The following is a 47589-nucleotide window of genomic DNA, read 5'->3' on the forward strand; positions in this document are numbered from 1 at the left end:
AGAGGGATCACGCGTCCATCAGCGGGGACATTCCATGTCCGCCTGCGGGGAGCCGATCAGACCGCCTGCGGGGAGCTTTGCACTTCCGCCGTCAGGTGAGGGTGGGTGAGATTGCGGGCGGTGACGGTACGGTGGGGGTGGGAGGTGTAGGCAAGAACTCAGGAGCCACGTCGCCGAGCTTGCGAGGCTTGGAAGCCCTGACTCTTCCTTCTTGCATGCCGCAGGTTGGCTGCCTGTTCAAGGAGTCGTCGCCGCGTCCACTGTCGGTGCCGGCCCTTCTCTGTGACCGCATCGGGGGTCTTGAGCACAGGGAGATTGCCCTGGGAGAGGCTGCTGGAGAAGGAGTTGGGGCTCTTGTAACCCAAGAGGGCAGCGGCCTGGGTCGCGCCCCGGAGCTCATCGGCGTCACCGTCGGCAGGAACCGACGGGAGGGGGGAGGCCACACGGGTGGCATCAGAGCGTCGGCCACGTCCTGGGCGGGTCTCCCTCCAGTCCAGAAGGGTCTGCACCCGCCATCGTTGCTGCTGGTAGGGGTGTTCCGCAGTTCCCTTCTCGGTGATCTCGTCAGCTGGCGGGAAGTAACCGGGGCGCCCGCGCACGAAGGTGTTGACCTGTTGCGGATTCTTGTATCAGAGGAAGCGCGATGCGTCCGCGGCGTTGAGCAGGTCGTCAGGGTCGAGCGGGGGCGGTGAGTGATTCCGGAGCCTGGCCCTGGGCCGGTTGGCGAACCACTCGCTGACCTCGGCGTGGTCCCAGAGACGCGCTCGTCCTCGGCCGAGCGTGGCGACGGCCCCGGGAAAGCCGTTCTCGGCGCGCTGGCCGTAGAGCCCGCTGATGCGGGCCGGCGACAAGCCCTGCTCGGCCGCGATCTCCGCGGAGCCGGCCAGGCGAGGCTCGTGGTGCGAGGTCACTGCTGAACCACCCGTTCTGTCAAGGATGGCAGAGGTTTCCCGGGCCGCCACGGCGAGGTCAAGGAGGCGCTGGGTGGTTGTCATCATCACAAGCAGTGCTCCCCATCAAGGGAGACTCGGGAACGGAGCGGCGCCGATGTCCCGGTCCTTGTGCCGGCTGCCCGCGTCAGTCCGTACGGCGTGCAACAGCCCCGGCAGATCAGGGTCCACAGGCTCCAGACCCGCTCAGGCAGGGGTCCGCCTACGGCTGGCGGTCCCGCCGTGCTTCTGCGGATCGATTGCGCGCAGCCGCCTCGAAGACCGAACCGCACCATGTCGTGACCGACGACGAAGTGATGGTGTCCGCCTCGTTGCGGCGATACCGGCAGCAGGCCAGCGAAGGCCCAAGGCCGGTCGGGCCCACCCGACTGCCCCGCAGACCTGTTCCAGGACATCGTCCAGGCGGCTCCTGTATAGGGCCGGGCTGGAGCGGCAGCGGGCTCGTCTTCACCACGCCGACTGGCCGGTCTCGCGGCCCGGCCAGCCTCACCCGACGCTTCCGCAGCTTCCTCGACCGGACCGGGCTCCGGCGCATCCGCTTCCACGACCTCCCGCCACTCGACCGCCGCACGGCTCCAGAACCAGGGCATCGACCTCGCCGTGATCAAGAAGCTCCTCCGACACTCCCACATCGGGGTCATCGCCGGCGTGCCCACGTGCGCCTCCGCTTCCAGCTCCAGGCCATCAGTACCCTCGGAGACGCCCTCCGATCGACCGACGCCCCTGACGACCCACCCACCGCACCCGTCGTCCGCCAACGTTGCCGTCAATCGACCATGGGTGGGTCCCCCGGCCTCCGAGCCGGGGGACACACCCATTCCTCCACCAAAGCGACTTGTTCGAATCTGGTTACTGCAGGAGGACACGCATTCGCCGTGCGATATCGGCCGCCTTCAGCCGAACCTGGTCATCGTTCAGAAGGTCAGGCATACCGATGCCAGCTGAGTCGTAGTCGTGCGCGACATAGAAGAGATCTGTGGCAGCCTCATACTGCTCCGCCGCTGGATACGGGCCACCGTACCCCTTGTACAGAGGAAGGCAGACAACCGAGAACTCCGATGGAGAGATTCGCCCTTCGGATACGGCTTCCGCAAGTACCAAGAAGGGTTCCAACGTCGCCATTTACAGCTTCCCTTGCATAGTCAGGTACCAGAACTGGTCTGAAGTCACATCCGACTTCCAAGCTCCTAGCATCTCACCCGACTCGATGTCCACCGAGACGTGACGCCCGGTATTGAGATCCACGTAGTGCCGGGCAGGTGTCCCGCGAAATGTTCCCGCAATCTTGATGTTTCCTGGATCCTTGACGAAGTCTTCCAAGGCGTTCACAAATGCCTGCTTGCTCGCCTTGCTCTCCTTCGCAGTGACCCCGAAGTCGGCAGCATGCTGGAAATGATGAGGCACTCTGTTCGAATCGACCCATACGGATCCGCACCCCGGACCTGAATTATGCACGAGGACGGGTGTCTCTCCGGCGAGCACATAGTACGTGTGCAGGTCGTCGACGGTCAGATTGTAGGTGGTGGCGCGTTTGGTGTAGCCCCTGTTGCCGGTGACGATGACGGTGGTGCCGTCGTCGGTGCGCAGGGTCATTCCCGCGGTGAGGTCGGCGGCTTCGATCCAGTCGTCTTCGGAGGGGGACCAGAAGGGGTGTTCGTGGGTGGCGGTGAGTTTTTCGATGCCGTCGTCGGTGGCGATGGAGAGTTCGTTGAAGTGCCTGTCACGGTCGGTGACGATCAGGTGGGTGACGGTGCGGGGTCCAGTTTCGCCGGTTTCCGGGTCCGTGGCCTCGACCTGGTCGCCGACCTTGATGTCTTCGATGTTCTTGGTGGTGCCGTCGGCCATGAGTACGCCGGTTCCGGCCAGGAAACATCTGGTGCAGCTGGTGGGGGCGTCGACGTCGTTCTTCTTCGCGGCGTCGCCGGCGTCGTCGACGAGTTCGTCGGTCTTCCTGAGTTCGCCGAGTTTGAGGAGCTTGAGGAATTTGAGGAAGGGGATGTCTCCGGCTGTTGATGCGCATTCCATGGAGAAGCCGGGATCCGCACCGCATTCCTTCCATTCCTGCGGGTCCGGGAGGAAGATCTTGAAGACCTTGACCACGAAGCTGTTGCTGGTGTCGGCGGGAGCGTTCTGGGCGGCGATGCAGGCGTCCTTGACGTGGTAGCCGTACTGCTGGCAGCCGCCTGTGGCGGGTGTGCCGCTGTTTCCGCCGACGACGGAGGAGTCGCCGGAGGTGTTTTCGTAGCCCGGGATGTCGTTGATGCTGTTGATGCCGCAGTTGTCGTCACCGCAGGGCATGCCTTCCGGCTCCCGGACCAGCCCGGTGGGGTCGGAGTAGTTGACGGGGTCGTTGTGGCTGTAGCTGTAGGCGGAGAGGTTCTGGGGGGCGTAGGGGAGGCTGAGCGGGTCGGGGCTGAGGAAGCGGCCGAGGAGGGGGTCGTAGGCGCGGGCGCCGAGGAGGGAGAGGCCGCTGGTGGTGTCTTCGGGTTTGCCGAGGAAGCCCTTGGTGGAGCCGGTGGGGCGGATTCCGCTGCGTTCGTCGCCGAAGGGGGTGTAGCGGCGGCGGACGGTGGTTCCGTTGGCGACGTCGACGGCGAGCTGGGTCGATGCCTGGCGGTCGGCCATGAGGTAGCTGAGTTTGCCGCCGGTGGTGGTGTTGCCGGTGGTGGTGCGCATGGCGACGGTGGCGCTGCCGCAGGTGTAGTAGCGGGTGGCGGTGACGGTGCCACCGCTGGAGCGCAGTTCCATGCCGGCCAGGTAGGCGAAGGTTCCCTCGGGTGCGAGGCGCAGCAGGAGGTTGCCGTCGGCGTCGTAGACGAAGCGGGTCTGCTGGGTGAGGGTGGGCTTGGCGACCGTGGCGGAGGCGAGCTGGCCCTGTTTGGTCCAGGTGTAGTCGGTGGTGGTGTCCGCGGTGACGCGTTTGAGCATCTGGCCGGCGTCGTCGTAGGTGAGGGTTTCGGTGCCGGTGGTGGTGCCCGAGGTGATCTGGTTGATCTTGCGTACGCCGTGCGGCCGGTCGGTGTTGGGTGTGGTCCAGGCGCCGGTGTCGTCGTAGCCGGGGTAGAGGTAGTCGCGGGTGGTGGTGGTGCCGCCAGGGTCGGTGTCGGCGGCCGACTGGAGGTTGCCGAGGCGGTCGTAGCTGTAGGCGGTCTGGTAGGGGGCAGGGCCGGTGAAGTCGGAGGCGGTCGCGCCGGTGCAGGTGTCGGCGCGGGTGAGGGCTCTGGTCAGGCGGTTCTGGTCGTCGTAGGTGAAGCACTGCAGTTGCTGGGGCTGACCGCTCGCGGCCTCCTTCACCGAGGTGATCTTGCCGGCGGCGTCGTAGCCGTAGGTGTCGTTCTGGGTGTTGGTGATGAGGTAGCCGCCGGGCCCGGCTTTGGTGGTGGTGGCGATGGACTTGAGCCAGCGGGTGCCGTCGGTGTCGTTGTAGGTGTAGGTGCGCTGGGCGGTGGCGGGGGCTTGCAGGCCGGTGGTGGTCTGGCCGTAGAGGCGGTCGGTGACCCGCCCGTAGGCGTCGTAGACCGTGCCCTTGACGTAGGTGTCCTGTGCCGAGGTCAGGCTCTTGGGCAGGCCCTCGTTGTTGTAGGCGGTGGTGACGGTCTCGGCGGGCAGGCCGCCGGCGGCGGGGTGGGTGACGGAGGTGATGTGGTCGGCGGCGTCGTAGGCGAGGGTCGTCGTGTAGTCCCCGTTCAGCGGTGCGACGGCGGCGGGGAGGCTGACGGTGGTGCTGAGAGGTCTGCCGCGGCCGTCGAACTCGTTGACGCGGGTGATGTAGGAGTTGCCGGCGGCGGAGCGGCTGAGGTTCTGGGTGATCCGGCCCTTGCCGTTCGGTACGGCACCGTCCCACTGCCAGGAGGACAGGACCGTGCCGCCGCTGGTGACGGAGGTCTTGCGGCCCAGCGCGTCGTAGGTGTAGTCGAGGACGGTCTGGCCGTTGTTGCCGGTGACTTGGGTGATGCGGCCGTTGCCGTCGTAGACGGTGCTGGACTGGCCGGCGTCGGGATCGTCGGTGGTCAGCCGCTGGCCGGCCCAGTCGTAGGTGTACTTCGTCTCATTGCCGCGCGGGTCGGTGATCTTCTTCAGGGCGCCGGTCGCGGTGTAGGCGTACTGGGTGGTGAAGACCGAACTGCCGTTGTGTTCCACGACCTTGGCCGTGCGGCCGAACATGTCCGTGTGGGTGTCGGTGCTGCCGCCCGCGGCCGGGGTCACCCTGGTGTGGTCGCCGTGGTAGGCGGTCTGGGTCCAGCCGCTGGGCGAGGCGACGCTGGTCTGGCCGTCGCCGACGCGGATCGTGGAGCGGGTGGTGCGTCCGGCCCAGTCCAGGGTCAGTTCCGTGTAGGAGGGCAGGTCCACGACGCGGGGGGAGACGGGTGCGGAGGATCCGGCGGTGCCCTGGTTGCGGAACGGGGCCGACACACCGGTGATGTTGCCGGCGTTGTCGTAGCGGGTCGCGGTGACCTGCCGGTTGGGGACCTCCTGCCCGTTCTGCGGGTCGACGCCGTGGGGTATGGGCAGCTGGGTCTCCCGGGCGCGTCCGAGCCCGTCGAGGTAGCTGTACGAGGACAGATAGGTGTCCCCGGACTGCAGGGTGTGGCTGGCGACCCGGGGGAAGCCGCTCACGGAGTCGGGTACGGACCCGCCGGTGGTCGGGATCGTGTAGCTGAACTTCATGGACGGGGAGGTGCCGGTCTCCGTGGGCCGCCACACCTCGGTGGGCCGCCCTGCGGCGTCCAGGGTGATCTTCGTGATCTTCCCGTTGGCGTCCCGGGTCTGATAAGGCACTCCCCACAGCCGCGACATCCACACGGTCGTCGCGAGGGGGCCCCTGGCGGAGAGGGAGCCGTCGGGATCGGGAGTCGTGGTGGTGATGCCGTCCACCGGCCAGGTGTGCTCGGGGCTGTAGGCGGTGGTCGTACGCTGCGCATCGGCGTCGTCCGCCCAGCGGACGCGGCCCGCGCCGTCGTACCCGTACTTCACCGTCTGGTGCTCGCCGGCGGAGGTGTGGGTGCGGGCCTCCGTGGCGTTCCCGTCGCCCGGCTTGTTGGCGGCGACGCTGGTGGCACCGTCGTAGAAGGTCTCGGCGAAGCCGTCGAGGTTGGCCGTGCCGCGGTCGTCGCAGCCGGCCGCGTAGTGGCGGGTCTCGTCGATGAGGACCATCCATCGCTGGATGTCACTGCCGTCGAAGTAGTCGGTGTTGTAGGCACGGCCGTACGTGGTGCAGGCGTTGTCGGAGACGCCGGTCTGGCCCCAGTCGTCCGTGCGGACCGGCAGACCGTACGTGGTGGAGGTGGAGGACGCCGGGTCGTACTCGTTCTGGATGACGCGGGTGCGCCAGCCGGCCGATGTCTTCTCCTCCGTGGTGGTCTGCTCCTCACGGACGAAGCGGGCGTCCGGCAGTCCCTCGTACTGCGCGGTGTTGTGCGTCCAGTACTGGCGGACGACCTGCTGCTGGGAGCTGCCGGTGTGGTCACGGCTGTCGGTCTCGATCACCCGGCCCGCCAGCCACGCCGAGTCCGCGACCATGGCGTCCTGCCCGTCACCGACCATCGCGACGCGGGTCGGGGAGGAGCTGGTCTTGCTCGTGCGGTCGCCGTGCAGACCCCGGTAGAACGAATGCAGGGTCGATCGTTTGACCGCCCCGGTGCCGGTCGTCACCGCCACCTTCTGGTAGCCGCGCCAGTCGGTCCACGACTCGTCCTCGTCCGGAACCAGGGGGTCGGCGCTGAACCGCCAGCCGGCCCCGCCCTGGTAGTCGTACGTGGTCGTCATCTCCGGCGCGCCGTCCTGGCTGCTGGTGACGGTCGGGTCGACGGTCACCTCCATGACCAGGAACTTCTTGAACCACCCGCTGCGCGCCTCGGTCTCGCCCTCGGGTGTCCACTTCGCCCAGAAGCAGTCCTTGCCGTTCGTGGCCTGCGGGGGCAGAGCGTCCGCGCTGCACGCGTTCTGCGCGCCGTAGGTGACCTTCGTGGTGCCGCCGAGGTCGCCATGGATCTCGCTGACCCGGCGGAAGTTCAGCTCGGTCGAACCCACCTTGTTGTCCAGGTCCACGCCGTTGAAGTTGACCACCGGCAGGACGATGTCCGTTCCCGTCCCGTAGGTCTTGCGCTGGATGTAGTCCAGCCACAGCGTCTTGCCCACCGACCCCGCAGGATTGGGCAGACCGTGCTTGGTCTGGTACTGCTGAACCGGGTCCCACCCGTCCATCGCGGTGTTCAGCACGTACGTCTTGATGTCCCACAGCATGTCCTTGCTGAAGAACGTGGGGTAGTACGTCTTCCCCGCACAGTGGTAGTCCCCCGCGGTGCCGTCACACATCAGGTCCACCGGCACGTCCGGGTACGACGACGGGTTCGCCGCGATCGACGGGCACGCCCCCGGCTCGCTGCGCAGCGGGTCCGCGTCCGCCATCCGCTCCACGCACCGGCCCACATGACTCAGCTCGACCTTGCCGGTGGGCTTGGAGTTCGCGATCTGCCGCGGCCAGCCGTACTCGATCCGGCTCAGATAGCCGCCCGCGGTGTAGGAGCGCGCCTTGTCGGTGTTGGCGACGGAGCGGTAGTGGTTGGTCTCCTTGTCGTAGAAGTAGGTCGACTCGATCTCATTGGCGTCGACCGTGCGGTCCAGGTTCCACCGGTACGCCTGCGTGCACGGTTCGGGGAACTGGCCGTGGCACGGCTCACCGGGGTTGTTGCCGACCACCGGAACCGTGTAGACCGACCCGGTCGCCGACCCCGAGCGCTCCGCGCGGCCCCAGCCGAAGTAGTGGCTCTGCCCGTCCTGCGTGGAGACGACCCAGTACTCGTCGTCCGCGCCGTGGCCGCCGGAAAGGTGCTGCACCCGCCAGCCCGGATCGTCCTGGAGGTGATAGGAACCGGTCCCGTTGTCGTCCTGCACCAGCGTCGAGGTCACACCGTTGAGGTTGATGACATACACCGCACCGCTCGGCTCCATCGCGGTGTTCGGAGAGTCCCAGCACAGGTCCCCGATCGTCGCCAGCCCGTCCTGCGTGCAGTTGCGGTAACGGCGCTCGATATAGCCGATGTTCAGCTCCCAGCCCATCCCCACCCACGACGCCTGGTTGTTCGTCGCCGAGGTACGGCCGTCCACCGACTGCGAGTTGTACGACAGCCCCAGCGCCGGCGCCTCGCCCATCGCCGGAGCGGGCAGGCTCACCGGGAAGTTGTAGGTGAACGCCCCGGACCCCGTCGCCACGTCCCACGACCCGGTCGTGGTCAGGGTGGAGGCACGGTAGTCACCACTGTCCGAGGACGACCCCGTCGTCAGCGCGTAGACGGACGCACCGCCCGACACCGACTGCGCCGCCAGACCCGTCGAACCGGGCTCGGCCGTCACCGTCGCCGTGAGCGTCCCCCGCACGGTGTCGTTCTCGACGGGCACCGGCTCCACCGCGGAGCACTCCTGAGCGGCAGGCGTGTTCAACGCGCACGCGGGAAGGCGGACGAGCTGGAGCCGGGAAGCGAAGTCACCGCCGTAGGCGTACCGGAAACCGGAGTAGTCGATCGAGACATCCACCTGGCCGGCCGTCGCCACACCATCGGTCCGCGTGACCTGAAGCCCCAGCCCGACACCCCCCACCGGTGCGATCTCCTGACGGTCCAGGACCCGCACGTCCACCTGCTCCGGCGAGACCGTGTCCGGGGACGGCGACGCACCGGGCGACGGCGCCTCACCGGGTACGGAGGACGGCTGCGGAGCGGAGGAGTTCCCGGGGTCGGGGACAGAGGTGTCCCCGCTTTGAGGAATCGTTTCTTCGCCGGTGTCGGGCAGGGGTCCCGTGGACAGCCCGCCCTCCTCCGGGGAAGTCACCGCCGGGCTCGGCCCGGCCGTCGCGGACCGCACGCGCCGCAACTGCGCCGCCTCGCCGGCGGCCTCACCACTCGGAAGCACCTCGACGACACCGGCGACCTGCTGGACCTCACCACCGGGGGCGGACGGGCTCTCCGACGTCACCGTTCCCGGCTCCCCGGGCAACGCCCGCGCCAGATCAACCGTCGCCTCGGCGGCCACCGGCCAATCAGGCGCCGGGAGAGGCTTCCCCGGGGCCTCCTCCTGCTGCCCCGGAACAGAACCCACCCCCTGGCCCGGCACCAGCGGCGTCGCGTCCGTGGACTCGGCCCTCGCCTCCGGCGGTGCCACGACGGCGACGGCGGACAGCAGACCCGCGAGCAGAGCCCCCGCCAACGTCACGGACACCGAACGACCATGCCGACGAGCCATCCGAACCCCCCACAGCCATGGACTACGGCCCGAAACGGAACGACGGGACAGCAGTCACGGCCGACCTGCGGCAATGCATCCCAGGATGACGCCACGCACGGCCTGTTGACACGAACACGATCAATGAAGCGGAACGGTAATTCATGTGAAGATCACGTGAATAGATCGTGGAGGTGATCACTTACCTCGGGTGCGTGTGACGCCGGTCACGCGAGAGGGATGAAGGGGAGCTCGTGCGGCCCTACGGAGCCCTCGATGAACTGCCGGTCCGAGAGACGCACGGTGAAACTGCGATGCAGCCGGGGACGTTCGCCGTGCTCCACCGGTCACCGGGCTACTCGCCTATGCCCGCTGTGCCGATCGCAGCCACCGGGCTCACTCCAGGCGAAGAAGAGGGCAAGAGAGGATGTCCGCCCCGGGGCGGCTACCAGGAGCCGACGGCACCGGTGAGGGCCTGTTCGACGTCGGGCAGCCGGTCGGCGAGCCGGGTGGCCGCTTGGTGCCGCAGCAGCCAGAACCGGTCGAGATCGTCCTGGAGCAGGCCGGGCTTGAGGCAGGGCTGTTCGGTGCCGCCGCAGGCGGATGGCGCGTACTCCAAGATCTGCTCTTGTAAATCGGCGATATCGACAGCCAGACGCTTGGCTGGGTCGGGAAGCCGGACTCCGGGGACCGCGGCCGCGAGTCGGAGTGCGTCCTCGTGAAGTGCGCACTCCAGCCCAGTTGCGTGGGGTGCGACAGTCTGACGGCATGGGCACCGCTCCGTCCTATGGATCAGACATCCGCTGACTGCCCCAGCAACCTACGCACCTTCTCGGCACCAATGTCCAGCAAGAGCGTAGGCAGATGGGGCCCAGTGTTCCGCCCGACCAGCAGCTGATACAGCAACTCGACGTAGGCACGCTGGAAGGTCCGCATCTCCGGCGGCAACTCCGCGGGCGTGACATCGGCCTCGAACCCGGCCTGAATTATCGGCACAGAGCTCACCAGATGCGTCAACCCATCCAGTGACCAATGCGATTGGAGATTGTCGAGCAGTAGTCGGAGCGACTCCCGCTCGATCCCATTGAGCAGAGCGAGCCGCTCGGCGTCCGGCTCCTCCCGCACGATGCTCTCTTGACCGGCCGGGTGCTCAGGGACCTGCCCGATACGCACGGACTGTTGATGCACGGCCTCACGGGGTGTGGAAATGTCGCCGTAGACGTCCAACTGATCGGCGACCGCGCGCAACAACCCGGCGATCTTCTTCCCCGACGCCCGCTCGAGGTACCTGCCCCTTTCGAGCATCGGGGTGACGCTCTCAAGGAGAGTCGTCAGGTCCTGCACGATCGAGGCCAGTTCGTCGGGCTTCTTGCGCTGCGTCAGGGCGGCGGGGATTTCTGGGGCAGGACGATCGGGCAGGTGGAACCAGGCCGTGATCTCGCCCTCTTTGAGCTTCAGCCGGGCCGAGGAATAGCGCTCGGGTTCGATGAAGCTGCCACCATGCCTAATCGCATCCTCGAACAGGGACTGAGAGGTCACGAGCACGAGGTCGGCGCCCTCGGCGTCGAGCAGGTGTCGGCTGACGGAGGAATCGGCCAGTCGGCAGGCGAGGTCGACGGCGCGTCCGCTCATGCCTCGGTCGTCGTGCCGGACCGGGCCGACGTGCATGCCGATCCGCAGCCCCAGCGGCACGCGCAGGCCACGGTTCTCGTCCCGCAGTTTCTGGTGCACCTCAACCAGCCAGAGGCCGAGCAGCTGAGTCACCGGGATTTGGTCCTCAACCGACATCAGGACGCCGTCGCCGCGGTCTTCCATATACACGACGCTGCGCACCATGTTGGCGCGGGTGAACGCCGCCTCCAACACCCGATACAACTGGGCGCGCATGCGAGGCTTGTCGACATCGTCGTACGGGCCGAAGCGACTGGCGTCGACGCTGATCACCAACTCGTTGCGCATGTAGCGCGTTTCGGCTAGTTCCAGAGCCTCGCCGTTCCCCCGTACCCACTGCTTGCTCTGTCGGCTTCCACTTGCCGTCCCCATGAGCGCCTCGTGCTGCCTCGGCTCACTTGGGCGGACTGCCCGGCTATCCGAGGCCCTGGCAAGAAGCGAGCGGAAAAGCCGCGCCAGAGTGAGGTAGAGCTCTGCGGCCTGGGGACTGTCCTCCAGCATCTCGGGGCTGGTGGGAACAGTGCCGCGTTGTGGCTTGCTCGACGCTTCTGCTGTTAGGTCGGCCGCGGGGCGGCGTCTGGGCTCGGGCATAGAGTCCGCTGCCTCGACTCCCAGCAGCCGCGCCGTAGTAGCCGCCGCGTAGGCGAAAGGGCGGATGCCGGTCGCCAGGGTTTCATCCGCGTGGGGAGAGTGGAGGACAACCGGGATTCCGTGAGGGGCTTGAAGGTTGGCAGCGAGGTGGTCGCTCAGGGCGAAGTGGGTGTCCCAGAGCTGGTCTCGGGTGAGCAGGCTGGTCAGGTGAGCGGCTGCCGCGGGGTGGAAGTGGTACAGCGTATCGGCCGACTCGTAACGGGTAACCTTGAGGAGGCCGGCCGTGAGGAACTCGGCGGTGTCGGCCAGGGTAGCTTCTGGGACAAGGCGTTCGCGGAGCACGTCGAGGACGGGCAGCGTGAACGAACCGAGCGGGGAGGCCGCGATGGCGAGGCGGACGGCCTTGGACTGACGCTCGTCAGTGAACGCCTCGACGTGGACGCGTACCTGGTCGTTCGCCGGTGTTGTGTCGGCCTGGTTGGGCGGGCCTTGGTAGTGACGGCGCAGGGGTGGTCGGCCGGTGGCGGGGACGAGGATGGCTTCGCAGCCGTTCGGATCTGTGCGCATCAGGGTGCGGGCCCAGGCGAGGACCTGGTCGGGGGCCAATTGCAGGACGGGCAGAGCTTGCCAGGGTTTCGTCTTCTCGGTTTCACGGAGAAGACGTGGGCGGCGATAGGACAGGAGACGGCCAGGTGATGCGGGCACGGTCGCAGTCGCGGTGGTGCGGGGAAGGTCGAGGCCAGAGCGCTGCCAGAGCCGCTTGGGTAGCGGGTTGATGAGGGCGACCGGGGCGGTGCGACCCCAAGTGTGAAGGGTTCGCCACAGGGCGTCCTGCCGCCAGGCCGGTGCAGCGCAGTCAGAGACGACGAGGAGCAGACGGCGCGCCGGCTGGGTGTGGTGGGCCGCATCAGGGCGCATGGAGAGTGTACGGCCGTGGTGGTCGTGCAGGACAGGGGTGTCGCCGGGCGGGTGCTCGAGATGCCAGACGCGGACGTCACGGAAGGCGGCCAGGGCGCGCAGCATCTTGGTGAGGGCGCGGACTGTCTCATCCCACACTGCCATGGCGGTGCCGCGGTCCAGGACAACGATCACTTCCAGCCACGATTCCGGCGCAGGGGTAAGCCGGGGTACGAGCATCCCGGTACGGGTGTAGTGATCGACGGTGGCGTCGACGTCGAGGCGACGATGGACGCCGGAGAGCCAAGGACGGCGCAGCGGGCGCAGCGCACGGCCGATGTCGAGGGCGTCGGGCAGGGCGGCGGCACGACCGATGCTCACCCGCTTGCCAGGAATCGTGTGAGTGCCGACCTGGTCCTTGAACCACACGGAGGCGACAGGCTCATGGGCGGTGTCCGTCGCGTCCTCACTTCCAGGTGCCTGGGTGCCTTCTGCGGAAGCGGTGGTGCCAGCCCGTTCCTGCCTCCGGCGCTGCGCCGTGTCGCCGCCCGCGGCGTCGGAGGACGGGCTGTCAGGGTTCCGTTCGGCGTGCGCCCAGGCGGAGGCGAGGAGCAGTGCGTCAAGTAGTTCCTTAACGTCGATGTCGCTGCCGCCCGCCAGAGCGAGCTTTACCAGACGGGCGGCGGCGTCCTCAGCCACGCCCCAGCCCCTGCAGCAGCATGTTCTCCAGGCTCTGCCGCTGGGCGAGGTCCGGGACACGGTCGCCGCGCAGAAGGTAGACGGCGTTCAGCAGCTGGTCGATCGCGACGTACTCGTCATCGTTCAGCTTCTTGAGGAAGGTCTGCACAAGGGTTGCGGTGGCGCTGTCCTCGATGTCGCCAAGATGGGCGGCGACGATATCGGTGAGCGTTTCTTGGGAGAGGGGTGGCATCTCGAAGCGGACGCAGCGGCGAAGGAAGGGTGCGGGGAAGTCGCGTTCGCCGTTGCTTGTCAGCACGATGACCGGGAATTCGGTGCACTGGACCCAGCCGTGCCCGATGGTGCGCTTGCCGTTCTTGTCGGCGGTGCGGGCCTGGATATCGGGCTTGGGATGTCTTGCCAGTTCGGGGATCTCGAAGCCGCCGCGCTCCAGGATGTCGAGGAGATCGCTTGGCAGGTCGAGGTCGCTCTTGTCGATCTCGTCGATCAATAGGGCGCGGGGGCGGTCGCCCGCGAGGCCCGGGAGAAGTGCGGTACCCAGAGGACCAAGCTGGACGAAATCCCCGATGTCATCCTCATGCTCGTCGCCCTCTGACCCGGCCTTGCCATCGAGGGTGCGCAGGTTGTGAGCGTGAATGCGGCCGAGAGCGTCGTAACGATAGAGCGCATCAGCCAGGGTGCTGCGGGAGGTGATGTGCCAGTGGAGTACCTCGCCCAGGTCGAGCTCGGCAGCAATCTGGCGGATGACGGTGGACTTCCCGGAGCCCGCGCGGCCGGTCAGCAGCAGGGGACGGCGGAGGTGCAGGGCGGCGTTCACTGCGTCGATGAGGCCGGGGACCGGGCGGTAAGTTGTGGCGGGGTCCTTGCCCGAATCAGTCTCTTGCTGTCGCGCGGGCGTGCGCCAGGGCGGCAGGGACGGCAGCTTCGGCAGCTCGGCACGATTCTCCGGGGGGACTCCCGTGCCCCGGTAGTACGGGGTCCAGCTCATGCTCGCTCCTTGTACGTCATCTCGTCTGGTGCTCTCAGGACCGTGCTCGCCCGTCTCCGGCAGAACGCCTGCCAGTCCTTGTCGTGCCAGGCGACTCTCACGGTCGCTAGTGGCCCGAGATCATCATCGTGACTCAGGCCGACTCCACTCAGATGCTGCCGGTAGGCGTGCGCGATGTGCTGTGGCAGGGCCTGCCAGTGCTTCCCGACGGATGCCCTGATCACCTGTGTATGGCTGACATCCTTCTGCCGCGGCCAGACCAGCGCGGGTGTGTGTTCGAGGAGCTCCTGCGCCACGAAGTCCCAGTCCGTCTCCGGCAGGGAGGCCACTGCCCATACGTATTGTCCGAAGCCGTGATTGCTCAGATGCTTCTGTAGTTTTTCCACGGTCCCCAGTTGTTCGATGTGGAGCCACTCGGGGCCGGAACAGTTGCTGTCGCCCAGGGAGATCAGCAATTGTTCGCCTACCTGGAGCATGTCGTCGACCGTGGTGCCGTGAGGGGGCGTCAGCAGGCCAGACCAACGGGTTGTGACGGTGTAGTTGACTCCCAGCTTGTTGTACTTGCCGATGAATTGCTCCTCCGGAGACCAATCGAGTAGCACGAGGGTCGGTGCGGCCACGTCGATGTGTTGCAACCGCTTCCCCGCGATGTTCGCCCATGGCGCCGACCAGGCTACGGCTTTGGCCAGAGCCGCCTTCAGGCCTTTGTCTCCGGGGTTACAGAGGAAGCGTTGGCTGCCGAGGACAGCGCGGCCGAAGAGCAGCCAGGCGTCTACGCGGACGACGCTCTCGCCGCCATCGTCGGCCAGCACCAAGACCAACCGCGGGGCCCACTCACCGTGAGGTTGGTGGTTCAGCTCGCGCAGGTGGTTTTTGACCGTGGGAGTGAGTTCGAGGTCCTGCGCCCAGATGACAACATCTTCCGGCAACTGGTCTCCGTGTCCAGTCACCTGGGTCATGGCCGCGACCAAGTGGGCCAATGCTCGGTGCTGGCCCCCTGCAGCGCCCCCGTGATGAGCGGCATACTCGACCAGATCCCGCAAGGTCGGCGGTGATTCGTGCCGCAAGAAGCGCAGAGGAAGGCCCGCCAGCATTCCGACCAGCCGCAGGTCGTCTTCGGCCAAGTTTGGACCGAAAACCTTGTTGGCAACGGTCAGCGTTTTTCGGCCGGCCTCCAATTCGGCCAGCACTTCGCGCAACCGGTGGACCGCAGCCCAAGACCCGGCGCTTGCAGTGTGCTGGTTCTCCTTCAACCATGCGGCGAGCTCGCCCTCTGTAGATAGCTGGAGGTTGCTGTCGATTCGCCGGACAGCGTCCCGTACTGCCTTGCTCGCGATTGATCCGAGATCGCGGTTGAGGGAGGCGGCGCGATTCCGGGCCAGCCAAAGGACATCACCGAAATAGGTTCCGTCGAAGTTGGACCGCCCCGGCTGCTGACCATCGATCTGCTCTCGGAGTTGCTCCATCAAGTCGTCGTCGACTCTCAGGAACTCCCCAGTACCTGGCAGACCCTCCTCGATCATCCGGGTGAGTGCCCGGCTCAGCCGCAGGTCGAATGCCAACTCCTTCGCGGTGGCCCCAAAGAGCAGAGAGAACCGCACATTGCCTCCCTGCGGCCCCGCGGTGATCACCGGAGCGGCCGGTACCGCGCCTCCGGCGAGGCAGGTATCGACAATGACGATCAGGCCGGCCAGACCGGGGTGGTTGAGGACGTCGCCAAGCAGGGAGGGGACGTTCACGTTGGAGAGCGGCGGTGCGTTTTCCCTGCCCGACGTGACGAAGTACAGCGGTGCGCCCTCAGCACCCTCGCCGTGACCGAGCAGGGCGAGCACGAGGAGACCGCCGTCACGTCGTGCGTCCTGAGCGGCGCGCTCCACGGCCTCGTAGACCTGAGTACGGCCCAGATTGGTGCCGATCAGCAGGGATTGCTCACCGCGGTCTACGCAGGCCCCCAGCTTCGGGTCCACGAGGGCGGCGTGCAGAGCACGGGCAGAGTCCTCCAGCCCTTCCAGCCTTGCGCCGCCTTCACACTGTGCGCCTACGACGAGCACATGGCGGGGCGGGTTTGTCGCGGCGGTCACGACTGGAGGGCCTCGATCACCGGGCGGGCCACAGTCCCGTGCTTGAGGTACTTCGTAGCGGTGTGCGTCCATAGCCCGCGGGAATCGACGCGCTCTGTCACGGCCTTGACACCGCTCCTGCTCGGGCGGATCCACTCGGCCAGATGCGGTCGGCCCACCACGATGTCATCGCGGTCCCAGAAGTTGAGCCAGGAGGCGACGTTTTCAGGGCAGTGCGCCGGGCGCGGCACCAGACGATCCAGGACTACCGCTCCCAGAGCCAGGGGCGAACCCAAGGTCACCCAGAGAGGCACCGTTCCCTCGTACTCGTGCAGTGCTTCGTAGGCGACCACTGTGCCCAGGCTGTGCGAGACCACCACGAGGGGCCGCGCAGGGTCCAGGCAGTCGTGCGCTCGTCCGCGGATGGCCGCGCCCAGTTCTGCTTTCCTGGCCCTGCGGTCCAAGTAACGGCCGACTTGGGCGAGCTGGAATAGAAGCGCCGAGCCATTCATCCACTGGGCTGTCTGGCGAACGCCGGGGAGGCGCAGCATGGTCGTCGTGATACCGATCAATCGACGGCCGATGTCCCCCACACCCTGGGCCTGTTGGCCCTGAATCGCAGCGTTGAGCTGGAAACGTGCGTCACGGATGACCCGGGCGTCCTGGTGGCTTCTCCCTGGCGGGAACTGCTCGGATAGTTCCCCCAGTATCGAGTCAAGTAGCTCTGTCAGGAAGGGCACTTCATGATCGTCGAGTTCCCCGACCGCATGGCCTTGGGCCCCCCGGCGGTTGAACAGATCGCTGTAGTTGGCGAACGTGACATCCGCCAGCCAGCCCTGTGTCAATGCCGAGATCGCATCGGCCATGTCGGCGTCCCGCGTTCCAGCGGCAAGCGCCTCCAGCCACCTGCGGCTGTCAGTGGCGGTGTCCCGAAGGCCGCCGATGCCGTGTACGAACAGCAGTTGAGGCTTCCCCGTTGCCATGCGCCCCTCCTCTTTCCTGGCAGAGGGACATTGTGCTGCATCTAGAGATCGCAAGGCAGCCGAACCACACGCTTGGGCCGGAACCTCGGGTCCCATCTACGGCCCGGAGTTGAGCCGGTGAAACGCCTTATGGTGCATCTCCGCCAACAGTTCAGGGCGCCGGACGTCCAAAGTGCGGCCCTGACATCGGTCGGAGTAGGAGACGTACCGGCTTGTCGTCGACGGGCGGTCGGAAACCATGCAGCCGAGCTTCGCCCCCAAAGCTCTGTGACAGCACGGCTCTTGCTTGACTCCCGCGCGGAAGCCGCCCGGTTCGCCACCATGCGCCAGACGGCCGCCGGCCGGGCCACCCTCCTGGTCACCCACCGCCTCATCAGCACCCGCCACGCCGACCGCATCATCGTCCTCCACCACGGCAAAGTGGCAGAAACAGGCTCATTCACGGAACTCTCGGCCCGGCCCGGAGGAGTCTTCCACGAACTCCTCACCCTGCAGGAAGGCATCCCGCCCACCACACCCGCCATGGCCACCCCCTGACGCACGGCCCACCGGGCACCGGGCAAACTCTGCCCCCACACCCCCGCCTCAGCCCTTCCCGCCCCTACGGTGGGTATTCACGAACGGTACTGACCGTGCCGGACCGCAGGCATGGGACGCCCAGGAGCGGACCATGGAACGGCGACGCCTCCTCGCACTCGGCACCGAGCTCGGCCTCGCCGGCACCGCCCTGCTGACCGGGAACGCCCACCCAGCCCCGGCAACGGACCCGACCCTGCGCGAACTCCGGACCCGGTTCACCGCGGCACGGACCGCGTTCCAGTTCGGTCCAGTCGGTGAGGGATGCCGACGTTTTGCAGGGCGGTCGCCCGGGTGCAGCTCAGCCGCCTTCCAGTGTGGCGCGGGCGGTGGTCAGCCAGCCGTCCTTCCACGCCCCGAGTTCCATGAAGTCCTCAGGGTTCTCCCGGATGATGTGGCGCTGCACGCGTTTCTCGGTGTCTGACCAGACCTCCACCAGATCCGTCTTCTTCTTGCACTCCAGATCTGCCTCCGCCACCGCCCGTTCCCGGTCCGAGGGGCCCGGGGACTCTTTCCAGGCCGGGTCGCTGAAAGCCAGCAGAGGGTCGGCGTAGTCGAAGCCCACCAGCGTCATGCAAGCACTCCACGCGCCGATCGTTGTGACCACCTCGGGGGCGCGGCGCGCTTCGTCGAATGCCTGGGACGAGTACTGGGCGAGCAGTGACATGTCGCCTGACGTCAGGCCGCGCTGCAGTTGCGCGTGCGCTTCTCCCCAGCAGCCGCCAGTGGCGCGGTTCTCCCCGAACGCCGCCAGTAGTTCATCGGGTGGTAGCTCGTCGCGGGCGTCCCACACGGCCTCGCGGCGCTCCTGGACAGACGTGGGCGGAGGCAGGTGGTAGCCGTAGCGGGCGGCGTCGGCGTCGGTCAGGCCGTAGCGGCGGAAGTTGGGCGGGTCAGCGTGCTGGACGGACGGCAGCGGCAGCACCTCCCAGTCGAAACCGAGCTCTCGCATGCAGCCTCGGATGAGAACATCCTCAGCGGACTCGATGGTGTGCGCGTCGAGTGCTGTGAACTCGTAGGCGTCGAACGGCAGCAGGAAGCCACGGGGCTGACTGTCGTCGGTCCGGGGCGGCGTCTGGGTCATCCGCGTTGCCGGCGCCTTGGCAGGGGTGTTGCCAGAGACGGTGATCGTGACACCCAGGGTCAATGCCAAGGCGACGCCGGCGAACGGGACGATGAATCGGCGCGGAGTGGCCACGCTGAGTCTCCTCGGGGTGATGAGAGCGGTGCCGCGCGGAACGTGGCACCGCCTCGTCAGAAGATCAGCCAAAGACGATGCAGCTGGCCTTGTTGTTGAAGCCGGCGGGACCGAGGTTCCGCACGCCGTAGCCGGGAGGCAGCGGGAAGGAGTCACCGGAGCAACTACCATGAATGTCGTGGAGCGTGCCCCACTGGTTGGTGAGGTTCTGCGCCGACGTGGTCTGGTTGTCGACGGAGGTGCTTTCGCCGTCCCACACGTCGTTGCGGAAGTCGCGGTCGGTGCTGTTGTAGGACTTCCTGCTTCCCGTGTACTCGGACCACTCGAAGATCCAGAACCGGCCAGCCACCGCAGCCGGCTGGATCTCCTCCACTTCCGCGGCCGAGGCGGCTGGCGCGAAACCGATTGCACCGGCGGTTCCGAGCGCGATCAGAACAGTCGCAAGAACGCGTCGCATCACTCTGGTGTCCCCTCTCTGAAAAGGATGGGCAAGACCCTCGCTCCACCAGGATGCCGCCGACGGTGCGAGATGTATTTGACGTCCGGTGCCCGATTCCTTGACATTGCGTCTTCAACGGACAGGCGGCCGGACTGGGCCCGTTCGCGATTCGATCGGGCGTCCCGAGTACCTCGCACATCTGCCGCCAGCGCCCGGGGGGCAGGAGCCTTCCCCCTTGCATGCCCGACGCCGGCGACCGAGTGTTTCTCTGGTCCTGATCCATCACCTCACCGGTAGCGCCCCGCCAGAAGCCACTCCTCTGGCTGGCGCCAAGCGGCGGCCCCCACTGCGGAGGAGCGCCGCCCACGCGGCGAACCGCCGCCGACCGGGCGACTGGCATCGTGGGCAACGTGGGCCCTGTCGCCGTCCCGGTCCGCTTCCTACCGCACCTGAGACGGACACAACGGGCCGTACGCTGCGAGGAGTACTGCCCGGAGGCTGCCTCGGCAGGCTGCGGGGGGCCGCGCGGGCTCGGACGTCTCCGGTGGCCCGGACTCCTCGGCGGTGGCGATCCTCGCTTCCCGGCACGGTGAGGTCCGCGCGGTCACCTACCACGACGCGTACACGAGCGCCGAGGACCTCGCCTATGCGCGGAGGGTGGCCGGCCACATCGGCACGACGCTCCACAGGGGCATGGACGGCGTCGGGCGTGGCGTCATCTGGGAGACTAACCGGCACGCCGACATGCCCGACCTGGCCGTCGTCCTCAACGCGCGCGTGGATGTACTGGAACGGCGGCTGAAGAACCGGGGCACGCACAGCCGGTACGAGGAACTGACGGACAGCAGCGCACGGGAGTGCGCGGGGTACCGTGAGGCCGCGAGGTTCCTCATGGCCGCAGGGGTACGGGTGCTCCGGCTCGACACGCGTACCGAAGAGCCGGAGGAGATCGCCAGGGCGACCGTCGACGTGATCAGGGAACCATGGGTGAAGGACCGACGACCAGCACGACGGACGTGACGACGTTCAGCCTCAACAACCCCGGCCAGGAACGCACCGAGCGGCAGCCCGCCTACCTCACAGGCCGGCCGGAACAGGTCTTCGTCCTCACGGAGACAGCCGACAGCGCCGGGTGCGCGCTGCTGGCGGAGGCGTTCGGGGAGGCCGGGTGCAGCGTCACGTTCCCCCCGGCCGGCAGCTCGCGGTGAACGCGGCGTGATGAGCGTGAGCCGCCTGGCCACCCGCCCGCTGGACACCGCAATCCAGTACCTGCCCCACCGGGCGGCCGGGGTGAGCGTGGACACGGACGGCGGCCCGGTGGATGTGATCGGCCTGTACGTCCCCTCCCTGGACGCCACGGAGGCGAAGGCGCACCGCAAGCGGACCTTCCTGGAGGAGAGCCGCCTGCGTCTCCCCGACGGCGCACGGCGCCCGCCGGATCGTGACCGGCGACTTCAACGTGCTGGAGCCCTCCCACGTCCCCCGCTACCACTTCTTCGCCCCCTTCGAGTACGAGTTCTACGACTGGTTCGCCGGCAACGCGTACACGGACGCCTTCCGGCACCTCCACCCGGACAGATGCGAGTACTCGTGGGTGGGCCGGACCGGCGACGGCTACCGCTACGACCACGCCCACGTCTCCCTCGCGCTCGTCGACAGCCTCACGGGCTGCTCGTACGTCCATGAACCACGCGTCATGGCCGGCCGGCTCACCGATCACTCAGCGCTGTCGGTGCGGCTCGCCGCCACGGCGACCGGCCGGCTGCCGGTGACCGCGCCCGGTACTGGCGACCTGCTGCCGTCCGCCCTGTTCTGATCCATTCCATCCGTACAACCCACTGGGAGACCCTCATGAACGGCGAGCCGGCGACCGTGGACCCTCACGACGTGGACCGCATCCGGCAGTGGCTGGACGCCGAGGCCGGGCAGGACGGGGACAGGGACCAGCAGATGCTGCTCCGCGTCCTCAAGATCACGGAACGACGGGCGGCTCCGGTACCTCGTCAGCCGGATCCCCGGGACCGGAAACCTGGGGTAACGCCATCTCAGGACGGAACGATCCTCGCCGACCCGAACCGGGGTCCGGGGCCCGGGGCCCGCGATGCGTGCTTGTCCGCATCACGGGCGCTGCCCTTTCGACCGCCCGGTCTGCCGGGTCTCCGGCCGCACCGGGAGGAGACTACGTGCATGGCGTCGGCGGATCCCGGCACACATTCGGGTGTCGAGAACTTTTTGAGCGTGTTCGGTGTGGTCGTGCCCGAGGGCAGGTGTACGGCACGATCTGCTCGCGTCCGGCCCGGCTCTGCGCCTGGTCGTGGTAATCCCCGGTCGCCCATCGTCCGGGCAGTCAGAACTATCCTTTGCCCATAACTCCTGGAAGAGGGCACGAGGACCATGAGCCCGCAGAATCCGCCGGACTGGTACCACCCCACACCGGACGCAGCTGACCGCGTCAGGCAACTGGATCTGCGCCGACTGTTCTGGGAGGGTTACACCTCCGAGGACATCACCGAGGTGTTCGCGCTGGTGAGCGAGGCCACCGGGCTGCATCTCGTATTCCTTGGGATTACGTCGACAGGTACGGGACCGGTGGGGAGAGCCACATCTACTTCCTCACTCCGGACGGCCACCTCCACTACCTGGGCGGGGGCCTGCACCTGCTGATCATGGCGTTCGACGATGACGAGGATGAGCGCCTGGGAGCGCCGGAATCGTGGCTCGGACACGACAGTGGCCGCACCGTAGCGGACCTGGTGCCTGTCGACCCGTACAACTACGCCAAGAGTTCCCGCGACGGCAGTGACAGTGTGTCGGGCTGACTTGGCAGCCTCCGGGGAGACCCGGGGGAGCGGATGGCGTTCCCGCGCAGGTCGCGGCTGTCCAGTCAGGCGAGGAAGTCGATGGCGGGCGTCGCGGACGATACGCCGTGCGGTGAACGGGCGCAGCACAGCGCAGGGTCCCGCCCGGACAGACCTCCGGATTCCCGAAGACCGTCGCAACCTCTTCCTCTCCAGGCGGGCCCCGCGCCAGCGTGCCGGAGACTCCGGCCAGGGCCCGCCGAGGGCCGCGCGACATTGAGCCCACTGCGGTTGCGACCCGCGTAGAGGGCATGTGTGCATCCGCTGGCGTCGCGGACCTTTCCTTGTCGGGTTGAGCCTGTGGCTTCAGGGCGCGAGGGCCGCGTGCGTCGTCGGCGATCGGCGGCATCCCGCCGGCGATACGGCACGGGTCGCGCTGGAGGTGGTAGCGGGCCACCGAGGTGCGTTCCTGTCCCGGGGCGGGCAGGGGACCGAACCAGGTGTGTCCCGGGCCCGGGTCGTCGATGGGCTCTGAGCAGTGGGTGCACTGCGGCGGAGGGGGCACCGGCCGCCGGGGTGGAAGCGGGTAGGAACCCTGGAAGTGGTCGGCATTGTCGTAGCAGTCGGCAGCGAAGTCCCGCAGGGCCGTGACCGCGTGGTGGCACTTCCCGTATGCCTCGGCCATGGCGGCGTCTGCGGCGTCGATGTACGCCTGAGCGACGACGGGCCACAGGAACTCGATCGCCGTCCACCGGTTGCACCCGAGCTCCACCAACTGTTCCACCGCTACTTCTCGCGCGCTCATGCGGGCCTCCCGGTCCGACCGGGAGGGCCCGTCGTCACCGTCGACCGCTACGACAGCCCCGCCCGCACAGAATGCCCAAGTTTGCGCCTGCACGTCTGTCATGTTCCACCGCACTTTCATCTCCCGTGTGTGTCCCTCGATCTCACCAACGACGACATGAACGAGCCGACTGCGGATATGTCGTGCGGCGTCGCCGAACGAGCGAAGCGCACGCCCGCGCAAGTGTCTCAACATGCCTGGTCACAGGTGCCAATACTTGGGAGTGCCGGTCAGTCCGGAACCGGCGTCCGACCCCGCGCAATCGTGGCCCCTCGCCGTATCGGCGAGGAGCCACGAATTTCATCCAGCAGGGCCACATAGAGTTTCTACATCACCCCAGCTCAGCACACCTATCCGCGCGGTTTCAGCGCCACCGACGGCAGTTCGGGGGCGGGCAGCCGATCGCCGTCGTAGCCCGTCACCTCACCGAACCGCTTGCCCTCCATCCAGTCCTCGCGGGCCTTCGCGATGTCCTCGTGCGAACGCCCGATGAAGTTCCACATCTCACGCTCAAGGGACGTTTCCGCAGGTCAGCCGTGCTTTCCCCGGTAGGGGGTCAGCAAAAGGTCAGCAAGACAACCGGGTTCTTCCCGCTCTGCACCTGACACCATGTCACCCCATGCGGGCACTCAGTCACCCAGGCCGACGTCCAGCAGTTTGGCTGCCTTGCTCATCGAGCCGGGCATGAGATGGCGGTAGACCTTGAACGTGATGTCGACACTCTTGTGCCCCATCCACTCCGCCACGTCGGTGATGGGGATGCCCCGCGACAGGCAGTTCGAGGCGAAGAAATGGCGAAACCCGTACATGACCATCCCCTTGGGTATGTCCGCTTCTCCCGCCCTCTTAATCCGCTGCCACTGGTTCGAGAGGTAATAGTACGGAAAAGTTTTACCGCGATCCACTGGGTGTCTGAGAAGGTAGCCATCCACCGTGCCATGCTTCTCCGCGTACCATTCGATGGTTTTCCGGATACGGGCCGGCAGCGGCACGTCACGATAATCTCCGAGTTTGCGGTGCTTGAGCCGATCATACTGCCGGGTGGTCTGGTTCACCTGCTCCGTGATTCGGTACACGTCATCAGCCACAATATTGTTCAGCCGAACGGCGGCGGCCTCGCCGTTGCGCATTCCGCAGCCGCTCATGAGGTCGGCCACCAACCGGAAGACGTCATCTCCTGCCGTGCGGATACCTCGGAACTGCGCGACGGAGGGGATCACTGCACGTTGAGGGTCGCACCGAGGTGGCTTGACCCCATTCAGCGGGTTCTCTTCGAAGATGCTCAGTCTGTGGGCATCAAGAAGAATCGCTTTGAGTTTATCGTAGGCATTGGACTGAGTCGCGAGGCCGACACCATTTCGCTCCATCGTCTGAATGAAACGGTCAACGACCTTGTGATCGAACGAATCCATCCGCCTGCCGCCAAGGATCGGAAGGATATGGTGTTCGAGCAGCGAATCCAGATGACGCATCGAAGAAGCCGCCAAATCCCGCTGGCTTCCCTTCCATTCAGCAGTGTAGTCCTCGAACCGCATCGCCCCATATTTCTCGATGCGTTCGGCCTTACTGCTGCCGCCCACCTGCTCCTTACGTCTCTGATATACCTCAATCAATCGCCCGATGGCTGCTTCTTGGTTCAAGAAACCGGATTCTTCCGTTTGTTTTCCAGAAGAATTTCGATACCTTATTGTGTACTCGTGGGGGCACTTAGACCATCTCGACTCAGGGTGATCGCATTCCTTGAAAAACGTACCCATGCCTCGAATGAGAACCCTGGTTGCCAATCCTTCAATTCCTCCTCATGTTCGAAATTCCCTGACGGGTGAAATGAATAGTTCACCCAAGTCATCTAGCTTGCTGCTGCTCGATCCATTTCAGGACCTCAGAAGTCTTGAACTGTATCTTTGCGTTCTTCCCGGTACCGAACCTGTAGGCCCTCAGACCGCAGCGCCGGGCATCCCGGTAGACCCAAGTAAGTGACATGTTGAGAAAATCAGCTGTCTGTTGAGCATCCATGAACCGAGACTCCACACTTTCCTCCATTGCCGAACCGGATGCGGCTCTGCCGTCGCAGAGTTCAACTGGAACCAATAGTCGCCACGATCGCCGGTTTGGCTAATCGGCGATCGTGGTCTATGTTTCGCGCTGAAGCGACAGCTCAGTCGGTTCCTTCGCCCTGCATTCGCAGGAAACTGCAACGGAGCGGGCCAAGGCAGCCCGGCAGCAGGTAGGAGGCATGACCATGACACCGCAGCCTGGGGACAAGTCCGTACGCTGCGTGAGGTCACGCGTTGGGGGGTCGGGTGCTGCGCAGGGCTGATGCAGCGCCCTCAAGGTATCGCTGACCAGGTATTTTTCGAGCAGTCATATACGTTGGCATAGACCGGGGGCGGGTTCCAGCCCTTGCTGGATCTTCCTCGTCTGCCGTGAGCGAATCCCCTCGTTCAGTACTGCACCTGGCCGTCGAGCAAGGCCACAAGCCCATGTCGATCGTGATCACGGCAGGGCAGCACGGGGACTCGCCGCAGTTCGAACCCGTACTGGAGAAAGTCCGCGTGCCCCACATCGGACCGGGCCGGCCATGCGTCCGCCCCGAGAGGGTCCGCGCGGACAGGGCGTACGCCTCCCGCAGGAACCGGGCCTACCTGCGCCGCCGCGGAATCCGCTGCACCATCCCGGACAAGGCCGACCAGGCACGCAACCGCCACAAGCTCGGCTCCTGCGGCGGCCGGCCGCCGTATTTCGACCCAGCCGACCACCGCATGCGTCATGCGGTCGAGTGCGGGATCAACCGCCTCAAGAGGCACCGCGCCGTCGCCACGCGACACGACAAGCTCGCGGCCCGCTCCGAGGCGACCGTCGTCGTCGCAGCCATCAATGAGTGGCTGTGACCCTCGGCCGTCATGCGGTGGGATCCACGTTCCACGCCGCAGGCAGATCGCTGCCGCAGAGACGCAGACGAAGTCGTCCTGGACATCATTGCCGACCAGGCCTGCCAAGCTGGCCGTACTCCAGCGACGCTTCTTCAGCCTGGTTCACAGCAACGACGCCAACATCAAGTTCGAACCTGCCGGTGCCATGCCCGTCATGTGGAACAGCGACGAGTGGCTCCACGCAAACCGTCGCTGAGGACAAGCCTCGGAGTGCAAACGCCCGCTGCGGCAGTCACTACCCCGTCGCGGTAGCCCTCCAAGCAGCAGTGACGCACGCTTCTTCCCAGTGCCACCACTCCTTCGCCTCACCGTGCTCCAAGAGCTTGCGGATCCGCTGCAGGTCCGCCTGCGGCGCGACCTCGAGCGCCACCATCCCGTACCGCTCGATACCCTCGCCCGTCGTGCCGAGCTTGTGAAGATCTCCAGGACGCTTTGCCTAGCAGCAGCTGATCCTCTGTCCTTCAACACGATCAGCCGGATCGTGCAGTTCTCCGAGGCTCGGACAGTCTCTCCTGCCCAGAGAAGGCCTTCGCTGTCGGGCTCCGCCTGGATGATGTCCCCGCTGGCAACTGCCCGGTTGCGGGAAGGGGACGGATGTCGGTGACGCGAGGGGTGCCCTCGTTGAGGGTGTCGGTCTTGTCCAGGGCGACCAGGTCGACCTGGCCCAGGCGCTCCATGACCACCGCGGACTTGGCGAGCACGCCGCGCCGTCCGGCGTTGGCGATGGCGGAGAGCAGCGGCGGCATGGTGGAGAGCACCACCGCGCACGGGGATGCGACGATCATGAACTTCATGGCGCGCAGCAGCGCCGAGCGCAGTTCGTCGCCGAGGGCGAGCGGCACGGCGAAGACGGCGAGGGTCGCGAGGACCATGCCGATCGAGTAGCGCTGTTCGATCTTCTCGATGAACAGCTGAGTGGGGGCCTTCGTCTCGGAGGCTTCCTCGACCATCTTCACGATCCGGGCGATCACCGAGTCCGACGGGTTCCGCTCGACGCGGACGCGCAGGGCACCGGTGCCGTTGACGGTGCCGGCGAACACCTCGTCGCCCTTCTGCTTGGCGACCGGGAGGGGTTCGCCGGTGATGGTGGCCTGGTCGACGTCGCTGGTGCCGTCGAGGACCTGGCCGTCGGCGCCGACCCGCTCACCGGGCCTCACCAGGATGGTGTCCCCGATGTTGAGCGACGCCGCGTCCACGCTCTCCTCGGACCCGTCGGGCAGCAGGCGGGCCGCGGTGGTGGGGGCGAGGTCGAGCAGCCCGCGCACCGAGTCGGCGGTCCGCGCTGTCGCGATCGCCTCCAGGGCGCCTGAGGTGGCGAAGATGACGATCAGCAGCGCCCCGTCGAGGACCTGCCCGATCGCGGCGGCGCCGAGCGCCGCGACGACCATCAGCAGGTCCACGTCCAGGGTTTTGTCCTTGAGGGTCTTCAACCCCTCCCACCCCGGCTCCCAGCCGCCTGTGATGTAGGTGGCGGCGAACAGCGCACCCCACAGCCACACCGGACCGCCCAGCAGGTAGACGGGCAGAGCCAGGAGGAACAGCACCAGCGCCGCGAGTGCCCAGCGGGCCTCGGGCAGCGCCAGCAGCCGCGTGCGGCGGCGCGGAGCCGCCGGGCGCCGTTCGCCGGCCAGCGGCGCGGGCCGCTGATCCAGGACAGAAGACATGACAGAACAACCCTTCACCGGCGAACCGGGGTGACGCCACCACCATACAAGAATACATGAACAGATATTCAGGTGTTATCGCTATGATGGCCTGCATGGGTCACGGAACCGGCACCACCAGCAGCGCCACCACCCGCGAGCGCCTCAACGCGGTCGGCACCGCCGACGTCGCCGCCACCCTCCAGGCCCTCGCCACCCCGTCCCGGCTCCACATCCTGGCCCGCCTCCAAGAAGGCCCCTGCTCGGTGAGCGACCTCGCCGAGGCCGTCGGCATGGAAGCCTCCGCCTGCTCCCACCAGCTGCGCCTGCTGCGCAACCTCGGCCTCGTCACGGGAGAGCGGCACGGCCGGTCGATCGTCTACGCCCTCTACGACAACCACGTCGCCGAACTCCTCGACCAAGCCCTCTACCACGTCGAGCACCTGCGCCTGGGCGTGCGCGACACCCCTGCCCGCGCAGCCGAACCGGCCACCGCCGGGCAGTAGCGGCCGGCCCTGCCGCGCGGCCTGACCGGGAGCCGGGCCGGTCCGGTCCGGCATCCTCGTCCGGCTCCGGTGGGTCCGGGTCGCGCAGCGGGCGCAGGGCACCGGCGGCCGGGACCCGGGCCGACTGGCTCCTCGGTACGGGAATGCTCGCCCCGGGCCGCGTGGCCAGGGCACTGCGCTCCCTGGCCGCACCCGGCACGGCCTACGACGACCCCACGATGGGCAAGGACCCCCAGCCGGCCCACATGGACCACTACCGCGAGGTGTCCCTCCAGGAGGACTTCGGCGGGGTGCACGTCAACTCGGGTATCCCCAACCGCGCTTTCCACCTGGTCGCCATCGCCATCGGCGGCAACGCCTGGGAGAAGGCGGGCCGGATCTGGTACGACGCCGCCACCGGCGGCAAGCTGTCCGAGGACGAAGCCACGTTCGCCGACTTTGCCAAGCTGACCGCGGCCGTCGCCGAAGACCTCTACGGCGCCGGAGACGAACTGCAGGCCGTCAGCAACGCCTGGAAGACCGTCGGCGTGCTCTGACCCCGCCCTTGCCACCTCGGCGACCTGCCGCGCCGGCGCCGACACCCCCGGCAGCAGCGCCCGGTGCAGGCGCGGCCAGCCCACCGCGTGATCGAACAGCCCCCTCGGGCCCTCGGCATGTGCCGTCCACGCCCGCCTTTGCAGGAACGCGCGGAACTCCCGGCCCAGGGCCCGGTCCTCGAGCAGCTGACAGCCGTACGCCTCCCGGATCTCCCACGAGTGTTCGTACGCCGTCGGCCGCCGCTCGGTATACCGCTTGATCTGGTAGGCGTCCCCGATCTCCAGATGCCCCACCGCCGACCACGGCACGGCGAGGGGTCCTCCAGGAGCAGCCCGATGCACCCCACGCCCGTCAGCCTCACGGCCGCGCGGTATCTCGGGGTGCTCCTGGACGACCCGGCGGACGTACTGCCGGGGAGTCCACCGCTCCGTCCAGGCCCTCGAACGCGACATCCGGGCCTGGCTCGCCGACTGGAACGACCACCCGCGGCCCTTCGTCCGGACGAAGACCGCCGACGAGATCCTCGACAAGGCGCCGCCCACTGCCACCGAATCCCTGACTCAGATCACTGGGACTTGTCCGGTGGATCATGTTCGGAGCCAGACGGTGAGGGCTGCGGCGGTTGCCGCTGGTATCGGTCAGGCTTGCTGGCAGTAGAAGTCCCCGGCGGCGGGGTTCGGTACGGAATCGCAGGCGTGGCTCATGCCCGCCGAGCCCATGGTGACGAGGACGGTGAGAGCGAGAGCGGTCAGGGCCCTGCGCAGTGTGGTCATCGGGAATCCCCCTGCTGATTGACGTGCGGGACGGCTCCGGGGCCGTCCCGACAGCCAATGTAAGAGCGGAATCCGGGCCGCTGAAGGCGCAGCACAGCCAAAGAATGCCCGAAAAGCGACGGTTGACCACAATGCTCGGTCCCGTGGGGCGCGCTGCGGCGAAGCGCGGCTGGCTAGCCGCTCCGGTTCCGGGCGTACATCCGGACACATGCCCGAGGCAGTCAGGCATGTCCCCCGCATTCCCCCGGCGACGGACCGGGTCTCCCCGCTATCGACCAGGCCGGACTCCACATCGCCGGAATGTTCATCTGGTCCGCTCGCTGACCGGCGCCTTCTGCCCTGGCGGACGTCAGTTCCACGGTTCCCGGTACGGATCTTCGCCCAGCACCTTTGCCGCAGCCACGCAGAGATCCTCTCCGTAGAGCTGGCCGCTGCCCCATTCGGAGCCCCAAAGGCCGGTTGCGGCCTGGGCCACAGCACGCCAGGTGTACTCCTCATCGACTCGCCACGTGCGGATCTGAGCAGCCATCTCCGGCGTAATCGTCGCCGGATCCACAGTGTCATGCGTCATTCCACCGACCCTAGGGACTGTGCCCACACTGCGGCCATTGGGTTACACCCCTCGCGCACGCGCCAACTGCCAACTCTCGGAATCCGGGAGGGCTCAGGAGCCAACACAACAAGATCCGTAAGAGAGCTCCTGGTGGGAGGCCGTCGCGGCGCGCAGCCCCCACCGGGCAAGCCCGGCCTCCGGAGGCGACGCACTGCCGGACCGGGCCGGGTGGGCCCGCGGCTCCTCACAGACCTGCTGGCCCACCCACCCTCCGACCGCCGACCACCAACTGACGAGAAGACGGATGATCCGGATGAGCCCGCGCTTCACATACCGCGCCCGGACTTCGGCCCTCTGCTATCTGGCCCTGATGACGGCCGCCGGCCTGGTCCGCGGCTTCGCCGGCGCCTCCGGCGACGGCTGCCTGGCCGCGCTCTACTTCCTGTCCTTCCCCGGCTCCCTGCTGGTTGTCGTGTTCGTCCTGTTCCCCCTGAACGGCTTCGTCGGCGGCATGGACCCGGACAGCACGAACTCCTTCGGCCCGATGCTCTACTTCGTGGGCGGTTCTGCCCTGAACGTCCTGCTCATCTGGAGTGCGGCCAGTCTTCCGCCATCTGCGACAGGCGTGCCTGACCCGACGTCACACCGGGAGCGCCCGCGCCGGCAGTCCGACCTGATCCGGCCGCAGGATGTGAGGGGTCAGGGGCAGGTGGTCAGGATGACGGAGACGACGGTGCAGGTGACCGATGCGGTGTCATTGGCCGGGTTCGGGTCGGCAGGGGTGGACGCGGTCCGGGTTCCGGTGGCCTTGACGTGGCCCAGGGACAGCAGATGGAGCGGGACGCGGAACGTCTTCCCCGCCGATGCGCCGTTGGCGATCGCCCCGTAGGAGCAGGTTACGGTGGAGGAGGAGACGGTGCAGTCGGGGGAGAGGTTGGTGGCGGTCGCGCCGGGCGGCAGGGACGCGTTCACGGTGGCAGAGGTGACCGTGTCGGGCCCGGTGTTGCGGGCGGTGAGGGTGTAGGTGAGGTAGGGCACCAGGATGCCCAGATGGGGCTGTGCGGAGATGCCGACGTCGATGTCGGCGGTCGGGGCGATGTAGGTGAACTCACCGGCCGGTGTGATGCTGCTGGTGCCGCCGGGGGTGGTGACCCGGACATCGACCGTGCCTGCCGTGTGCGCGGGGGTGGTGGCGGTGCAGGAGGTCGCCGTACAGGTCACGCCGGTGGCGGGGGTGCCGCCGAAGGTGATGGCGGTCGCGCCGTTCAGGTCCGTGCCGGTGATGGTCACGGGGGTCCCGCCGGCGGTGGTCCCGCTGGTCGGCGAGAGGCCGGTGATCTCGGGCGCCGGGATGGTGTGCAGGGCTACTTCCCTGGGGCTGCTGAGCCCGCTGGCCACGGTGGTGACGGTGTTGGTGGCGGTGTCGATGGCGTAGAGGTATCCGGGGACGGTGGAGGTCCCGCTGACCGGGTCGGGGACGTAGACGGTGGTTCCGGCGGAGTTGACCTCGACGTCCTGGGGGACGCTGAAGCCTCCGACGGTGGTGGTGAGGGTGTCGGTGGCGGTGTCGACGACATGGACGCCGCTGCTGAGCGGGCTGCCGCCGTAGACGGTGCTGCCGTCGGGGCCGATCGCCACGCTGGTGGTGTTGGCGGCGGCGGGGATGGTCGCGCTGACGGTGTTGGTGGCGGTGTCGACCTTGGTGATGCCCGCGCCGGCGGTGGCGACGTAGACGGCGGTGCCCGCCGGGTTGACGACGGAGCCGAAGGCGGCGGCCGACATGGGGATGCTCGCGGTCACGGTGGCGGTGGCGGTGTCGATGACGACCAGCCGGTTCGGCCCGGAGGTGGCGACGTACGCAGTGGTTCCGGCCGGGTTGAGGGTGATGCCCTGGAGGCTGCCCGCGACGGGGATGGTCGTGGTGAGGGTGTTGGTGGCGGTGTCGATGATCTCCACGGCATGTGCGGTGGTGTCGGCGACGTAGAGGGCGGTGCCCGCGGGGTTCAGGGCCAGCGCTGTGGGGATGCCCGCGAGCGGGACGGTCGCGGTGACGGTGTTGGTGGTGGTGTCGACGACCGCGACCGCGTTCGCGAACGCGGTCGCCGCGTACACGGTGTTGCCCGCGCCGTCGATCGCCACGTCCTGGGTGTAGCCGCCGGCCGGGACCGACGCGGTCACGGCTCCGGTCGCGGTGTCGACGACCGAGACGGCCTGGCCGTTGAAGTCGGAGACGTAGGCGGTGGTACGGCCGGACTGTGCCGCCTGTGCGGACGGTCCGGTCAGGGCGACCAGGCCGGTCGCGGCGAGCATGACCGAGAGGGCCGCCGAGACCCTGCGGCGCCATCGGGTGTGCGGGGCTCTCGGCCCTGTGGTGGAGCGCATCGTGGATGTCCCCTCTCCCCACGGTCCCGCGTCCCGGTGGCGGAGCACGACGGCCCGCGACGACCACCGGGGCGGAACCGTACGGTCCCCGCCCATCCCGGTGGCGAGATGCCCGCCGGGTCTGAAAGAACCAGGGCAATCCTCGGGCCACGGGAGTCGGGCCCGCCGCCCGGAACACCGGACCTGACCGGAAAGCCGCAACCCGCGTCCGAATCACCCCCACCCCCACCGCCTGCCCGTTGCCATGACGATGTGCCAGTGACCGGCGGTGATGAACCTGAAGAAGGTGACAGTGAGAACGCCGGGAGCGCTGATGCAGTGAACGACGACCGCGCCGGCGCCCGCGAAGCCCCCGCGCTGCCGATCAGGGCGCACCGTCCGCCGCGCGCCGGGGCCAGAGTTTCACCGCGTCGTTTTCAGGCGAGCGCGGCCCGGACACTGGCCTCCAGCCGGTCCGCAGTCCGACATCACGGTGATGATGCTGCGCGGAGCGGTCACGGGGAACTGGCCTGGCTCACGCCGTCGGCGTCCAGGGCCCGGCGGGCGGCTTCCACGAAGATCTCCAGGGCCTCGGACAGCGTTCCGAGCCCATCGTCGCACTGCTCGATCAGTTCTTCGCGGGGCATTGCCCGTAACTTAGGGGACGCCCGGGGCAGTGAGGCCAGCGCCCTCAGCTGGTCACGGCACTCCATGATCGCCTCGACGATGGCCTCGGTGCTGTCTGAGACCTCGATGGGGCCTTCGATCATGACGCGAGCGCGGACCCGGAGCACCTTGCTGCTCTCTTCCAGCATGGTTTGGACTTCGTCCCGGGTGTAACTGCGGGCCTGACTCATCGTACTGACCAGGGTCCCGACGGACTGAGTCTGGGCAATGAAATCAGCATATGCCTGGCTGCGCGGCTCCCGGCGTTCCCGGGCGTGCTCGAAGCGCCGCTGATGATCTGCCTGGATGTGCTGCGCGACGATCTGCTGCTGCACGTTGCGCACTGCCAGCCACCCACCGGCCAGAGCTGCCATCCCGGTTCCGACTGCTCCCACTGCTGCTCCGAGCACGGCGGCTATGCCTGCGTCCATCGGCCAAGTCTCCACGACGACGGACCCTGGTAAAAACACCCGATGGGGCAGAGGCTGCCTCAGCTGGTCAAGTGCCCGTCTGGAACCGGCCTACCGCCCGCCGGGCGGGGAACTGTCGGCCTGGCCGCCGGGGCCGAGCACCCGCCGGGACGCCGGAGCCTGTGCCGGGGCGGTGCTGAGGACGCCCCGGGAACGCATCTCGTCCAGGTCGGGGAGGCGCACACCGGGGAGGTCCTGCAGGTCGGCCTGGGCGGCGCGCAGGGTGTGCGGGACCTGGGGCCAGAGCCGAGAATGCGGCGGGCTGTCACCCGGTCATCGTACGTTCGGCAGGGCCCATTGGATCTCGTACTGCGCGGATCGCAGGCCGTGGGCGTCGGGCATCCCTGCTGAGACAGCCCGGCCAGAACTCCGGCTGCCCGGGTCCCTCCTGGGGGTGACCGGCCGCAGCAGGACGAACCGGCAGCGGCGCCCGCAGCGTTTCCCCGGGCATCACACCGACGAACTACCGGCACCTCGCCGAACCCGGGCTCGCCGTACTCGACATCACCGCGGCCGACGAACCGACGGTCACCGCGATCGTGACCGCCCTCGACCGGCTGTGGGCCACCTCCGGACCCGCCCCCGCCCGCCGGACACCCGGCGTACCGGGCGTCACCACCCGCCTCTACCTCGACGTCCGACGGGCCGCACCCGGACCCGCACCGGCCAGCGGCCATACGCAGGCCAACGGTATGTAGGACCCCGAGGGTAGGTCGGCTCGCTCGGCCTGGGCAGGCGAGCGGACCGGCCAGCGACCGATCCCTCCGCAAGGAAGACCGCGATCGACGGGCCGACGTCGCTGAGGGGCGGCGGGCGACTGCCGGAAGCCGGGCGATGCCGTCTCCCGGGCCGCCGGCGACGATGATTGCCGGCCGCAGGCACAGGGGGACCTCGGCCGGGCCATCCCGCTGTACGAGCAGACCCTCACCGGCAGCGTAGCTGCTCGGTGTTCTCCATGGTCTCCCCCTGCCGGCCGGTACCGGACTTGTGGTCGCTGCTGCCGCCGCCCACGGCCCGTCTTGAGCGAGGTGGGCGCGGACGGTCTTGGCTTCTAGGTCGCTCGCCCGGGGCGAACACCAGGCGACCCGGCCCTCTCTGCCGTCGCCGAAACGGCCACCGGCAGGGCGTCGGCCACGGCTCAGCACTCCCTCGCCGGGCCGACTATCTCCTGGAACGGCGGGACGACGGCGACGCCGTCAAGGGGGGAATCGACCGACAACCCCGAGAGACCGATTGCCATCCTCGATCTCCGGCACCGGCGCGGGCCGAGGACCACATCCGGGCCGCCCAGGCCCCTGGCCTGCGCGACCTGCTACCGCTCCCTACAGTCCAGACCAAGGCCTGGCTCGAAAGGAACTCCACATAACGATCGTTACGTGATCGACTAGTCACAACATTTTCCGCCTGCGCCGCACTCCCGTATGCGGAAAGCTGGCATGCCCACTACAGGTAAGGGGATTCCATGCGCCGTATCGCCAACACCGCCCTCGTGGCCCTCGCCATCACAGCCGGATCTGTCATGTTCGGTGCGCCGTCCGCCTCGGCCAACAGCTACTGTTCCAGCTCTGGCTACACTGAAACCGGCGAGCCCATGGAGCGGTGCACCACGCTGTCCAACGGCATTCTGACCGTCAAGCAGGCTTCGAGCGGCGTCGTCAGCACCGCGTACTACAAGTCGGGGGGATCCACCATCTCCGCCCGGCTTGGTTATTCACGCTCGGGGTCCAGCCACTACAAGCCCGCCGTCTCCATCGCTGTGGGCGCAACGAGCCGCGCGACGTGGTCGCTGAGTGCCAGCGCCTACTGCACCAGCACGATAGGCCTGCTCAGCTACAGCGGCGGCACGTACCAGACGCCGGCCTCGCACTGCTGAACCAGAGTCCTACAGGCCCCGTCTACCAAGGCGGGGCCATCTCTCTCCCCGCCCCGCACTGCTCGACATAACCACACAAGGAACCACGCCGTGTTTTCCGCCATATTTCAACACAATGTCGGCTATCTGGCCGTGTGCACAATGATCGGCCTCGTTCTCGGTGGCGCGGCGTGGACGCTCGCCCGCAAGCGGGGGAATCCTTACGGGGCATGGTGGTCCGGGCTCGCCTTCACTCTCACCGGCGTCCTCGGTGTCACTTTCATGGGCGGCGGCTCGGCCAGCGGTGCGTGCGTCCTCAACCATCAGTTCGCTGAGCCCTTCCGCACCACGCAAGGGTTGTGGAACCTCGCCATGATGGTGCCTGTGAGTGCCTGCGCACTCCTGGCTATCCGCCGCCCGCTGCCTGTCCTGGTGGGTGTCATCGCGCTGCCCCTGGCCATCGAGTTCACCCAGGCCACTGTCAACGGCCTGGGGCGCGTGTGCGACAGCTCGGACGCCGAGATGAACATCATCGGCGGGTTGATCGGGCTTACCGTTGTCGCGGTTGTGCTTGCAATCCGCCACTCGCTGGCCTGGCAGGCGGGTGCCAAGGGCGCTCTGATCACTTTCGTGGTGCTGTTCCTTCTGGGCTCGGGGGTGGCGCGTCCGATGCTTGCCTTCACGAACGTGGACGGCAGCAGCCTCGCCGACGCAAGTTCCGGCCAGGAGCAGGCCGTTGAGGCCGCCGTCAGGGAGGCGTTCGGTGACCGATACAAGATCGGCAGGCAGTACGAGCAGCCGTGTGTTGACTCCCCGTGCACCAACATCATCTTCATCCTGCTCAGCCGCGAAGAAGGGCACTCCGAAGAATTCGGTACAGGCAGCCTCTCCTGGCCGGACAAGAAGCACCTGACCGTGCAGTTGGAGAACAGTGACCGGCCCACTGTCATGGGATACCCGGTGGGAGGGGCGAAAGCCCCGTCTACTGATGCAGCAGCCTTTCACATCGCGAAGTCGTACGCTCAGCAACAGTATCCGTGGGCGATGAGCGCGACAGTGCGTGAAACATTCCCCGTGGGGGCAAAGGCCGAACTCGGCTGGGCCACGAACTGGCGATGGACCTACCGCGGCGTTCTGATGCCCAGGATGCTGGACGTCCAGGTGGACAGGGCCGGTCGTGTATCTCAGATTGATGTCACTCTTGGCCCGACCCAGGTGCAGCTTCCCGAAGCAAAGCTTGACGCCGGGGAAGCCGAAAAGGCAGTAAACAAGGCAGTAACGGCCCAACTCCGGGCCAATGGAAACGCTGGCACAGAATTCAGCACCAAAGCGGTCACCGTGAAGGCGGTCGAGCGAGACGGTGATTGGCAGCCGAACTGGCTTGTGAACGTGACATCACCCAGCAACGGAAAAAGCGATGATCCGCAGGAGCAGACAGAGGCCACGATGTACAGCGTCAGCGCTATAACTGGACAGGTATACGACGCAGGCGGGCAGCCTCTCGAAGCCAGCTGACGCCCACCATCGGCGTGAACTGCACACTGCTGGTCGTGGGCCGGCTCGCGTGACGCCTGAGACAGCACGAGTGGTGGGCCATAGAAGGAGACTCCGTCGTGGTAACGATCGACAACCGGGTGCCCACGCTGGTCTGACGAACGGCCACAGCCGCCGCCCGCACACCGCCAGGTAGACGGCTCTTCGGAGAGCACCCGGGAAGGTCTCTGGGCGGGGTACGGTGCGGCGGGAAGGGCCCCGTCCGTGGACCGGGAATCCAGAGACGGGAGCCTGCGGAAGCCGAGGGCTTTGGCCTGAGCCTCATCCAGAGGAGCTCAGGTCAGCCCCTGGGCCACCTCCCCGGCTTCCCCGCGATGAAATACCAGCAGGTCCTCGGCGCGCGGGAGCCAGCGTTCGACCGCCTCGACCGCCCGGCTCAGCCGCCTCCTGGGCGCCGACAGCACCGCAGCCGTGACCGGCCGGTGCTGTTCGGGCCGGTGCGCCGGGTTGTGCCCGGGTCACAGCAGGCGCTGGACCCAGACGGAGACGAGGCTGACCGCTCCGGCTCTGACGCCGTAGCAGGCACCGCGCAGGGCGTGGACGAGGGCGGTGCGCCGGCGGCGGGCGGCCCACCGCAGGATGGTGATGAGCCGTTTGCGGCGCTTGCGGGCTGAGGGGTGGTTAGGCTCCACGGCTGACGTCCCTTTCGTGTCGGCGTCGTCGGGGAGTCCCGCCCGGCCGGTGGCCTCGGAACCGGTGGCCGCAGCGGGACCCCCCTCTTTTTCTGCCTCTCGTGGTGTGAGGTTCGGGCGGGGTGGTTCAGCGGCCCGCGGTGAACTCCTCCAGGCGGGCCACGAGCCGCCGGTCGGGCAGGGCGATGAAGCCGGGCACCGGCGTCTGGGCGGCGAGCCGGTCGACCTCGCTCTCCAGGGCCCCGTCCGGGGGCAGCGCGCGGGAGCCGTTGGCGCGGACGTAGCGGGCGAAGATCTCCAGCGCGGTGAGGAAGACGGTGTCCGGGGGGAGGCTGTCCGCGCCGGCCGTTGACCGGGTGACCTGGTAGTACCAGTGCCGGGCGCGCTTGGACTCGCCTGCGGCGAGGTGGTGGAGGTGGAGGCAGTAGGCGGCGGGGCGGCTGTCGGCGCCGGCGGCGAGCTGCCACCAGAACTGGGCGGACAGCGAGTGCCCGGTCAGGTGGAGGAGGCAGGCGTAGACGAGGGTGCCGTCGGCGTCCATGCGGTCCGCGTCCAGGAGACTGAGCGGGTCGAGGCCGGGGTCTTCGGCGATCTTGGAGATGTGGCGGGCGGAGTCCGGCTCGTTGAGGACCCACCGGCAGACAATCTTCAGGCGCTGTCCGGCCTGGGCGGCGCGGTGGACGTCGGTGGTCGGGGTGCGGCGGGCGGCGTCGGCGGCGAGGCGGCGCAGGCCCTGGGCGACGTCGAAGGGGGCGGCGGCGACCGGCAGCCGGGCCTGGTCCAGGAGGGCGTTGAGGGTGATGGTCATGGCCGTGCCACTTCCTTTTCCTTCTTCGGGGGCCTCTTGCGGTCGTCGGGCAGGCCGAGCCTGATGCGCAGGCGTTCCTTCCCGCGCCGCAGGTGGTGGCCGACGGTGCGTTCGTCGATGCCGATGTACCAGGCGATCCGGGCGACCGGGTAGCCGAGGATGTAGCGGAGCACGATCACCTCGAACTGCCGTCCGGGCAGTTCGCCGATCGCCTCGTACAGGCCAGTGCTGGACTCCAGGCGCAGCAGTTTGTCCCGGGCGGTGGCCAGGGACGTGTCGAGGGCCTGGGCGATGGGTCCGTTGATGACGAACGCCGGGTCGCGTCCCTCGAGTTCGAGGCGCTCGTGCACGACCCTGCGCACGATTCCCCAGGCGCCCTGCTCGAGGCTGTCCGCGGCGAGCAGGGCTCCCCAACTGGCATGGATCTGGAGGAACACCTCGTGCACGACTTCTTCGGCCACCTCGCGGGAGCCGAACTGGACCTCGGCGTAGGCGTGGAAGACCTCCTGGTGGCCCAGGTAGTACCCCTCGAAGTCCAGCGGCAGGTCCAGTGGCGGGTAGATGGACTGCGGCAGGCCGGTCCCGTGTTCCGGCGGCGGGGCCCTTCGAGGGCGTCATCGAGACTCACACAGGCCTCCCGTACGAGAAGCACATGGTCAGGCATCCTCTCCGTCGAGGGATCGGTCGGCACGGCCCGGCGCCAACTCCCCAGCACCGGAGGCCCCATTGAGGGCCTGACACCTACCGAAGTGATCCGGACGGCGAATCACTCATGACCATCAGAGGAAATTACCGACGGTCCCCGCGCGATCGCGCTGTGCAATTTTCAATGAGCACTGCCAGTCACCCTCGGTAGCACCCCTGACCAGCCCTGACCCGCGCGAGGGACACCACGAACACCCCTGCCCATCAGGGAAGTGTTCTGCGTCACACCAGCACTCCAACCCGGCGCGCGCCCCGCACACACCAGCGCGCACACACCCCGCACGCCCCCGGCCCGGCTTCCCGAACGGGCGGCCGGGGTGGCGGGACCGCACCCGGCGCCGCACCGCGGGCGCGCCCGGGTTCTGCGGTTGTGAAGCCCCTCAGGTGGGGCAGTCGCCCGGCTCGCGTCAGGGGCGAGGTGGCCCGGCACCGGATTCCGCGCGCCCGCGGCTCGCGGCGCAGCCTGTGACCTCATCGACGTTCACGCAGCGGCCCGACACCGCTCCACCCGCCGGCCTGGAGAACCTCGGCCGCCGCGCTTCCCGCTACGAGTTCAGCCTCCACAACCTCCACGACTTCCCACATGGGCGCCGGTGAGGGCGGGCTCACCGGCTGGCCTCGGTGACGCCACCCGCGAGCTCCCCCACGATGTCGGGAACACCCCCGCTGCGCGGGGCGGACCAGGAAGGCCGCCACGCTCTCGCCCGGAAGATCTTCCACGGCCGGGCCGGGCAGCTCTATCAGCGCTACCAGGACGGCATGGAGGACCAGATCGGCGCCCTCGGCCTGGTCCTGAACGCCCTCGTCCTGTTCACCACCCGCTACATGGACGCAGCCCTCACCCGGCTCCGCGCGGATGGCTTCGATGTCCGCGACGAGGACGTCGCCCGCCTCTCGCCGTTCGTCCGCCACCACATCAACGTGCTCGGCCGGTACTCCTTCCAGCTCCCCGACCTGCCCGGCGGGCTGAGGCCCCTGCGCGACAAGCAGGCCACCGACGACGGGTGACGGGCTCTGGCCCGGCTTCCGGGGCACGCGGCGGGGGCATGAGCAGCTCTGGGCTCTGCGCGGCCCGGCGGCCCCGGACTGCGTATCCGCGGTTCTTGTGTCCTGAACATGAAAGGGAGTTGGTCGTAGGGCAGCTTCCAGAAATGGTGCTGTACGGAAGATGAAGGTTTTGTGGTCTTTCGAAGCCGCCCTGCGGGGGGGGGAGGCTTCAAACCGCCTCATGCCGCGTTGGCTGAAGACCGTCGTGGTGAGCGATGAGGAAAAGGCGTCGTAAGAGGCGTCAGGTGGGGACTGAGAAGACGAACGCAAGTGAATCGCTGCTGACGTGTCGAAAGGGTAACAGGCGACATCAGAACCGAGGTGGGAACCGAGCCTCGGGATAAGTCTGGCGGGTGCCCGTTTATTGGCCAGATGGTGTCCGGCATGTAGGCGACGTGAGTCCAGTCTGCGGCTTTCGTATGGAACAGGAGAAGGCATACCCCGATATTGCTCGCCACATAGTGGTGGGCGAGAGGGAGCGCCCCAAGCAGCGGACACTGCAAGGGGTTGAGTACCGATGCGGGGTGGGCTGGCGGACCGGCTCGTAGTAGTGGTGAAGCCCCTGTAATGGGGGTGGAGCGAAGGGGCCGGGTCGTTCGTGACTGTGTTGATCGCATCAACCGGACGTCGTCCGGGAGGAGTCCGATGGGCCAGTTGAAGTCTCAGGTCAAGCCGTTTGATATCTCGAATTGGGAAGTCAAGGAGGCGTGGGAGGAGGTCAGGGCGAATAAGGGTGCGCCTGGTGTGGATGGGCAGAGCATCGACGACTTCGAGAGAGACCTGAAGAACAATCTCTACAAGGTCTGGAATCGCATGTCGTCAGGCTCATACTTTCCGCCACCGGTGCGCGCGGTGGCCATTCCTAAGCCGCACGGCGGCGGTGAGAGAATTCTAGGGGTTCCAGCTGTCGCTGACCGGGTGGCTCAGACCGTGGTGGCTCGTTATCTGATGCGCAGGGTGGAGACAATTTTCCACCCTGACAGCTTCGGATACCGGCCCGGACGGTCCGCTTTGGACGCAGTGGGGAAATGCCGGGAACGCTGTTGGAAGCGGGACTGGGTGGTGGAGTTCGACATCGCCCAGTTCTTCGACAGTGTGCCCTGGGACCTGCTGGTCAAGGCAGTGGAAGCGCATGCCGATGCCGTCTGGGCGAACTTGTACGTGCGGCGGTGGCTCGCTGCCCCGCTCGTCATGCTGGACGGCTCCCGAGTCGAGCGGGAACGCGGGACGCCGCAAGGCGCTCCGGTTTCCCCTGTTCCGGCGAACCTGTTCCTGCACTCTGCGTTCGATGCCTGGATGGCCCGGGAGTTTCCGACTGTCTGGTTCGAGCGCTATGCGGACGACGCGGTGCTGCACTGCGTCACGGAGCGTCAGGCCCGCGCTGTGCTGGCCGCGCTCACAGACAGGATGGCCGAGGTTGGGCTGCAACTGCACCCGGCCAAGAACCGGATCGTGTACTGCAAGGACGAACAACGCCGAGGCTCCTTCGAGCACACGGCGTTCACGTTCCTCGGGTACACCTTCCGTGCCAGACGGGGCCGGACCCGGCATGGCAGGCACTTCCTGTCGTTCGATCCGGCAGTGAGCAAGGACGCCCTGAAGAAGATGAGCCGGGAGGTGCGCTCCTGGCACCTGCACACCCGCTCGGAACTGTCCTTCTACGAACTCGCCCGCAGGGTCAACCCTGTGGTTGCGGGCTGGATCAACTACTAGGGGCGTTTTCGGCCCGCGGAGTTGCATCCCTTCTTGATGCGCATCAACGCCTACCTGGCGCGCTGGATCCGCCAGAAGTACAAGCGGCTCGCGGCCAAGCGGAAGGCCATCGCGAAGATGCAGGAGATCGCCCAGCGATACCCGCGCATGTTCGCGCACTGGCGCTGTACCCCAACCGTGAACGCCGTGGCGGTCTGATGATCAGAGCGACAAGAGCCGTGTAACGGCCGACTGTTACGCACGGTTCTGTGAGAGCCGGAGGGTGAGATTCCCTCCGGCTACTCGGCAAGCGGCTGATTACCGCGCGCGAGCTGCATGTGTTCTTCACCCCGTCCGCGCCGACGTCGGCGAACGTAGTATCCGGCAAGAGGCGCCCCCGTTCTTCTCGGCCGACTGCGGGCCGCCCGCCCGGCGGCCCTCCGCTTTGCCGGGCCCCGCCCGCACCCCGGGCGACAGCGGCGCGAGGCCCTGGGACACCCTTCCGTCCCGGCTGTGATTCACGTCACTGCCGGCGGCTCGGTGCAGCACCCGGCCCCGTTCCGCCGTCATGGGGGCAGTGATCGGGACGGGACGAGGAGAGGAGGTCGGCAGGTGAGGTTTCGCAGGAGCGGTCCGGGCATCGGATTCACGGAGTTCGTCGCACAGCGGTCGGGAGCGTTGTTCCGCACCGCGTATGCGCTGACCGGTGACGTGCACGTGGCCGAGGATCTGGTGCAGGAGGCGCTGGAGCGGGCGTGCCGACAGTGGGGGAAGGTCGCGGTGGCGGACTCGCCGGAGGCGTACGTGCGCAAAGTGCTGGTCAACCTGGCCAACGACCGCTGGCGGCGGCTGTCGCGCCGGGGCGAGCGCCCCGGGCTGTCGGGGGTGCCCGAGACGGCCGACCCCCGGGACCGGTTCGGGCAGGTGGATCTGCGCGCGGAACTGATCGAGGCACTGCTCGGGCTGCCGATGGGCATGCGCAGCGTGGTGGTCCTGTACTACCTGCACGATCTGGACGCCCGGCAGGTCGCCGACGTCCTGGACATCTCTTCGAGTGCGGTGAGGTCCCAGCTCGCCCGCGGCCTGGCCAAGCTGCGCGATTCCGTATCGGGCGCCCAGCCGCCGCACACGCCGTCGGCCGCTTTCGGAGGTACGAAGTGAGGAACACGTCGTCCGGACCGGCCCCGTTCGAGCCGGGCCTCGAAGCCGAGCTGCGTGCCGCGGTGGCCTCCTTCGCCGACGGGCCGACGGCGCCGGTCGTCGACGCGGCCGCGATCGAGCGAGCCGTCAGCCGCAGCCGCACCCGCCGGGCGCTCCTGGGCACCGCTGCGGCGTGCTGCGTGCTGGCGTGCGCCACGGTGGGGTTCTTCGCGCTGAAGCCCGTGCCGCCCGCGCCCGGCGCCTCCCCGTCCCTGTCCCCACCGGCGAACGGCGCGTGCACCCCGCTCGCCACCGGCACCCCCAAGAGCGGAAGCGCCGATGCGACTCCGACACAGGAGCAGGAGCAGACCGCGGGAGCGGGCATCGCGCTGCCGGACCTGGCCGGCATGCCGGTCGAACAGGCCGGAAGCCTGCTGCGCGGACTCGGACTGAGCTGCACGATCATGCGGCACACGGACTGGAACGCTCCCGCCGGGCAGGTGATCAGCAGTCAGCCCCGGGGCGGCGCAGAACCGGTGGCACCGGGCTCGTCCGTCCTCCTGCTGGTCTCGACGGGCCAACCCGGCGGAACCTGAGCGACCGGGCCCTTCGGCCCGCGCACCGGCCGAGTGACCCAGGGGCCGGTGCCGGGCAGTCCGTCGACCGCGGCGCACCGGCTGGACGCCCGCCCCTCCGGGCCGCTGCTGGACTTTTCCTGGACGCGCGGGCCTGGACGACCGGGGAGGGCCTGGTGGTCGAGGAACTCCTGCAGCACCGCATCGACACGGCGACGCACGTCCCGCAGGTCCAGGGGGTCAGGGGGCAACCGCACGACGTTCACGCTCCTCCGGCCAGCCCGTGGCCCGTCACCGGGTAGCCGGTGTCGGCGTGAAGGGCGGTGCACCGCGGGGCCTGGCCGTGAACCAGTTCACCAGCCCCGCCACCAGGACGAACAGCCCTGCCGGGGGAGCGCGCTGGAGCGCACACCGCTCCGCGCGCGGGTCAGCGGCGGGCGTCCCGCGGCCGAGGACGACTGGACGGCCCTGCGGCGCTCCATGGACTGCATCCTCGACCCCTACCGCAAGGACCCCGAGCACTCCCTCGCGCTGACGACGCTGGTCCGGCAGACCTCATCGCTGTGCGCGCGGCGCCTGGAGAAGCAGGACGGCTGGCGCACAGTCCTGGCCCGCGCCCTCGCCGAGCGCTCCGGAAGCCCCGACCCCGGCACACTCGCCCAGACCGTCCGGGCCGCAGCGGCCCTGGACTGCCTCAATGTCGCCCTCGACCACTGGATCGCCTCCGACGGGCGGGCCAACCTCGACGCCCTCCTCGACGAGGCGTTCGCGGTCCTCGCCACGTAGAGGCACCGCTCCACGACGGCACTGCCCTGTGCACACAAGCCCAGAGGCGGGCAAGTAGCCCATCACCAAGCGTCACAGATCAAGAGGATGCGGGACAGCTTCTCACCTTGTTCCTTAACATCCGGCGGTCACTCTTTGGAGTGATTGCAGGGTGTGAGGCGACCTTCCTCGTGATCCTGAACTCTGCGACGAGACACAGGAGTTCACGAGGATGGTCGTGGGATGAGTGTGCTGGCGCCGGTCCGCGATGGTGAGACGTTCGCGGAACTATCACGCTTTCGGACGGCCTTCTACGGCTGTCTGTCCGCCCGGGCGGACGCGTTCTTCGACCTGACCGACGCGCTGCTGTGCGCGGACGGGCCGACCCGGACGCCGGTCGAGCTGTCGCTGCTGGCCGAGCACCAGCGCGGCTACGGCTCGCTGTACGGGGCCCTGAACCACGGCCAGCTCGACATCGACGCCTTGCGTGACCTGCTGATATCGCTGCCGCTTCCTCGGTTCGCCGGGCGGATCGTGCTCACGGTGGACGTCTCGCCGTGGCTGCGGTCGGACGCCGCCTGCTCGCCGGATCGGCTGTTCTGCCTGGTCCACGGCCGCAACGGCCGTTCATCGGACCACGTGGTGCCGTGCTGGCCGTACTCCTTCGTCGCCGCGCTCACCCCGGACCGCACGTCGTGGACACAGGTCCTGGACGCGGTCCGGCTGGGCCCGACAGACGATGCCGCGGCGGTCACCGCCGACCAACTGCGGGCCGTGGTCGAGCGCCTGGTCGCGGTCGGTCAGTGGCAGCGCGGCGACAGCGACGTCCTGGTCGTGATGGACGCGGGCTACGACGTGATGCGTCTGGCCTGGGTCCTGCGGGACCTCCCCGTTGAACTGGTCGGACGTCTGCGCTCGGACCGCGTCCTGCAGCTGCCGAAACCGCCGCGCGTCTACGACCGCAAGGGCGGCCGGCCGCCCAAGCACGGCAAGGAGTTCAGCCTCGCCAGGACCGAGTCGTGGCCCGAGCCGTCCGTGGTCACGGTGAACGACACACTCCGATAAGGCAAGGCCGAGGCCCGAGCCTGGGACCGACTTCACCCCCGGCTGAAGCAGCGGTCCGCGTGGATCGACCACGGCAGCGACCTCCCCCTCATCGAGGGGACGTTGATCCGACTCAAAGTCGAGCACCTGCCCGGCGACCGTGACGCCCCACCGGTCTGGCTGTGGTCCTCCGCCACCGGCGCCACCTCGGACGAAGTCGACTTCGTCTGGTCGTGCTACCTGCGCAGATTCGACCTGGAGCACACCTTCCGCCTGTTCAAGCAGTCCCTCCGCTGGACGCGGCCACGGCTTCGTGACCCGCAGGCTGCGGACCGGTGGACATGGCTGGTGATTGTCGCGCACACCCAACTCCGCCTCGCCGCACCGATCGCCGCCGACCGGCGCAAGCCCTGGGAGAAGACCACCAGCCCCGGCCGGATCCTCACACCGACCCGAGTCCGGCGCGGGTTCCGGGACCTCCGCCCGTACCTCGCTCTCCCGGCCCGTGCACCGAAACCCAGTCGGCCCGGCCCCGGACGCCCACCTGGCTCCAGAAACCGACACCCCGCACCCCGCTACGACGTCGGTAAGACCGTCAAACGCCCCGCCACCATCACCGAACGTAACCAGAAATGTTAAGGAACAAGCTCACCGGGGCTCCCCGTCGGCCGGGCTAGTCGGCCCGCGGGTCGGGGGTGATGCCGAGTTCTTTGAGGACCTCGTCGACGAGGGCGGGGTCCACGGGCACAGCGTGGCCGTCGGCCGGTCATGGCAGATCGACGATCACCGGCTGCGCGGGTGCCGGTTCCGGCCAGCTGAGACCGCGGGGCGGATCCATGTCCGCCAGGAGGGGCCGGGGCCGGTCCGGGTGGGCCAGAGCGCGGGCCCGCGCAGAGGCGTCCATGGTGGTCTTGCCCTCTCCTCCGGGCTGGACCGTCTTGCCGTCCAGCATTCGCCGCGACAGCCTTTCGAGCTCGGTGACCCTGCTGTCGGCGGAGACCGGGGCGGTCATGCCGGCAGACCGGCAGCGAGTTCGTCTAGGCGCTCGTCGGCGGAGGTCCCACACACCCCCGCCGCAGCCCTTCCCGCATCTACGGTGGGTATTCGGCAGTCCGGGGCCGGTCGCCGCCGCAGGGGCGTCAGCCTGCGGGGCGGCGGCGTCCTTCGTCTCCTCGGCGGTGGACATGGACGGCGAGGACGTCACCGAAGGCGGCGCCCAGGCGGTGACGGGCTCGGACAGCGTGGACGAGGCGGCGGGCGCGGCGGCCGTCGGCGCTGGGGTGTCCGGTCCGGCGAAGGCGACCGTCGCGATGATGACAACGGTGACGCAGGAGGCGGCTGGGCATTCCCGGCTACGCACCGGGTGCGGTGGTGCTCATCCGGTGGATGAGCGTGGAGTTGGTGCTGGGCTGGTGGCTGAGGGCGAGGCTGTGGCGGGGCAGTGTGCGGAGGTGGCGCAGTATCTGATGGCGGGTGGGGGTGTTGTGGTGCTGAGCGAGGTCGAAGAGGTCGGGGTAGCGGTCGGTGGGGCCGGTGATGAAGACGTCGTGGCCGGGTTGTGCGGGGGGTGGGGTGCGTGGTGCGTGCGTGGCGGGGTTGATGCGGGTCTGGAGGATCCGGTCGGCGGTGGCGTGAGTGGTGAGGGCGAGGTGGAACCAGCGCTGGAGCTGGTGGGGCCAGAGCTGGGCTTTGCGTTCGCGGCCGTCGGGGGCGTAGAGCGGACCGGGGCTCGTGCTGGTGGTGAGGGCGTGGGTGACGGCGGGGTGCTGGGTGGGATGAGGTGGCTCGCCGTTGTGCAGATGGTGGCGGACGGTGGGGGTCCGGCCGAGGGCGTTGAGGAGGCCGAGGCCGAGGCCGATGGTGGTGGCGGAGGGCCAGGGCCAGCAGGGTCCGCTGGTGGTGGCCGCCGAGCCGGAACGCGTACGGCTCGATGAGCACCAGCGGAACGGTCCCGACCGGCGGGCGGTTCCCTTCCCGCAGTGCGGCGGGCCAGGCGGCGTGTCTGGCAGCACACGCGCACCAGTTGCCAGGCGGAGTGGTCGCCGACCAACCTGGACAGGCAGAAATACTGCCTTGTTGAACATCCCTTTCGAGAGCTTCAGCCAGGTGTACGGAACTTGGCCTAGCCTCACCGACCAGGCACGCAGCGCGTGGTGGGGGCGGCACGGAGGAAGTGCATGATGCGACTGGGGACGGCTGTGCGCGGTCCGGGGTGACATTCTACGTTCGCCCTCGGATCGGTCGCGATGCCAGCGAAAGCCCTCTTCCTCTCCAGGGTGGCGCGCGGGGACGTCCGATCGTCCGGCGAGGCTGGGACCGTCCGGAGGCCTAGGAGTTGTCTTCAATTGTCACGCCCACATCAGGAGCGATGCGAGGGTGACGGCTGCCTGGTAGGACTCGGCGGTCTTGTCGTAGCGGGTTG

At 67.9% G+C, this 47589-nt stretch carries 37 protein-coding genes and 10 pseudogenes; 20 read left to right on the top strand and 27 right to left on the bottom strand.

The genetic code is table 11. The features are described 5' to 3' along the window. Positions 1-629 precede the first annotated feature (629 nt). Positions 630-998, bottom strand: coding sequence for a hypothetical protein (locus ABZX40_RS38265; RefSeq protein ID WP_355749880.1), 369 nt, complete (start codon positions 996-998; stop codon positions 630-632). Between the two features lie 386 nt (positions 999-1384). Here ABZX40_RS38265 and ABZX40_RS38270 point away from each other — a divergent pair. Next, positions 1385-1705, top strand: a pseudogene (locus ABZX40_RS38270) (tyrosine-type recombinase/integrase); the annotation flags it as partial. 367 nt (positions 1706-2072) lie between these two features. Here the strand turns inward: ABZX40_RS38270 and ABZX40_RS38275 are convergent. The 7 genes and pseudogenes from ABZX40_RS38275 to ABZX40_RS38305 form a co-directional block, all read right to left on the bottom strand. Further along, positions 2073-9164 carry a polymorphic toxin-type HINT domain-containing protein gene (locus ABZX40_RS38275; protein WP_355749877.1) on the bottom strand — a complete coding sequence of 2364 codons (7092 nt, stop codon included), beginning with the start codon at positions 9162-9164 and terminating at the stop codon, positions 2073-2075. A 448-nt stretch (positions 9165-9612) separates the two neighbouring features. Next, the gene (locus ABZX40_RS38280) at positions 9613-9786 is read right to left on the bottom strand and encodes a hypothetical protein (RefSeq protein WP_355749874.1); all 174 of its coding nucleotides are present in this window, start codon (positions 9784-9786) and stop codon (positions 9613-9615) included. A gap of 173 nt (positions 9787-9959) precedes the next feature. Continuing rightward, positions 9960-10316, bottom strand: a pseudogene (locus ABZX40_RS38285) (lysine--tRNA ligase); the annotation flags it as partial. Between the two features lie 1260 nt (positions 10317-11576). Beyond that, positions 11577-13085: pseudogene (locus ABZX40_RS38290) on the bottom strand (SAV_2336 N-terminal domain-related protein); the annotation flags it as partial. Then, positions 13018-14013 carry an AAA family ATPase gene (locus ABZX40_RS38295; RefSeq protein WP_355749871.1) on the bottom strand — a complete coding sequence of 332 codons (996 nt, stop codon included), beginning with the start codon at positions 14011-14013 and terminating at the stop codon, positions 13018-13020. The gene ABZX40_RS38295 and the pseudogene ABZX40_RS38290, both read right to left, overlap by 68 nt. Then, positions 14010-16094 carry a hypothetical protein gene (locus ABZX40_RS38300; protein WP_355749868.1) on the bottom strand — a complete coding sequence of 695 codons (2085 nt, stop codon included), beginning with the start codon at positions 16092-16094 and terminating at the stop codon, positions 14010-14012. Before ABZX40_RS38300 ends, ABZX40_RS38295 begins: the two co-directional genes overlap by 4 nt. Continuing rightward, a complete protein-coding gene (locus ABZX40_RS38305) occupies positions 16091-17056 on the bottom strand; it encodes a hypothetical protein (RefSeq protein WP_355749865.1) in 966 nt (321 codons plus the stop codon). Before ABZX40_RS38305 ends, ABZX40_RS38300 begins: the two co-directional genes overlap by 4 nt. 282 nt (positions 17057-17338) lie before the next feature. On the opposite strand from ABZX40_RS38305, the gene ABZX40_RS38310 reads away from it, so the two are divergent. Next, positions 17339-17593 carry a hypothetical protein gene (locus ABZX40_RS38310; RefSeq protein WP_355749862.1) on the top strand — a complete coding sequence of 85 codons (255 nt, stop codon included), beginning with the start codon at positions 17339-17341 and terminating at the stop codon, positions 17591-17593. Between the two features lie 340 nt (positions 17594-17933). Here ABZX40_RS38310 and ABZX40_RS38315 read toward each other — a convergent pair whose 3' ends face one another. Together ABZX40_RS38315 and ABZX40_RS38320 are read right to left on the bottom strand one after the other, a co-directional pair. After that, a complete protein-coding gene (locus tag ABZX40_RS38315; protein ID WP_355749859.1) occupies positions 17934-18830 on the bottom strand; it encodes a hypothetical protein in 897 nt (298 codons plus the stop codon). Between the two features lie 64 nt (positions 18831-18894). Further along, positions 18895-19287 (bottom strand): hypothetical protein, encoded by a 393-nt coding sequence (locus ABZX40_RS38320; RefSeq protein WP_355749857.1) that lies wholly within the window; start codon positions 19285-19287, stop codon positions 18895-18897. A 480-nt stretch (positions 19288-19767) separates the two neighbouring features. On the opposite strand from ABZX40_RS38320, the gene ABZX40_RS38325 reads away from it, so the two are divergent. The 4 genes from ABZX40_RS38325 to ABZX40_RS38340 all read left to right on the top strand — a co-directional run bounded on the left by ABZX40_RS38325 (position 19768) and on the right by ABZX40_RS38340 (position 22088). After that, positions 19768-20289 (top strand): asparagine synthase-related protein, encoded by a 522-nt coding sequence (locus ABZX40_RS38325; RefSeq protein ID WP_355749892.1) that lies wholly within the window; start codon positions 19768-19770, stop codon positions 20287-20289. Beyond that, positions 20286-20477 (top strand): hypothetical protein, encoded by a 192-nt coding sequence (locus tag ABZX40_RS38330; RefSeq protein ID WP_355749854.1) that lies wholly within the window; start codon positions 20286-20288, stop codon positions 20475-20477. Before ABZX40_RS38325 ends, ABZX40_RS38330 begins: the two co-directional genes overlap by 4 nt. 233 nt (positions 20478-20710) lie before the next feature. Further along, entirely contained in the window at positions 20711-21085 is a 375-nt protein-coding gene (locus ABZX40_RS38335) for a hypothetical protein (protein ID WP_355749852.1), read from the top strand. Between the two features lie 850 nt (positions 21086-21935). Next, positions 21936-22088 carry a hypothetical protein gene (locus ABZX40_RS38340; protein WP_355749849.1) on the top strand — a complete coding sequence of 51 codons (153 nt, stop codon included), beginning with the start codon at positions 21936-21938 and terminating at the stop codon, positions 22086-22088. Positions 22089-23261: 1173 nt separating this feature from the next. On the opposite strand, the pseudogene ABZX40_RS38345 reads toward ABZX40_RS38340, so the two are convergent. From ABZX40_RS38345 to ABZX40_RS38355, 3 genes and pseudogenes are all read right to left on the bottom strand, one after another. Further along, a pseudogene (locus ABZX40_RS38345) lies at positions 23262-23411 on the bottom strand (pirin family protein); the annotation flags it as partial. 129 nt (positions 23412-23540) lie between these two features. Continuing rightward, positions 23541-24551 carry a tyrosine-type recombinase/integrase gene (locus ABZX40_RS38350; protein WP_355749846.1) on the bottom strand — a complete coding sequence of 337 codons (1011 nt, stop codon included), beginning with the start codon at positions 24549-24551 and terminating at the stop codon, positions 23541-23543. A gap of 205 nt (positions 24552-24756) precedes the next feature. Beyond that, positions 24757-24954 (bottom strand): helix-turn-helix domain-containing protein, encoded by a 198-nt coding sequence (locus ABZX40_RS38355; protein WP_356162831.1) that lies wholly within the window; start codon positions 24952-24954, stop codon positions 24757-24759. A gap of 383 nt (positions 24955-25337) precedes the next feature. Here ABZX40_RS38355 and ABZX40_RS38360 point away from each other — a divergent pair, with 383 nt between their 5' ends. Next, positions 25338-25802, top strand: coding sequence for a transposase (locus tag ABZX40_RS38360; protein ID WP_355749841.1), 465 nt, complete (start codon positions 25338-25340; stop codon positions 25800-25802). A 277-nt stretch (positions 25803-26079) separates the two neighbouring features. On the opposite strand, the gene ABZX40_RS38365 is transcribed toward ABZX40_RS38360, so the two are convergent. Together ABZX40_RS38365 and ABZX40_RS38370 are read right to left on the bottom strand one after the other, a co-directional pair. Further along, entirely contained in the window at positions 26080-26217 is a 138-nt protein-coding gene (locus ABZX40_RS38365; RefSeq protein ID WP_355749838.1) for a hypothetical protein, read from the bottom strand. A gap of 199 nt (positions 26218-26416) precedes the next feature. Continuing rightward, a pseudogene (locus ABZX40_RS38370) lies at positions 26417-27508 on the bottom strand (HAD-IC family P-type ATPase); the annotation flags it as partial. A 95-nt stretch (positions 27509-27603) separates the two neighbouring features. Between ABZX40_RS38370 and ABZX40_RS38375 the strand changes: the two are divergent. Then, complete coding sequence (locus ABZX40_RS38375; RefSeq protein WP_355749835.1) at positions 27604-27993, top strand: metalloregulator ArsR/SmtB family transcription factor; 390 nt, start codon at positions 27604-27606, stop codon at positions 27991-27993. 119 nt (positions 27994-28112) lie between these two features. Then, a pseudogene (locus ABZX40_RS38380) lies at positions 28113-28529 on the top strand (M4 family metallopeptidase); the annotation flags it as partial. Between the two features lie 6 nt (positions 28530-28535). Here ABZX40_RS38380 and ABZX40_RS38385 read toward each other — a convergent pair. After that, positions 28536-28790 (bottom strand): annotated as a pseudogene (locus tag ABZX40_RS38385) (DUF4158 domain-containing protein); the annotation flags it as partial. Between the two features lie 151 nt (positions 28791-28941). Here ABZX40_RS38385 and ABZX40_RS38390 point away from each other — a divergent pair. Continuing rightward, positions 28942-29099, top strand: a pseudogene (locus tag ABZX40_RS38390) (IS630 family transposase); the annotation flags it as partial. A 69-nt stretch (positions 29100-29168) separates the two neighbouring features. Here the strand turns inward: ABZX40_RS38390 and ABZX40_RS38395 are convergent. The 5 genes from ABZX40_RS38395 to ABZX40_RS38415 form a co-directional block, all read right to left on the bottom strand. Continuing rightward, the gene (locus tag ABZX40_RS38395) at positions 29169-29303 is read right to left on the bottom strand and encodes a hypothetical protein (protein WP_355749832.1); all 135 of its coding nucleotides are present in this window, start codon (positions 29301-29303) and stop codon (positions 29169-29171) included. A 349-nt stretch (positions 29304-29652) separates the two neighbouring features. Continuing rightward, positions 29653-29874 (bottom strand): hypothetical protein, encoded by a 222-nt coding sequence (locus ABZX40_RS38400; RefSeq protein WP_355749830.1) that lies wholly within the window; start codon positions 29872-29874, stop codon positions 29653-29655. Between the two features lie 681 nt (positions 29875-30555). Beyond that, positions 30556-32238 carry an IPT/TIG domain-containing protein gene (locus ABZX40_RS38405; protein ID WP_355749827.1) on the bottom strand — a complete coding sequence of 561 codons (1683 nt, stop codon included), beginning with the start codon at positions 32236-32238 and terminating at the stop codon, positions 30556-30558. Positions 32239-32732: 494 nt separating this feature from the next. Next, entirely contained in the window at positions 32733-33314 is a 582-nt protein-coding gene (locus tag ABZX40_RS38410) for a hypothetical protein (RefSeq protein ID WP_355749824.1), read from the bottom strand. A gap of 90 nt (positions 33315-33404) precedes the next feature. Next, positions 33405-33536, bottom strand: coding sequence for a hypothetical protein (locus tag ABZX40_RS38415; RefSeq protein WP_355749821.1), 132 nt, complete (start codon positions 33534-33536; stop codon positions 33405-33407). Between the two features lie 266 nt (positions 33537-33802). Between ABZX40_RS38415 and ABZX40_RS38420 the strand changes: the two genes are divergently transcribed. From ABZX40_RS38420 to ABZX40_RS38430, 3 genes are all read left to right on the top strand, one after another. Beyond that, the gene (locus tag ABZX40_RS38420) at positions 33803-34051 is read left to right on the top strand and encodes a DUF6207 family protein (protein WP_355749889.1); all 249 of its coding nucleotides are present in this window, start codon (positions 33803-33805) and stop codon (positions 34049-34051) included. 764 nt (positions 34052-34815) lie between these two features. Continuing rightward, complete coding sequence (locus ABZX40_RS38425) at positions 34816-35226, top strand: hypothetical protein (protein ID WP_355749818.1); 411 nt, start codon at positions 34816-34818, stop codon at positions 35224-35226. Between the two features lie 90 nt (positions 35227-35316). Beyond that, entirely contained in the window at positions 35317-36720 is a 1404-nt protein-coding gene (locus tag ABZX40_RS38430) for a VanZ family protein (RefSeq protein ID WP_355749815.1), read from the top strand. Positions 36721-37217: 497 nt separating this feature from the next. Here ABZX40_RS38430 and ABZX40_RS38435 read toward each other — a convergent pair whose 3' ends face one another. The 3 genes from ABZX40_RS38435 to ABZX40_RS38445 form a co-directional block, all read right to left on the bottom strand. Further along, positions 37218-37391, bottom strand: coding sequence for a hypothetical protein (locus ABZX40_RS38435; protein WP_355749812.1), 174 nt, complete (start codon positions 37389-37391; stop codon positions 37218-37220). Between the two features lie 127 nt (positions 37392-37518). Next, positions 37519-38199, bottom strand: coding sequence for a hypothetical protein (locus ABZX40_RS38440; RefSeq protein ID WP_355749809.1), 681 nt, complete (start codon positions 38197-38199; stop codon positions 37519-37521). Then, the gene (locus ABZX40_RS38445; protein WP_356162834.1) at positions 38196-38774 is read right to left on the bottom strand and encodes a sigma-70 family RNA polymerase sigma factor; all 579 of its coding nucleotides are present in this window, start codon (positions 38772-38774) and stop codon (positions 38196-38198) included. Before ABZX40_RS38445 ends, ABZX40_RS38440 begins: the two co-directional genes overlap by 4 nt. An 814-nt stretch (positions 38775-39588) precedes the next feature. Here ABZX40_RS38445 and ABZX40_RS38450 point away from each other — a divergent pair. The 5 genes and pseudogenes from ABZX40_RS38450 to ABZX40_RS38470 form a co-directional block, all read left to right on the top strand. After that, positions 39589-39912, top strand: a pseudogene (locus tag ABZX40_RS38450) (Tn3 family transposase); the annotation flags it as partial. 684 nt (positions 39913-40596) lie between these two features. Next, complete coding sequence (ltrA, locus tag ABZX40_RS38455; RefSeq protein WP_355749806.1) at positions 40597-41664, top strand: group II intron reverse transcriptase/maturase; 1068 nt, start codon at positions 40597-40599, stop codon at positions 41662-41664. Between the two features lie 36 nt (positions 41665-41700). Beyond that, positions 41701-41862, top strand: coding sequence for a hypothetical protein (locus ABZX40_RS38460; protein WP_355749803.1), 162 nt, complete (start codon positions 41701-41703; stop codon positions 41860-41862). A 420-nt stretch (positions 41863-42282) separates the two neighbouring features. Continuing rightward, positions 42283-42804, top strand: coding sequence for a SigE family RNA polymerase sigma factor (locus tag ABZX40_RS38465; RefSeq protein ID WP_355749883.1), 522 nt, complete (start codon positions 42283-42285; stop codon positions 42802-42804). Continuing rightward, a complete protein-coding gene (locus ABZX40_RS38470; protein WP_355749800.1) occupies positions 42801-43379 on the top strand; it encodes a PASTA domain-containing protein in 579 nt (192 codons plus the stop codon). Before ABZX40_RS38465 ends, ABZX40_RS38470 begins: the two co-directional genes overlap by 4 nt. A gap of 332 nt (positions 43380-43711) precedes the next feature. Here ABZX40_RS38470 and ABZX40_RS38475 read toward each other — a convergent pair whose 3' ends face one another. Continuing rightward, entirely contained in the window at positions 43712-43840 is a 129-nt protein-coding gene (locus tag ABZX40_RS38475; protein ID WP_355749797.1) for a hypothetical protein, read from the bottom strand. Between ABZX40_RS38475 and ABZX40_RS38480 the strand changes: the two genes are divergently transcribed. Together ABZX40_RS38480 and ABZX40_RS38485 are read left to right on the top strand one after the other, a co-directional pair. Then, the gene (locus ABZX40_RS38480; RefSeq protein WP_355749794.1) at positions 43839-44144 is read left to right on the top strand and encodes a hypothetical protein; all 306 of its coding nucleotides are present in this window, start codon (positions 43839-43841) and stop codon (positions 44142-44144) included. The genes ABZX40_RS38475 and ABZX40_RS38480 overlap by 2 nt on opposite strands. Positions 44145-44366: 222 nt before the next feature. Further along, positions 44367-45806, top strand: a pseudogene (locus ABZX40_RS38485) (NF041680 family putative transposase). Between the two features lie 127 nt (positions 45807-45933). On the opposite strand, the gene ABZX40_RS38490 reads toward ABZX40_RS38485, so the two are convergent. Next, complete coding sequence (locus tag ABZX40_RS38490; RefSeq protein WP_355749791.1) at positions 45934-46179, bottom strand: hypothetical protein; 246 nt, start codon at positions 46177-46179, stop codon at positions 45934-45936. Between the two features lie 340 nt (positions 46180-46519). After that, positions 46520-47179, bottom strand: a complete 660-nt coding sequence (locus tag ABZX40_RS38495) for a hypothetical protein (RefSeq protein WP_355749788.1) — start codon at positions 47177-47179, stop codon at positions 46520-46522. Positions 47180-47589 lie beyond the last annotated feature (410 nt).

The sequence above is a fragment of the Streptomyces sp. NPDC004610 genome, from assembly GCF_040609715.1.
Classification (GTDB): Bacteria; Actinomycetota; Actinomycetes; order Streptomycetales; family Streptomycetaceae; genus Streptomyces.

Excerpts from the sequence above, each read along its gene's own strand:
- ABZX40_RS38265 (WP_355749880.1), bottom strand. The coding sequence starts at position 998 with ATGATGACAACCACCCAGCGCCTCCTTGACCTCGCCGTGGCGGCCCGG.
- ABZX40_RS38295 (WP_355749871.1), bottom strand. The coding sequence starts at position 14,013 with ATGAGCTGGACCCCGTACTACCGGGGCACGGGAGTCCCCCCGGAGAAT.
- ABZX40_RS38305 (WP_355749865.1), bottom strand. The coding sequence starts at position 17,056 with ATGGCAACGGGGAAGCCTCAACTGCTGTTCGTACACGGCATCGGCGGC.
- ABZX40_RS38320 (WP_355749857.1), bottom strand. The coding sequence starts at position 19,287 with ATGCGACGCGTTCTTGCGACTGTTCTGATCGCGCTCGGAACCGCCGGT.
- ABZX40_RS38340 (WP_355749849.1), top strand. The coding sequence starts at position 21,936 with ATGGCGTTCGACGATGACGAGGATGAGCGCCTGGGAGCGCCGGAATCG.
- ABZX40_RS38355 (WP_356162831.1), bottom strand. The coding sequence starts at position 24,954 with ATGGAGGAAAGTGTGGAGTCTCGGTTCATGGATGCTCAACAGACAGCT.
- ABZX40_RS38365 (WP_355749838.1), bottom strand. The coding sequence starts at position 26,217 with ATGGTGGCGCTCGAGGTCGCGCCGCAGGCGGACCTGCAGCGGATCCGC.
- ABZX40_RS38375 (WP_355749835.1), top strand. The coding sequence starts at position 27,604 with ATGGGTCACGGAACCGGCACCACCAGCAGCGCCACCACCCGCGAGCGC.
- ABZX40_RS38395 (WP_355749832.1), bottom strand. The coding sequence starts at position 29,303 with ATGACCACACTGCGCAGGGCCCTGACCGCTCTCGCTCTCACCGTCCTC.
- ABZX40_RS38400 (WP_355749830.1), bottom strand. The coding sequence starts at position 29,874 with ATGACGCATGACACTGTGGATCCGGCGACGATTACGCCGGAGATGGCT.
- ABZX40_RS38405 (WP_355749827.1), bottom strand. The coding sequence starts at position 32,238 with ATGCGCTCCACCACAGGGCCGAGAGCCCCGCACACCCGATGGCGCCGC.
- ABZX40_RS38410 (WP_355749824.1), bottom strand. The coding sequence starts at position 33,314 with ATGGACGCAGGCATAGCCGCCGTGCTCGGAGCAGCAGTGGGAGCAGTC.
- ABZX40_RS38425 (WP_355749818.1), top strand. The coding sequence starts at position 34,816 with ATGCGCCGTATCGCCAACACCGCCCTCGTGGCCCTCGCCATCACAGCC.
- ABZX40_RS38440 (WP_355749809.1), bottom strand. The coding sequence starts at position 38,199 with ATGACCATCACCCTCAACGCCCTCCTGGACCAGGCCCGGCTGCCGGTC.
- ltrA (WP_355749806.1), top strand. The coding sequence starts at position 40,597 with ATGGGCCAGTTGAAGTCTCAGGTCAAGCCGTTTGATATCTCGAATTGG.
- ABZX40_RS38460 (WP_355749803.1), top strand. The coding sequence starts at position 41,701 with ATGCGCATCAACGCCTACCTGGCGCGCTGGATCCGCCAGAAGTACAAG.
- ABZX40_RS38480 (WP_355749794.1), top strand. The coding sequence starts at position 43,839 with ATGGACTGCATCCTCGACCCCTACCGCAAGGACCCCGAGCACTCCCTC.
- ABZX40_RS38475 (WP_355749797.1), bottom strand. The coding sequence starts at position 43,840 with ATGGAGCGCCGCAGGGCCGTCCAGTCGTCCTCGGCCGCGGGACGCCCG.
- ABZX40_RS38490 (WP_355749791.1), bottom strand. The coding sequence starts at position 46,179 with ATGACCGCCCCGGTCTCCGCCGACAGCAGGGTCACCGAGCTCGAAAGG.